Origin of the sequence: Halorientalis pallida (assembly GCF_004118325.1) — an archaeon.
Lineage (GTDB): Archaea > Halobacteriota > Halobacteria > Halobacteriales > Haloarculaceae > Halorientalis > Halorientalis pallida.
In genome coordinates this window covers 392,723-450,393 of sequence record NZ_RDFA01000004.1, presented here as the reverse complement: position 1 = coordinate 450,393, position 57,671 = coordinate 392,723, and the positions used below count along the sequence as shown (strand labels likewise).

Below are 57,671 nucleotides of genomic sequence, written 5' to 3'. Positions count from 1 at the left end.
GTCAACGCCGAGAACTGTCCTCGTCGGTGTCTTGTTGTCCGACCTGCTTCTCGGGTTTCGGTTTGCGGAATCCAAGGTGAGACAGTAGTCGACATCACGTCAAAAAAGCGTTAATTCGGTGAGTTCTCAGTCCGTATGGCTGAGGTACCGGTGTTGTTAGTCGTCTTCGTCGTCTAACAACGCGAGGTCGCACCGTGAACCGTCTCGGGGTCAAGCCCCGAGGCACTCGGCCTGCTTAGCCTGCAGACAGTCGTTAACCGTGGTGAACGAGACTGTCTCGTCGTCAAACAGTGTCCTCGTCTGTGTATCATACAGTACCGTGTCGTAGGCGAAACTTTAGCTACCCGTGGCTGGGCGTCGCTGTCTGATCGCAGTCCCAAACATCAGGATATCCTGCCGATATCTCTTTCAAATGCGTTCTTGCAGTAAGGTGCACACCCGTACTGGGAATCTATCAATTTTTCAAACTCGCTAACCACACAGCGATATTCATAATAATTATATGTAAACTGAATTTTCAAGATAAGAGCACATACTCTTGTGAACTGGTTCTAAAGAGACTGGAGTTCCAGTTGCTCGGCGAGAAAAAGAGCCAAGAATGAACGTACTCAACGCCGTCGCGACTTGATTCGGGTTGACATCTCGGAATTCTCCGGCATCAATCCCACGCTGAATAATCGCTGCTAAGTGTTCTTCGTGACGCTCGTCGATTGCTGCAATCCGGTCCTGATAGTCGGAGTTGTGCGTGGCTTGGGCCCGGATCTGAATGAATACCTTAAGTAAGTTATCAGATGGTGGCGATATTTCTACGGCAGATGTGCTAGCTCTGTCATCTAATAATAAACTATCTAAAATGTCCTCTAACTGTCTTTTGGGCGAAACGTCTGCTGTTCGAATCAGATCGGACTCCATTCTGTCAAGTATATGATCAACAAATGACAATAAAAGATCATCTTTATCAGGGTAATGATAGTATATGGATGCTTTCTGCAAACCGACTTTATTTGCAATACGCTGGATGGAGAGCCCAGAATACCCCTGCTCCTGCAAGACTTCAAATGCGGCCTGTAGTATCTCTTCTTGAGTGTCTTCCGGCGGATCAGCAAAGAGATCGTCCGAAACCATATTATAATCCTCGGGAAATGCGGTTGTGAAGATTCCGATCGATAGTTCTACGATACTGAATATAAAGGCTTTTTACCGACTGAACGTTTGTTAGTCTTGTCACAGTGATGAACACCATTTTGAATTAGATGTTTCACAGTAACTCATATTCGGGTAGCTGAGTGCGCAAGCATCCTTACAGTGACCTTTCCAACCTGTATTGGTATACAGACATAAATAAATCCGTAACTTATTCATCGACACCAGATGCTACATACATCGACACAATTGCTCACCTCGTCACGACACGCGACCATCCTGATCGCAGTACTTGTTGCACTGTCAACAATACCACTTCCGGCGGCAGCCGCAGAGAATCTGGTCACAGGCGAGCCAGAAATCAGCATTTCCTCGCCAGATGCCACATTTGAGGCAAGTTCATCACAGACACTCTCACTGAGTGTCACCAACGATGGCGAAATCCGCAATGGTGGGGAGCCAGGCTACGAACAAGAAGTCCAAACGGCGCGTAACATGCGGATTGAAGTATTAGAGGACCGGATTAGTGCACCGATTGAAGTCAAGACGGGATCTCAGATTGTCAGCAGGTTAGCTAGCGGGGGGACCGTGCCACTACAGTACCAACTTGAGATCGGTGACGCAAAGCCAGGGACGTATCGGATCCCCGTCAAGATATCGTATGAGCACACTCGTGCAATCACGTATGGTCCGTATCGTGAGACTGAGCGGACGAGATCTCAACAAGACGAGATACAATACATCACCATCACAATCGAGGACAAACCACAGTTTAGCATCGTCGAAACCGACACCAATGCCGTCCACGCAGGCGACAATGGTGAATTTGCATTGTCGATCAAAAACACGGGAACCAGAGAAGCGACGGACACACGCGTAACACTATCGACACAGACATCGGGCGTGTACTTTGGGAAAGGGTCGAGCCCCTCACAGACGACCTCAGCGTATCTCTCATCGCTTGCGCCAAACGAGACACGTCGCATTTCGACACAGGTGGGTGCCAGCACTGATGTCTCAGCTGGGACGTACCCAATTGCAGTAACAGCTGAGTACGAGAACGTGAACGGAATACCTGAAACGTCGGATCGGCTACAGACGGGATTAACGATCAAATCGGAACGCGAATTCACACTGCAGAGCCTGTCAACGATGGATTTCCGCGTTGACGAACCAGAAGCAACGATTCAGGGCGAAATAGCCAACGCGGGCAGTGGAACGATCCGTAACGCCGTTGTCCAGATGAATCAAAAACAAGGGATCAGTATCACAAATGGTGAGGCAGCAGTCGGTGATCTCGGCCCCGGGCAGGCAGCACCGCTCTCATTCACTGTCAACATCCCTGCAGCGGCAGAACCGGGTTCCCAGTCGTTTAGCTTCACTGTCGAGTATGAAAACGCCGATGGAGATGTCCTCACGACCTCGACCCCGATCAGAAAATCGCTTCAGGTCGGGCCAGAGCGCGACCGGTTCGAAGTCGTTGGTGTAAATACGTCGGTAGCCCCTGGTGGGAGCGACACACTCACTGTTGACCTTCGGTATATTGGCTCCGAGCCAGTGGAAAATGCGAATGCGAAACTCTTCACGAGCGACCCACTCTCAGCGTCCGATGATGGCGCCTACCTTGGAACAATCGAACCGAACGAAACCGTGTCTGCAACATTCCAGGTGAGCGCCACAGGCGATTCACTCAACAAGTCATATAGTTCGTCGATTGAGGTTCGATATGACGAACAAGACGGCGATACACGCTTTAGTGGCTCGCTGTCAGTGGGTGTCCCCGTCAAAGAATCATCGTCTGGTGGGATTCCCTTCCTCCCGGCTGGTATCCTTGCAGGCGGGATTGTGCTCGTTGGTGGCTTCCTTATCTACAGACGGAGGTAAGAAGCACCACCAATGTGGGACCTTCGAGCTCTCTTCCGGCAGTTAGGGCAGATTATTCAAGCCCGGCCAATCCTCACGCTACTGTTCGCAATCGGCTTGGTTGGCGTTGCAATCACCGGCGCTGCACAGATCGAAAGCGTCACTGGAAATGAAGCATTTGTCGGTAGTAATCCGACACTAGACACTTATAAAAAGACGTTCGACCAGGGAAGTATGGCGACGCTGGTCCGGGGTGACGTGTCTGAGCCCGCAACGATGCGGGCAATCGATCGGTATGATAGCCGGCTCTCACAGACTGAGAACGTCGAACAGGTGATCAGTCCTGCTGATCGCGTCCGGCGTGAGTATGGACGCATTCCGGATTCACAAGGCAAAATCAGGGCGGTCGTTGGAACATCGGATTCGACGATCGTGACTACCGTGCTCAGCACTGACCTGAGCCAGCAGGAAACCCGACCAGTCTATACGCGGGCAACGGAGGCACGTGACTGGGCGCAGTTCCCGAGTGACGTCGAAGTCACGATCACAGGCCAACCAGCCTTCTCAGCCCAACTCTCCGCACTGATTCAGCAGAGTACGCAACAGCTACTGGGGTTGGCAGTTGGGTTGATGATTATTGCTCTGTTCTTCTTATTCCGCGGGGTCCGACTGCGGCTCCTCCCGATCGTCGCTGTGTTTACGGGGGTCATCTGGACGTTCGGCGCAATGGGATATACCGGCGTCCCAAACTCGACGCTGACGAGCGCTGTCTTCCCGATTCTTATCGGATTGGGCATCGACTACTCTGTGCAGTTCCATGAACGGTATGAAGAAGAACTCAACGGCGCTCCGACAAAAGAGGCACTGCCAAAGGCACTGGGCGGTATTGGCCCACCGGTCTTGATCGCTGTCATTGCAGCTGCCCTCGGGTTTGGGGCCACGTGGTTCTCAACGCTCGGGACGCCGGCATTTGTCTGGTTCGCCCAAACCTCGATCTTCGGCGTCCTCCTCACATTCGTCGCTGCGATACTGATCTTGCTGCCACTGCTAACGCTGTATACACGGTGGCGGACGCCGGATGAGGCGGTATCAGACACACCACCATCGCCAGGTACCAACGACCAGCAAACCCACGACGCTGAGTCAACCGCGTCCGCTGATATTGGCACGATGGGGCCAATCCTTGGCCGGATTTCCCGAGTTATGGCGTCGCATCCCTTCGCTGTCCTTGGGATTGCACTCGTCCTCACAACGGGTGGCTTCTATGCAGGGTCTGATCTGGACACCGTTGCTGATACGGAGGATTTCATTCCACAGGATCTCCCTGCGCTGACTGATCTGCAGCAGTTCCGGTCAGAAACCGGCGGTGGCAGCAGCGTACAGTACAGTGTCCTGGTGAGCGGTGATCAACTCCAAGACCCAGAGACATTACGCTGGATGGAGCGCTATCGCGCTGTGGCTGTCGGAAAACCCCTGATCACCGGAATGGAGACGCCAGCAACGACGATCAAAGAGTATAACCATGGAACACTCCCCAAAACCGAAGCTGGCGTTGACCAAACCCTCGATCGGATCCCAGCAGGAGAAAAACAGCGCTTCTACAACGACGGGTATGCCCATATCACGGTTATTGGGGCTCAGAATATGAACACCCAAGAGCAACTGGACCTCCTCGATAATGTCGAAAAATCAACCACTCTGAGTCAACCACCGGCTGGCGTTGAGGCTGAGCTCACTGGCCAAGCAGCGGCCGCAACTCCAGCAATCATCTCCCAGATCGAACAGCGGAACTTCACCACCGGTCTCGGGGTTGTACTTGTTTTTGTAGCTCTATTGCTCTATTACCGGAATCTGCTCCGGGCAGCTGCACCATTGGTTCCGATGCTGTTCGTAATCGGGTGGCAGAATCTCTATATGGCCGCCCTCTCGATTCCAGTGTCGCCATTAGGCGCATCGCTCGGTGCGATGACTGTTGGCATTGGCGCAGAGTATACGATTATCGTCATGGAGCGATACTTTGAGGAGGTCAAACAGGCTGGTATCTCACGTCTTGATGCCGTTGAGACGGCTGGCGCACGCGTTGGCAAGGCCATTAGCGTCTCTGGTCTGACGACGATCTTCGGGTTCTCGGCGCTAACGCTGTCACCCTTCCCAATGCTCGCAGACTTTGGCTTTCTTACTGTTGGAGTCATCTTCCTGACGCTTGTAGCGGCCATCGCAACTTTGCCACCGACGCTAATTGTCTTTGGTCGTCTCGCTGATGCGATTGCAGAGCTTCGGTCTGCAGATTCGGCCCAAAGCCAGGTGATTGACCAGTGAAATGAATAGACAATATAGCGTGATTTATTGATCGCCCTTGATTGCAGTGCCCTGCCCGGCCGGGGCGCCCGCGGCGTCGAGCAGGTGCGTGGCTTCGCTGGCAGCCCAGTCGCCATGGTCGTCGATCTCGTCGACGCATTCGCGTGGGCGACCGATCTCGCGGCGCCACGCGGCCGCGGCTATGCGTGTCTGGTTCGACAATGGCTGGGTGCTGGGTTGCCAACTGGCAGGCCACGTCCCAGACGCGGTTAGCATGGAAGGTATTGTGTGCGGGCATGGGGTCTTTGTAGTACGGGTGCGCTCGCTCACGGGCCAGCGCGACACGAGCGGCGGGCAGCACTGCTGGCCGGCCGCCGCTGGCCGGGTAGTGAGTATGAAGTCTGCTGTGGTTGGTCGGGGCTGGTGGCTCGCGTTCGGGTCGTGTGTTGGCTTAACCAACGGGTGGTGGAGTTTAGTTTCGTGTGTTGGTTAAGCCGTAGTGCTGTCGAGTCACCATTCACTAAACAGCAATTTAGTTTCACACAGTTTTTAACATCACATCACATTTGCTACTGTATGTCACCGGTCGCCAAATCTATTCTTGATGTTGAGGGTGTCAACCCCCGTATTGTAGCTGACTTAGGACAGATTGAATTTACAATCAGACACGTGCGTGATGACGTGGCCGATCACTACTCGGAGGCCGATCTTGAGGAAGCATACCGACTCATCATGGCGAATCAGATTTCAGGCAGCCAGTTTCGACAGATTGTCGACCAAGCACAATACACCGCACAATCGTTATTCTTTGATGACATCATCGTGCTGCTGTTCTCCTCTGAGAGCCACCAGGCTGTCTTTGCCTCCTTTGATTACCGCGAAGACTTCCCAATTTTTAAGATTATCGATCAGGCCACAGACAGTACGTCGGCCAACTAGACGTACACACTCTGCGAGTAATACCGAGCCGCGGATCGGATGGACTGGTGGGGTGATCGGCGAGTCCGGGACCGGACCATCGCGTGGAGCATACGAACCGGCCGCCAGCACCACAGGCCGCTGAGCTGTGTCTCCGACTGGCGAAGCTATCACAGTGCTGGCCCAGTCACGCAACCTCAGTCAGCGTGGGCGTGGTCAGCCTGTTCAATCGCCTCGATGCACTCCTCAAACTGCAGCGCACTCCCGATGTGGAAGTTCCTCGTGTCGGAATCGACCGCGCTGATAGCTTGTTCGAGATGGGCCTCTGCCTGTTCTTTGGGGGAAGGGCGCTCGCTCGTAAACGCCGGGCGGTGTGCGCTCGGGTATGGCCGTAGCTGGGCGGCGTGTGTGCGGTCACGGGCACTGGCGCGGGCCCGATCGCGTGGCCGCTTGTGAGGTGCACTGTGGACGTGTGCCCGGGGCTACCGACGGGCGCTGGGGCGCATGGGCGGGCGTGGGGATCGTCTGTGTGTGGGCGCTGTGGGCGGGCACTCAGGAGGGTGATGTATTGGCGGCTGAGTGTACCGATCTTCTCAGTAACACATAAATATCGCCGGTGAGTCAGTTAATAACTCACGGGTCCGTCTGTAACCCAACTCATCGTTGTGCCCCCGTGTATCGCTCCGTGCTTCAACCGTCCATGGGTCCTTCTGTAACTGTGCGTTCGAGATCGTGTCAGCGATCACCGGCACGCTTCAACCGCCCAAGGGTCCGTCTGTAACCGGGGCGCGACATCACGACCGACACCATTGAGGCACGATTCAACCGCCCAAGGGTCCGTCTGTAACCTCTACACATCGTCGACCACCTCCGGTTCGACAGCGATTCAACCGCCCAAGGGTCCGTCTGTAACTCCTCGTCGTCCAGACTGTCCCCACACCACTGGCAGATTCAACCGCCCAAGGGTCCGTCTGTAACCATGGCCGATTGGCCGGTCTCATGGGTGTCTATGTGCCGGTCCCACCTGCCAATTTCTGTCGACCCTCAATAGCCCCCGAACCCCAGGGGGGTCGATGGAAAATCCAAACTTGGCTATCAGATCTCGGAGCCTGTCTTGGGACTACTACTCCAAGTCAAAGCTAACATCGTCCTTGATTACACCCCGGCCTGTCTCGATCTGGTACGTACCAAGCGATGTCGACACATCGACCGCCACGATTGCATCTTTCTCAGCACTAGTCCCCTCGTCGGCTACTGGCACCGTCACGAGTGCCGATTTCAGATCATCGAACACCTCCTCGGCCGCATCCCACTGCCCCTCGGCGCAGAGCTCTTCGTACCGGTCATAGTGGCCGACCTCGGCACCGGTAACGGGAACGAGCAGATCACGCGTCGCGTAGTCTTGGTTGATCAACGAGGCCTGTCTGAGCCGGTCGCCATCGCCAGCGTCGAACCAAGAGACCGTCTCATCATCGCGCGTCGCCGTTTGCCGCTGGTGATGCAACAAGTCGTAGTACTGCTTGACTCCGTCTGAAATGACGGCCGATTCTGCCAGCCGGAATGAGCCCGAATCTGCAATCCCTGCCCCTCGAAGCGACCGAAGGGCGTTCCGCGTCGGCCGGAGGAGTGACTGCCGGCCATTGATAAGTTCTGACGGCGGTTGGGCAGTCGAATCAGGGGAAGCTAGCCGCCAGGCCGTGACAGTCCCGGTTGTGCCGTTGAATTCCCGGTTACACCGGCCGGCCGCCTGCACTAGCGATGGCAGTGGCGCAAAGTCACGGAACAGTCAGTCGAAACTCATATTAACGCCGGCTTCGATCAACTGTGTCGAGACAGCCATTGTCGCAGAGTCGTCGAACGGTGTTGACTGGTCCTGATCGAGTACCTGTTTGAGTGCTGCCAGCAGCAGTTCCCGGTCACGGAAGCGAATCCGTGTCGTAAGCGTCGCGAAGAGTGTGTCTCCATCCGCTGTCGCGTGGTCGTCGAGGTACTGCAGATAGCGGGCAGCCTGTGTGTCGAGATCGTCGCCATCACGGGCACTGGTTCGTTGCTGGAACTGATACAGTTCGCTGGCAAGTTGGATTGGTTCACCAGGGGTCTGCGCCGCTGTCAGCTCTTCAGTGAGTGATGCAGCACTCTCGATCGTATTCACAACCGCAAGCGATGTCGACCCGCGCGGTGTCGCGGCCTGGAGTTCGGTGGCAGCCTGCTCAATCGGGAGCGGCTCACCGCCGCCTGCTGGGAGATGTTCGCTGAGGCTGTCGTGGATCTGGAATTCGACACGTGGATTCGAGTTGGGCAAGGCTATGCAGTCCTCGTACGTCTCGGTCAGTGAGATCGGGGATGGAAGATCCTGCTCGCGTTCGAGGAAGCGCGGCTGGGTCGCCGTCATCTGAATGACGGTGGCATCATACTCACGCATCAGATACTCAGTGAGCCGGCTCACAAGATTCCACCAATCGTGTGGGACGGCCTGTGACTCGTCGACGACGATGATACTCTCGTCTAGTGCCGGGAGTTTCATTGACTGTGTATTCCCTGGCCCGGCCACGCTCTCGAACAGCTGTGTGAACGTCGTCAGCACGACACCGGCCTGCCATGTCTCGGCGTACACCGACGCACTCCCATGGTTGGGGTGCTCTGCGTCGGTCATGGCCGACAGATCTGTCCACGTATCGGCCAGGTGGTTATGTATTGTATACTCGGGATCGCCAGCAGCCACACCGAGGTACTCCTGGCAGACGTCGTCAAACTGGTCGATAATCGAGGTATAGGGTAGGGCGTATATGACGCGGCTATCGCGCTGCCCGGCGAGTTCGAGGCCTGCCCGAAGGCCAGTCAGGGTTTAGCCAAAACCTGTCGGGAGGGCGATATTGAATAGCCGGTCGCCCTGCTCGTGGTGATCGAGTAATTGTTGCCAGGCTCGGTCGTGGGCCTGCGACCGCAGCTTGTCCATCTGCTGTTCGGTGGGCGTTTCGCCGTCCGGGAGGCCGTCGATATTCGCGCGGAAATCATCCAGCGACGGCCGCCGCGGGGCATCGCCGGGCCTAGTGGGTGTTGCGGCGTCAAGTTTGTCCGCACACACGAGCGTCGACCAGGCCCGCAACACGCTTTTATAGAAGTGTTCGTCGAACTGCTGTGGCGCAATGAGCAGTCGTCGGTAGGTTTGTGGCGTGTCGACGTAGACATCCACCCACTGAAGATGGTCCTCACTCGCCTGCTGGAGGAGATCGTCGATAGCGTTCGGGGCCCGCGCGCCGATATGTTGCAACTGGTCACGTGCGACCTCGTATTTCGATTCGTCTGCAGGCTTTGGAGTCAGGTACTTTTGAAGCACAGACTCCAGCGTAGGGATGACGCCGTGGTGTTTGGCAACCGCAATGAAACCAGCAGTAATCGCGGGCCCAGACATATCGAGGCTATACAGGGTATGGGCTGTCAGTAGCGCACCCACGAACCCATGATGGATATGCTTGACGCGGGGTGCGTGGGCCCGACTCTTTGTTTCGAGGTATGTCTCAAACCATTCGGTGAGCTTCCCGGCATCGTGAGTCCAAGCGATCGCGGAAAGCAGGGTCTCCCAGTCGTCGCCATACGCGGGCGTAGCGCCCTCAGGCGCGAGTCGCTGGGCATTCTTAACGACGCCAGCAAGATGCTGGGCGAGTGACTGCCCAGGGCGCGCGGGGTAAGCCGCCAGCGAGGGGAGTTCCCGGCCCATCAAATGAAACAGACTGTCCTGTCACCGACGGCAGCTGTGGGGGCACCATCCACGCTGATTGAGGTGCCGCCGGGCGCGTAGGCATACGAGATGAAACCGGTCGTGTGCCGGCCTCCCTCCGTCGCTGTCATGTACGCGGGTGTTCGTTCGGTCTGGAGCGGTTCGCCCGGTGTCGGGACCACGTATTTTTCGGGGACAGTTGAGTCTACGGTGTCGGCTTCTGGCTGGGCCTCAACAGTCAACAGCTCCACATCCTCGAATGTTGCCAGACACTCTGTCTTTCCGAGTGATGGTGTGTAAGTACTCCGGCCTGTTTGCAGCATCTCAGCGAGGCGATCGAACGTCTCGTCATCGTCCAAAATAAGATCGATCCGGTAGGCGGGATCGACTAGGTATTCGAACGTCCGGCGTTTACGCTCCGTGCCAGTTGTCTCCGGCGGGATCACGGTCTTGCCCGTGACACCATCAGCCGTCTGGATGTCGTTCTCTTCGGTCGGGAGCGTAAGCATCGGGACGGGCATCGTCTCGAGTGACGACTGTGGACTGACCGCGACCGCCGACGCATCCGGCGCGAACGTCTCGTAGTAGGAGTCCCGTGGCTCACCGAGGACGGCCGCTAGCAGGCCAGTAATCGTCGTACGCGGGATCACACGATATGTGAGCTTTTCAGTCGTACTGTCGATACGCCGGAAGTGTGCCCACGACCCGCGAACCGTGAACGAGAGCGATTGTCGGCCAACGATATCGAGTCCGGTCGTCGTCATCGCTCACTCGTCGCCATACACGTCGATTGTATCGACTGCATCCTCGCCGACGACTCCTTCGAGCGCCTCGTAGAGGACGTCTGGCCCACCCGTGTCGTCGGTCGTTGACAGGGTGAGGTGCCGATCCGCAAGCACGTGTACCGTGTCGACGTGTTCGGCGTGGGCATCGAGATCGGCGAGCAGATCCGATACGTCGAGGACGACATCCGTGATGTTGCGAAGTTCAGTATCTGGCGTATCTTGGCCGAGCGCCAGTCCGTCGTCCAGCGTGCCGATGTGGAAGGCATCGGTGTTGTACTCGACACGAAGGTACAGCCGTGGTTGATGACCCATCTTCGAGCGGGTGAGCGTCTGGTTTTTCACAGCGCGCCACAGGAGCGTGTCGAGGCGTTCAACGTCTTCAGCTGTCAGTCCCGTATCCTCGGCCCCGACTTCGTTGACGACCCCGTGGAAGGGGATGAACGCGTATTGCAGTCGGTTATCGGTCGCGAACGTCCCCTGCTCGCTGTCACCGCCACTGGAGACGACCGTCGAGAGCTGTTTGGACTCGCTTTTCTGGACGACGGTGTTGAGGCTGCGCGCGTGGGAGAACTGAACCGGGCCGATGAACTGTCCGGGGAAGCCGTCACCGATTGCGTCCTGAAACTCCGACGAGAACGAACACGTTGCCCCGAAGTACCGCACGTCGGTGGCGTTCGCAAGGAATGCATCGGCGGCCTCGTTGCCGGTGGTGTCTTCCAGTGCGTCTTCATCGAGGCCGGTCACTTCTGTGAACAGCTCGTCACGGTCGATCGCGCCCTCGTAGCCGGCTTTCGATGGATTACGAATGTAGATGCCATAGTCGTCGTCATCGAGCTGATCGCGGATATACCGCTTTAGGCGCACGTCAGTGACGACGGCCCGGCCGGTCGTTTCGTCGATTCGTGGTTTGTCGTTGGCTGAGAGCGGGTTACCGTTGGGGTTAGTATCCTCTGCGTCGTAGGCAAAGATGATCTCCGAGCGGTTCTCGACGGTGTCGGTAGTAGAATTGGAACTCATTGGTCTGGATCAGTCGTTGGCAACCTCGGCGATGTCTTCGGTGTCCTCAGCGGGCTGTTCGATGTTGCTGTCGTTGAGTCCGTAGGCGATCCCGAGGCTGTAAAGCCACTGGAGCTCGGGTTCGGTCATCGACCAGGAAGTCGGATCTGTGCGCAACATTGTGTCGGCAAGGCGGCTGGTGTAGCGATTGTTCGTCAGATAGGATCGGTCGCCAGCAGCTTCAGCGTAGGAGTTGTCCATCTGGAGGACTTCCTTGGTGACTTCTTTGACTGTCTGCTTGGTGAGGTAATCGACGGGATAGCGCCGCACCAGCGTCGAGGAGACATCGTTGTAATCCTGGTAGGCTGTGATGCGCCCAACGAGGCCACCAAGCAGGAAGACGGCACGGTGCCGGATTTCGGCGAGTGCGTTGTGGCTATCGAGGAACTGTTCGAGCCGGTCTTCTTGTGAGTCTGGATCTGTCATCGTCGTGGTTGTGAAATCGAACGTCGTGTCTGTTGTGGTGAGCGCGCCAGCAATCGTCAGCGCCCGCAACTGCGTGTACTGCTCGACGACTGAGCGCTTGGGGAACGCGATGTACCCGTCATTCTCGTCGAACTGCTCGCGCTGGTCCTGGACCAGCTGGTGGATGTACTGTTCGAGCAGCGGCTGCATGGGGAGGTGCCCGCCCGTAAGGAGTTTTCTGACGCGCTGCATCCGATCGTCATCGATATCGCCAGCACCGGGGCGGTCGGAGGCCTGGCGACTCGTGCGCGTGGGCTCGGTCGTCCGCTGGAAATAGAACCCATAGAGAATGTAGCGCGTCAACTGTAGTCCGACTCCCAGCAGCGGGCTGCTTTCCGGTGAGGGATTCGCGGTGAAAATCCCATCGTCAGCAAACACACTGCTGTCCGTTACCTCGTTGTGGGCGTCTTCGAGGGCGGCCGGATAGTGACTAGCATCGAGCGTGTCGAAGTAGACACGATCTGGGTTGCCTGTCACCTGCAGGACCGCCGCAAAGCGAACGCGATCCCACACGTCAGTGCTGCCGAAGTTATCTCCCTCTCCAGTGGCCTGGGTGGGGTGTGCTGCCGTCCGCATGATGGTTTCGAGCTGGCTGTCGAAGTTGCCATCCGGCCCTGTCTCGGCATCGCGGAGCGGCTGGAACACGCGATCGTAGAAACAAGCGAAATCGTCCGCATCGAGGGTGTCTCCGCGTGCAGCCAGATACGGCAGGACGTACAGCCGCCGGTTGTTCCCGAGGCCATGATAGAAGTCCTCAAAGATCGAGTCGGCAGCTGCAACAGCGGCGGCCATGTCGAACGTGAGCGGGCGGTTGCGCCACGCCGCACTGCCATCGGTATCGAGATTCGGGAAGTGTTCGCGTTGCTTCTTGCCGAACATCCCGAACAGGCCCGGCGAGCCACCGGTCACCTCGCCGTTCTCACCGGTGACGTAGCCAACACCCTCGCCGCTTGCGGCCTTGACAGAGATGCTTTCGAGGCGGGAAGACTTCTTTTCGACCATCACCTCGTTGAGGACCGGAATCTCGCCGGGGAGTTTGTACTCCTCAGCGTCGGGCAGCCGGACACGGACCGTAATGAGCGCCTCGAACTCCTCGTCTTCACCACCAGTCTCGGCAAGGAAGGCCTCCGCGAGCGTTTCCATCGCTTCGTCGTCGTTTCCGAGGGCCGCAAGCCCCTCGATGATGGCTGCTGCATCGTCTGAGACACGCTCGCGGACGGCATCTGCATACTCGCTTTGGGCCCAGTCGGTGAACCGATCCTGAACGTTGTTCGTCCCCCAGGCGTCATCTCGCAGCCCCGCGAGATGGTGGGCATCAGCCGACTTTTGCGTGGTGATCGAGTAATCGGTCATGCTACTCGCCTTGTTTGCGGGGTAGGAGTGGCCGACCCGGAAGCGATCGGCTGCCGTGTAGCTCGTGACCTCGACGGGCCCGCCCACGCCGTCGGGCCGGAGCTGGGGGGTCGCCGGATCGGAGAGATCTGCGTAGACGGTGATGAGGCTATCCGGTTCGCCGAACAGCTCGCTCTGGGCGCGCGGCGTCAGGTAGGCGAGATGTTCGGGAGCCAGATCCCAGTCGATATCACCCGACTGGACGGCACTGTACCAGTCATACAGCGAATACTGCCACGCGATCTCGTAGAGCGAACTCGGGAGCCGGGGCAGGAACCGCTCGATGGCCGTCTGTGCATAGTCGTTACTCGTCATGGGTGGAAATGTTCAGGAAGCCAAATCCCAGCGAGTTGCGCTCGCCAATCCCGACATCGAGTGCGAGATTCAGGTGGCGTCGGTGGTCTGGATCACGGACGGTATAATCGAAGCGCCACTTGCTCAGGACCCACGTTTCCTGCTGGCCAGTCGTCGGCGTCACTGGGATGGCGAAGGTCTTGATGAGTTCGTACCCATCGAACAGGCCGCCATCTACGTCTGAGGGCCCCGGAAGGTGGTCCGAGCAGAACAGGCTGTGCTTTTTGTCCAGATTCGCTTCGATCTGGGTTGTGAACGGCTCCATCGTGTGTTCGGGCCGCCAGAACTCCGATTGTTCGTGGTCGATATCGAGCCCGTAGTCATCGAAGCGCCACGGCGGGATGCGGACCAGCACGCCGGTGCCTGTTTCGAGGGTGCCTGTCGTTCCCGGTTCACCAACATCGGGTGAGAGCGGGCTGACGTTCGTGACTGTGAAGGGCATCTCGCCGATGTTGAGTTCGGGTTCGGCTTCGAGATCCGCGGCGATGTGTGCCAGCAGGTCCTCATAGGGCGAGGCGACCAGCAATGTCCGCTCGTCGCCTTCGCTCATCTCGCCCGGCGGAAACGGATTCGAGTAGGCAAACCCCTTGGGCCGATTCTCGTCGTGTGCATCGTCATACGGTGTCTCACGCAAAGCCTTCCAGATGCGGCCGCGTAGCTTGTGGTGATAGGCGTTATCGTAGGCTGCGTCGGCGCGAGCCGTTAGATCCGTGAGAATGCGCAGGCACGCATCACCTCACATTGAGCGGATGCCATTACAACACGTCCAATCGCATAGACCTGATTTAAAATGTACCCTGCTGTGGTGAAAGTGAAACGAATGGTCACGATGGGGAGGGTCGTGCCGACCTGGCTTATCCGACCGTGTAGGGCTCGTCTGGAACGGCCACATATCTGCTTGCGGTTATTATTATCACGATACTTCAACCACCCACGGTCCCGTCTGAAACGTGGTCTTCGTAGGCTTCGTAGAAAGCCGTATCCTCGCTTCAACAGCCTGAGGGTCCATCTGAAACGTTTCTCCACCAGCGGGCCGTGGGTGTCGTCAGCGTTATCTCAACCACCTATGGGCCATGTGAAACTGTTTCGCACTCGGGACAGTTCTTTACACTTCCCTGATTCAACCGCCCAAGGAGCCGTCTGCAATTGAGGACTCGCTACGTCGTTTGATAAAATGGTACTGCAACTGCTCTGGGGACCGTCTGTAACCGCTGTTCAGTGACGTTTCCGCCACCGTTGGCCTTCCTTGTTTGCGCAGCCAGCCGAAACGGTGACAGACCAGATTGGTGAAAGCCGTCGCAAGTCTGCAACCGCCCACGAGACCATCTGAAAGCATGGCCGACAGAGCCACTATTGGCTCTGTACACGCGCGACTGGTATGAGGATTTCTGTCGTCCACGATTTCTTTATTCTGGCGTCGGTCGCCGACAGTTAGCGCGTGTCCAGTTTGACGGGTTTTGGGATTTGTCTGAGACAAGGTCGATGCCGAGGATTACCCGTTCGTCGACGCATTTCAACCACCCAGAGCCGCCTGAAACAACACGAGCTGCTCGGGTACCGGGTCTTAACGGTCGATTCAACGGACTAAACATCCAATCTTAGCTCTTGGAGTTGTTTGCTTCAACCTTCTATGTGCCCGTCTGAAACCTGTTACCGGAGCGTTCGCTGGGCACGCTGAACTCCGCTTTAACCACCCAAGGGCTCATCAGACATACGCTGGAGGACACGGTAGAAGAACAGTCAGAGCAGACTTCAACCGCCCAAGGATCTATTGGAACTTTCCTTTTCGTCCGTCCTAGACCGTTCGCCGCTGGTTCAACCGCATAGGGGTCCATTTGAACCCATTGCTGAAACAGACATTATGGGAATTGTAACTGCGCACTTGCGATGAAAAATCTTCGTCGATCGCCGGTAGCCTCTGTGTCCCAAGGGCGGTCGATGACGCACAGCCAGCGTCCGCGAACTGTGTCTGCTCTGGCTGGAAGCTGCGTGGGTGGCGCGGCGATCGTGTCTAAAACGCTGCGACGAGTGGAGATGTGATTGGCCAACTGGCACCAGTTGACCAACACACAGCAGCCCTCGGCGGTCGTGTTGGTTAAAAAAATTTCGCGCTGCTGGGCAGGAACTTCTGTTTTGGATGATGAACCAGAAACGGCCGATGCCATTACAATCACGCCGACGATCCAGTATGCAAATTCCGAAAGCGGATCGTTTGAATTGCGGGAGGTGGCCATGACAGACACGACCGACACTCACCTTGGCAGAATGCATAATATTGGCGTTCTGGGGAGTGGCGATACAATTGAGGTAACACTCTAGGAGACCTTTGAGAAACCCGGCGACAAGCACCTCACAGTCCACGTGCGTGGCACACAGTACAATAAAAAAGGCTCTGTTGAACGCCTTATTCATCGGGAACATCCTGTGTACATCAGCGTTTCCGAGCCATCAATGGAGACAGAAACAAAGCCGCAGCTCAGTATTGAGCCAGATGCCGCAGCGGTCGTGTCATCAATAAGGTGAACGTGACGAGCTCAAATGGCGCAGATAGTGCGATTGCCAATGTTTCGCTCCAGTTGACGGGCAGTACCGATCAGTTCTTGACCCAGACCCAACTCCGGACCAGCATTCAAGCCCACAAGTCAAATGTCTCTCTGTTTCACATCCGGCCATCAACGGCAGGCCCACAGAAGCTGACGGCAACATTGAGTTACGACGATAGTAAACGTCTCGTGGCAACTGAAATGGTTAGTGTTGCTCTTCCTCGCGATGACGTCTCGGTCTATCCACGACAGATACACACAACAAATCAATGACGCTTCACTACTAGGTCACCAATCGCAGGAACCGACCACTGACCGGAGTGGTCGTGGCCGGCAGCACGGAAGACTCTATCCTGCCAACAGCCACAGTAGCACGCATCCCTCCAGCTACGACAGAAACCGTGACGACGAGTGCGAACGGCCAGCCCTCAGGCACGGACACAATCACTGCTTCATATACTGTCGGATCAAGTAGCGGACAGAACGGATGGTCACGCTTGAGGAAACACCATATCAAATAAAGGCCGAACAAGCATCAGAATGAAAGTCTCCTTCGGTCTTCTAGGATATGTCCGGCATACTCGCTTCTGTTGTTTTCTCCATAGGAGGAATTGTCATGGTCGGTGTCGCGATCAGTTATCGGAATTGGCAGAAGCGGAGTCCCTGAAATAGAATCGAAATCCGTGTTCCCCACTGCTCATCCTATCAGCTACTGAGGAGAACAGAACTCAAGGGGTTCAGAGTTTGGACGACACAGTACTAAGTATTGTTTGCGAAGATTCGAATTTTGTCCAATAATTGAAATATTATCGGCAATAGCGAGTCGTCCTATCGGTTAGTCAGCCTGCCTAAACCGAAAAACACGACTGCGGACACATCCCACCGATACGGGATATAAACCATCGGTTGATTCATATCGACTCAGCTGTGTCTATCTCCACGACGCCCGAAAGCACAACACCAGATGTACACGGTATTACGTTATGAGGTTTGTCTAATTTCTTTAGAATTAACAATAAATAAAATTAACAAATAGGTCAGAAAAATATTCTTATAGTGGTGTCCATGCGATCGCCGACCGCTAATGATGAACCACTTATAGATCTTCCTTCACATCCCTTGGGACATCTGGCAGTTCTGGCAGCGCTGGTCACAGGTATTCTACATCTGCTTTTAGGCCCGCAGGTGATGTGGTTCAGTCAGACGCTTGGCATCCTGTTTATTTTAAACGGGATTGGATTCCTCGGCGGAATTGGGCTGTATCTGACCCGGTACTGGCGGCGAGGCCTCTATCTAACAGCTGCTGCATACGCTCTGATCACGATTATCGCACTGTTCGCATTCCAGGGATTCAGTGTTGAGGCGTTTTACAGACAGGGCAGCCTCAACCCAATAGCGGTCGCCTGAAAAGCAGCTGAGTTGGTTCTCGCTGTGTGTGGGGTTTTTATATATTGTGATTAGCCGATAGCGGTAGACTTCCGGCCACAAGAGCGGGTCTTTCAATAGCAGCAACATCACCAACAGCACCCACACCGTGGGTGGTGCGTACCGCTGTCGTTCGCGATGCTACTATCCCACACACGGTGATAGCCAAGGCGAGAAGGTGAGAGCATAACGGCTGAGACTGAATCTGGTATTATTGATACGCAACTAGCAGGGGCGTATAGGTAGGCTGAAACCCACAGTCAATGCATACATCAATGCAGCGCCGGTGGAAGCGAAGCTCAAAGATCAGTGATTTTTCGGAACATTTCAGCTGTGGATTGTGCAGAACTTCTTGATTAAGTGCGAGAGCACAACAAGACATCCTTCTGAACGCTTCCGTTGAACCTCTCTGCGGATTGAATGGTATCTGAAATGATTGAGTTCTATCACGTATCGACGATCGACCTGTGTGACAAGCGTGGCGATTAAATTGCCAGCGCACTTCCGGACTACGATGGCTGAAACTGAAACAGATGACACCGATGCACCATCACTTCTTGGGCGCTTGCTGTTTGGAAGTGGCTTGATTGTGCTGGCACTCCGGAACTTCACGGACCTCAACGGACGAATCGCCTACGCCAATGCCAAGGGCGTCCCCAAAGCAGACACGCTCGTTCCGGCAGCCAGCGGCCTCCTCCTCGGCGGGGGCCTGGGCATTAGCATGTGGAAGTTTCCTAAACTCTCCACTGGTAGTGTGGCTGCATTTTTTATTGGTGTTACGCCACTCATGCACGACTTCTGGGCCGTTGATGACGAGCAACACGATGAGGAACTGACTGCCTTCCTCCAGAACATCGCACTCCTCGGGGCGGCGCTTACATTCCTCCAGCGCGCACGTCAAAACTAACTGTCCCTACAGACGATTCCATTCTCCCAGCCAAGTCAGACCAGAGCCCATGCTGATTCTAATGACTGGGCTGGTCAACACAACAGATTTTACCTCTGTACCGCAGCGACTCCTTCGTGTTCAATTAATTGCACGACCGTTAGAGTATAATTCCGAGATTTGTACTTCGGGTTCAGCCTATCTTCTACATGAGAGGGAATAAGCTGACAACTAGTGACGTGACAGTGGTTCACGTAGAACGCAAGCGGTGGGTATCATTTGAAGTTGAGTTAGGAATCCACCCCATAGACGGGCCGCGGATCGGTATTCGCAGAGGTCGATCTATTGTCCTGAGTCGGGTTGATGATCTTAATGTTGAAGGGCTCCTAAACTAGTCGACACCATGTTCTCCCTACCGAAAGCAGAAGCGTTTGTTCCCGCTCACACCGTGGACTACAGTCATAACTACCCGGAAATAATTGAGCGAGATTGCGTGGCAGACATGACGAACACTTCTAAACTCGCCCCGACTAGATACAAGTCAGGGCACGGATGGGAGTTGGGGTGAGAGTCTGGTATGGTAGCTCCGACTTTGCCCCCAACAGTTGCTATCACCTTAGGGTTACAAGTGTTTGGGCGCATGGATGGCTAACAAAGAGAGGGTGCGACCAACCTGTTAATTACGAAACCCGTAGACCCACTCATATCCGGGATAACCCCATGTGTAAATCGGCTATCTGTCCTGATACAGTTCGTAATCGATCATCTGTACTGACGGAGCTATCCGGGACTCGCCCTCAATCGTCTCGTATTCATAGAGCCCGCGAACAAACCCCCACATTTGAATTACGTAACCCTCTGTTAATTCCTCATCACTTCTCCAGTCAGCCCCGATGACGCCCTCCCAGTCTCGTGACGTGGTTGAGACGGTCAACTGTAATTGGGTATATGCCCCAGCAGGAATGGCTCGATAAACTCTCGCATATTTATAATAAACTGCTTCTCCACGATACTCGTTGATGTTCTGAACGAGCGTGTCGTACGGAACAACCGATGCATTCTCTTTCACCGCAGCAGGGTCATAGTCGATCTTGAGTGGGGCCTCTGATGGTGTCCCCTGAGGTGTTACGTCCGCTGGTCTTTCGCTTTGAGGTGTGTTGGTCGGTCTCTCCGCTGGCGGTGACTGTGGCTGATCGATCGTAGTCGGTGCTGCTGACGTTGTGTCCTTTGTTGGGGTGATGATTTCTGCATCGTCTGAACATCCTCCAAGGGAAAGCATTGCAGCGGCAGTTGCAAGATATCTGCGACGTCGCATAACGACAGCTACTGGACGTGTCTGTATAAGAGTACGCCCATTATGGGCTGAGAAAAATGGGGCAGCGATATCCTCAGGCGATCAACTGGGAATTTGTAATAGTCGTCTGTTCTATACTTCTGTTTGGGCTGGCACAGCGGTCGTTTAATAAAGATTTTTGATCGCTGTTTCAAATACGGTCGGGCACTTTGATACGTTAGACGAAGTAGTGGAATGAATGCTATTTGCTTATTAATATTGAGAAGACAGCGTATCATACTGAGCGGTATCGATTGTGTTATTTCCTGCTACCGGCAGATCTCACGAGTGAGATTCTGCATTCGTCGCCAGGTTTAGTTTTGATATTAATGTTGCCCCAGTAACCTCTACCGGCTTGACCGGAGTGCAGACAGCATGGATACATGCAGTCACCGGACTTCATCGGTGACAAATCCTGCTCACTCTACTGAAATCCTGAGGTGTCCTGTTTATTCGTCGATATTTCGGTCGCTACGCAATAGCCAGCACTCCGGTCCATGGAAGTGGCGCTATTTGCGTTTGTGTCCGATTGCTACCAGTAGAGGTCTTATCTATGAATACCCCCCAGGGGAACTGGGGGTGAAAGTAGAGACTGGAGGCAGGGGGTTTGCGCAGGGAGTCTGTCTGATACACGCCCCCAACGTTGATTAAAATTCGATTAATCAACTGTTTCGATTCCAGGACATTGGAGAGCGCCGCTCGTGACCGTTCCTCAACTGGACGACAACTCGGCGTGGTGGCAGTCAGTAATCAGCCATACCCTGTGTGAACGGCATTGCCGACAAGTGCGAGGTACTCGCCCTCACAACAGGTGGATTCTATGCAGGTTCTGAATTGGGGACGCTTGCCGATACAGGGGAGTTCATTCCACAAGATGTTTTAGCTTTGGTTGACCTACATCAGTTCCGGTCAGAAACGGAAGGTGGAAGCAGTGCTCGGTACAGTGTATTGGTGGGTGGTTATCAGCTCCAGGACCCGGAGACGTTGCGATGGATGGAGCGTTATCGCGATGTGGCTGTCGGAAGACCGTTGATCACAGGAACGGAAACGCCAGCAACGGTAATCAAGGAGTACAACAGCGGGACCCTCCCTACCACTGAAATTGGCGTTGACCGGGTACTAGGTCGTATGCCAGCCTAGGATCAGCAATGCTTCTACGATGACGGGTACGCCCACATCACGGTCATGAGTATACAGGCACAGGTGGGGCGATGTCTCCACGCTGGCCTGAGTCGGTGCATGATCGGTTGTCATGGCCGACCCTCGCGGCGGTGAATGAGAGACGATGTCGGCCATGACAGTATTAACTTATACAACGGGCCGTAAATAATTCAGGACTACTCTGGTGAGACGAGAATTCTGTCGTTGTGGTTAGACCCGTAGGTTCGATACCCTGACCGCACCGTGGCACAAAGTTTCCTCAGTCGGCAGGTGTACGATAGTGTGTACAGAAGTGTCAGGATCCACATAACGCGACGGTAACATACACACTACCGCGGTCGGTGACTACAAAACCGATTCCAGCTTGTTTTGCGTTTTTGTATAGCAACTTTCGACGGTCCTGATTCGATTCAACCCACACACTCAATGCATTATTTGCAACTGTAGACACATCTCCGTTGTATCCACCCTCAACGTTTTCATATGGAGGTGCTTCCACGGGTTTGGCCACCAATTCTAATTTCCCGACGGACGGATCAATGGTCGAATAGCCACTGTTGGATGGAAAAGGACACATGTTATCTAGTCCAGCATCGCTGTATCGCTCAGGGCCTGTGCTTCCCCGCAACGATGTCTTGGCAACACCCACGGCGGCCATGTGCTGACTATGTTTTGTGGCCATTTTCTTGAGTCGGTTCGTGTGCGGTCCTGTATCAACCAGCGGACTACGATTGTGGCGAATCCGGTAGTCGTTAATGCTACTGAGTATGGCAGCTTGCAGTTGATGATTTGGTGAATTCGGTTGTGCAATCTGCGTGGTTTCATTTTGTGTCTGACTTGGACCTGGGACCGGAGTTGGTGTTGACTCGCCAGTTGGACTTGTTGTTACTGTCTGACTTTGTGGTGGGGAGTCAGTTCCATTGCCGACCTGAATTCCAACAAGAACTCCAACACCTATTGAAACTAAAACAACCATTCCTAAAACAAGTAAGAGAGTCCTTGCCATGCTCCAACATCGCTATCGAACAATTATGAAACTTTCTGCCGGATGATCACAGCATCTCGGTCATCAGCAACAGTCCTGTTTTTTACTACCAACTTACCATTGTATCTGATTAATTTCACTCATATATTCCGTTCTGTCATCCGATCTCAAGTGGTCGATTGCTCTTTCTCTATACTCAACGTATCTTTCGTTATTATCATTGGTCTTTGCTTCTGCGCTCTCATTGAGATCATCTGTGATTTGATAAAGTATTGTGACAAAGTCTAAGCCCGGTCTTGTCGCAGACTGTAGAACAGCATTGCTGCGTGCGGTTTGAAACGCACGCTTCGCCCCTGAAAAAGAATTCAGAGCAGAACCCAAGTCAAACGATGCATTCTCATATTCCCTGTTATTGTATACTTTGGCGCCCTCTTTCAGACTCGATAGACCACTTCCTATTTCTGCAACGCCGCCTTCCAGCGAGCGGAATGTCTGAATAACTGCCTCAAACTGCGCCATCTTTGCCTTGTAGAGCTCTTGAGCATCCGAATCAACGACCTGAAGAGCACTTGAATCTGTCTCAGATGTGATCAGATCGACCTCGTCTTGCGCTTCTGTAGCATGATCTCGAAGCCGCTTCTGGGGTGCCTCAAAATTAGTGGTGTCAGCATCGTAGAGGAAACTCATGGCGTTCTGATATTCTGCAAGCGCTGATCGGACTTCAACTTCGGCCTCTACAGCATGTTTGAGAAAAATTCCCGTCTGCTCAAGAGCGACTATGTATACTTTCTGCCCTTCAGTCGCATATTCTGCTGCTCTCCTTAGGGGTTGTCTTGAGTTGTCTATCTTACTCTTGACTTCGTACGGTGAGAAAGATTCTGTCGTCGGTGACACGGAAGTCAAATCAATGTCTTCTCCACCAAAGCCTGCATAGATTTCTATTGCCTCAATGAGTGAACGCCGAGCCTGAACAAGATACTCTGTTGCCTGCTTATTCGTCTCTGCAGGCGTTGGAAGCGAATCAGATTCCCTCTGTTGGCCGCCTCTAAAATCAAATCTAGCTTCGGACCCAACCTGGCTACTATTGAATTCAAAATCCGGATCATCACCGTAATTGAAATCGAAGGACTGATTATTTCCATCAAATCCAAAATCGACAGGGGTGTCCGCTTTTCTTCCCATCCCAAACTTCTCGCTGTATGCTCCGCGTTCCCCACTACCCCCACCTCGATTCTGAGAACATCCTGCAGCGAGTATCGAACCGACGGCTGCTAAAAGAGTTCGGCGGTTCATTGTGCAAGACAATTAGTGGAACCCAGGTAATATCCGATTTGCCGGCTATATCCGTCCATATATATACTACGTCGTCTCCTCTATAATCCCGATTTTTAAAAATCACTCAGTGACAACTCTGGTTGCTCATGCTTATGTCACAGCCCACGTGGGGCATCTGCAACCGCTCAATCAGCCACACAAGGCTTATTATAGTAAACAGGCAAGGCTTCGCCATATGAGACGCTACGCTCAACAAGCACTCTGGTTCACTCTTGTTCTATTTTTTCTGATTACCTTAGCATGGTCTGGGACAGCGGTTGCAGAGACTAGCTCCGATATTGGAAGTAACACTCTCCAGTCTCTATGTACCTACAATGTATCCGGAGCTAATGTTGGGAAAGTCCCAGCGCAATTTACGAGTTCGGACAATCTTGTGAACAACACGAAGTTCAATAACGTCAACCACATTGCGACCGAAGACTGGTTAGCAATTCAATTTCCGAAATCAAATGTCTCGGACTGTACCCATGATGATCCGGCCGGAAACAACATCGCATACGCCACCCCAGCGACCCCGGGCGCAAACTCAAGTCATACGATCGTTCCAGAAATCAATGAATCGATCAGTGGACTAAATCAGGTCTCAATCAAATACGAAGTCCAGCCTCTATTGAAGCATGGCCTGTACCGGAGCAACATCACGCTCTTTGGGGTTGACGAGAACAGGGATGGGTTCATTGAAAAATCACTAAACGATTCTATAGAGTATGTCTCTGTCCCCCGCTCAAATACCATCCAAATCTCTCTGGACGGAAATACCACGATTCCCTCCGACAGTTATCTTGTCATCCGGTATGATGGCGTCTTGAACCCGGAGTATGTTGACACGCGCAATATAAATACGACAATTGTAGGGAATAAAACAGTAGCTGACGGTGGCGATTTGGAATATAGCACAAATCTATCTGGGTTGATCGGCCACGGTGCTGAATTGTCGATCACTAGAGCTAACTCAGAACTGGTTACGTTGCGCTCATCTGAGATGGCAGTAACCAATGATTCGGCGTATGTGTTTCTTCCGACTCAACCTCAAATTACTAAGTCACGTTCGTATTCACTGACTCTCGGAAGCAGTCACGGGTATAACTCGCCCAGTTCCGCGTTCACCGAAAATACTACGATAAATTACACTGCCTTCCGTAGATTTGCATACGTGTTTTCGAATCGGAAAATAAAAAATGAAACAATGACTGTGCAGGGATACACAAACATTGCCCCTGGTTCAGAAGTCACCATCCAGGTCTTTAATCGAGGTAGACTTAGAGAAGTTGTTGCTACGGTGAATGAATCACAGTCTCTGTCTGCTAATGTGACGCTCCCACATGAACTGCGAAACTCAGAGATGCTGTTTATAAATATCCTTGACCACGATAGAACACAGCTGGGTCAGGGGGTGTTCACTAGAAAACGACTGTTTCCAAACCAATCTCGTCCAAGTACATAAACAGTGTTGCGACCGATTCGGAAGACGTTTGAGGTCTGAATATCTACTGATGTTCTAATTCGCAAGTCGTGAACTTAAACAGGAAGAACTGTGATGCAATACCGATGACTGAATGCTCAGACTGGCGGATGCCGTACATCGCCGGGCTGGTTGACAATCACGCTGGTATTGTAGTTTCGGTTGCCAAAAGATCAGACAGTCGCATTGGATTCGGCATCCAAGTACAGTGCCGGATAAAACTCTCTGCAAAAGAAAGCATGCAACTTCTCTCGAATTTTTGTGAGGATCACAATGTCGCATACCGTGCAGACACTGAGAGAGAGACGACATATGATTCGTATCAAGTTGTGATTAGTCGCCGAAACAGCGTTCAGACATTTCTCGGAATAGTTGCACCGTATCTTGTCGCTCGAAGCGATGCTGTCAACCTCCTGTGTGAGCGAATTATACCCCGGCTTGAAGCCGGTGACCACCGACGAAAACAGTCATTTCTATCATTGATGGAAGATATCGAATCATTCCGAGAGAAAGTTGGCCGCGCCAATCGAGCAAAATACGACCGAGAATTCTTTCAAAACGAATGGGATGAAGTGCTCTAGTATCACCGTCTAGTTATTTCAGAACAAATTCACCCAAGACCACCGGAAATCATCAATAACACATCGTTCTATGACTGGAGACAATGACGAATCTAGCGATACCAAGCAGGAGATCATGGAGGCAACCTACGACGCAATCCAGCAGCATGGTTATGCAGGCCTCACAATCCAATCAATCGCTGATAACTTTGCCAAGTCAAAAGCTGTATTGCATTATCATTATGATACGAAAGAGGATCTTCTAGCGGCATTCTTAAATCACCTGCTTTTTGAATTCAGAGAGACTATCCAAGTAGACAAGCGCTCATCAGCAGCGCAACAACTGCTGGATCTTGTAGACATATTATTATACGGGCCTGATCGCACTGATCGCGAAGAAATCCTACAAATGCAGACTGCCTTGCTCGAAATCCAGTCTCAGGCTCAACATAAGCAACTATATTGTGACCAGTTCACTCAAATTCACCACTGGCTAAGTAATCTATTCGCCGAAATCATCAATAGTGGCATCGAAGAAGACGAATTCCGTGACGTTAATCCCAAACTGACAGCACATCACCTTCTGCTGGTCATTGTCGGTGGACTGTTAAATATACACACTACAAACACAAGAACGAATCCTGAACTTATCAGGGAGATCGTGACATCTCAGTTCTTACCCTATCTCAAAAAGTAACTCTGGGTTCGTGTAGTTTATGTATCATTACTGGTTCTGGTCCTTAACCAGCCGTGATTGAACATATTGTTTCAACTCGCGTTCAACGCTGGACAGGTCTCCACTCCCCCGCACTGTGACTGATAACACGACTTCCCCCAGAAACGTTGAGTAGAGGTAGGATGCGACCGGTCCTGCATCGACCTCACAGTATCGATTGTCTTCAATTCCCCATTCAATGAGTGTTGAAAAATGATTCCTATGCACTGTATCTGCTCGCTCAAACTCCTCCCGAAACCGATCGTTCTGGTATGTATTTGCTCGCAGCACAGCAATGGCAACAAGCCCACTCCTCTCCGCTTCTCCACTTGTGAGATTCAGCAAATAATCAATACGTGAGAGCAATTGATAATGTGAATCTTGGTTTCTAATAGGTTCCTCTGGTTCAAGCCACTGTAGCAGGCGTCGCAGCACATCTAAGAGAAGATCCTCTTTACTATCATAATATGTGTATATGAGCGATGTACTCCTGGGTAGTTCTGCTCCAATTTGTTGCATAGTGAGGTCTGCATAGCCGTGTTCCAACAAGGCCTTATATGCCGATTCTACGATGAGTCTGCTTGTCCCAGTCGATTCAATCTCGAATGGAATCTCAACATTCATACCGGACTCACTTCTCGTGCCTCGTCCCAAACCACCAATGTTGTCGGGAGGATAACGATTGAAGCAACAAAGGAGTACAGTACACTCAAGGCAATGAGAAGGCCGAACTGTCCGAGGATTGGTGTAATCGCGAGTACGAGCACACCAGTGCCCGTAGTTGTCGTGAGCATACTTCCGGCTAGAGCTCCTCCAGTCCCACTTACTGCGATTGAGAGGGCCTCAAACAAAGTTGTCTCCTCCCTGTACTCCTCTGAGAACCGATGAACGAGGTGGGCTGAGTAGTCAATGCCGAGCCCAATCCCGATTGATAGCGTTGTCCCAGTTAGCACATTGAACGGGATATCCAGGTACCGCATTGTAGCTGCTAGTGCTGCAATAGTGACGAGAATCGGCACCAGATTTGCAATCCCGAGGCTCGGCCGCTGTTCTATGATCCAATACGCAATTACAAGGAAGATTGCTGAAGCAAGTATGGCCAACGCCAAGCTAATGTACGCAGATTCCGCAATGACATCTGAGACGGCCTTCAAGACAACAACGCTGCCAGTTGCTGTTGCTTCAAACCGCATATCGTTCGCCAACTCTCGTGTATCTGTGGTAATATCTGACTGTGAGGCATCAGACTTGACTGAGTAAACGATTCGGGCCCTTGAATAATCATCTGTCAAATATGATCGAGCTTCATCGCCATACGGTGACGAATAAAGCTCGTCATAGATTGCCGGTAGATTCTTGTCCGGAATTCCATTGTTGTCAATATCATTGGATCGAACGAGTTGCCTGAATTTCGGTGACTGCCGCTCGTATTGGTTAATGACACCTAGGATGCTTGTGGCACTAGCACTGCGACCATTAGTAACGAAGGAATCTGGTGGGTTTTGATTTGCTTTGTGTATTGACTCTAATGCGTAGTCTTGCTGCATCGGCCCTTCCATATAGATTGTGACAGAATCTGATTCACTGCTCTCAAAGTTATCTTCCAAGAAATTTATGTTGTCAGTTACAGTGTACTCGTTAGGCGCAAGCGATGTCGGCAACTCGTCGAGGTACTCGGGATTCTCTTCTGGCGGCAAAAAGTCTTCTGTGGTGAATCGGGTATCAACTCCTGTCCCGTACGCACCCATCACAGCTGTTGAGAGCAGCACGACAACGAAGAATGCATGTGGGGTGCGCCGAGCAATACCCACACCAACAGTCAGGACACGCCCGACGACCGAGTCCTCAGACCCGATCGGTGCAATACTGAATGTCGGGAGATTGTACCTCTCTCTTTTGCGGTCAATAAAATGCTTCAGTGACGGGAGGAAAATGCCGAAAATCAAGAACGTAAAGACGATACCAACTGCAGCGACCAATCCAAAATCACGAATCGGGCCAAGGTCGCTCGCACCATTTGCAGCAAATCCGAGGACAGTCGTCCCCGTTACAATAAAGAAAGCTGGGAGAAGTTGGTCAGTTGTCATGCGCATCGAGGAAGATATTTCGGTTCCCTGAATGCGCTCTTCACGGTAGCGATTGACGGCGTGGATTCCGAAGTCAATGCCCACTGCGAGCAGGAGTGGTGGGACGGCGATCAACATCTGGGTAAATGGGATTCCAGCCCAACCCATGAAACCAAACGTCCACAGTATCGCCATTCCAAGACAAATCAATCCGATCAACAAGTCAAACGGGTCGCGATAGGAGACGATCAGGAAAAACAGAATGAGAATTACAGCGGCAGGAATCACCAGAATCAGTGAGTCGCTAATGACGCTCTGGAGTTCTGCAGAGATCAAGCCACTGCCAAAGACCGTAATGTCAGCGCCCGTTGATCCGACAATGAATACGCCCTCCTGCTGAATCGGTGTTAGTGGTGATGTACCTTGCGTGCCAGCAGAATCGGACGTCCCCTCAACGCTATGGGTAACAGTAGCAATCGTTGCTGATGCAGAGGGCTCCTGTCTGTTGAGGTCGTTACTGAGCAATCCAACGATACCCGGCCGCTCCTCGAGTGTCTGCTCTGCCGCCTGTTTCACAATGGATGCCGGAGCGGACTCAACCGTTTCGATTTGTTCAGACAATGTCGTGGCGTTTGGATCAATAGTCAGAGCAACTGATTGGGCAACACTATTGATTCCGACAACATTCTGGGAGTCGTCCTGCTTGAGCCGATGTTGAGCCCGTAGCATTTCGAGAATAGAAGACTTCGAGAGGACATTGTTGCTCTTGTGTATGAGGGTTGTACTTCCGGTGCCACGTTCGAAGGGCTGTCGCTCGAAATTATCATTCACATCATCGAATGCTTCCTGAGCTGGAACACCCTCGGTGAATTGCGACGTTCCCGAGTCTGTAGCCGTCATCCCGAGACCACCTGAGAGCAACAATGTCACGACTAAGAAGATACCAACGACTGTCGTATCGCGGTTGACGATCCAGTCGTCGACTATCTCAATATACTTCTGATGGTCTACCATGTTCTATGTGCTAGAGATGATTTAATCTACTCCCGCCGCGTGTACCAGACAATGCCAGCGCCAAAGACGAGGACAGCTATGCCGCCAATCAGTGAGAGTGGAAGCCCTCCCTCTTTTTCAATCTGCCTGACTTGGATGGGGACGTTGTATGTCTTCGACACCTCGGTATCGCCATCTGGCATTTCATACTGGAAGTCAATTGAGAACGGATAAGTCTTTTGGAGGGCTCCACTATCCACACTGAGCGCAACTGAGACAGTCGTGGTTTCTCCAGGTTCCAACCGATCAATGAACACCTCATCATCACCACTGCTCAGCGGATCATCGAGGAACGCTTTTCCTTCGATACTCCCGATAGCCTCCTCGCCGTTGTTAGTTACCTTGAGATCCAGAGTGGCCTCCTCTCCGGCTATTGCTGTCCGGTTGATTGGCTCAACAATGAATTGGTCCTGTTGTTGCCTGATGCGAGCATTTGCTTGGATCCGTTCACTCGTCCGTCGATCGCCGTTCTGGTTATCGTATGTAATCTGGAAATTAAATTGCTGGACAGCAGCGTCGGCGGCACTGCTCACGTCAACCGTATAATTCACGCTAGCCTGCTCGCCAGGCGCAAGATCGGGGAGTGCAAATTCTGGATTGTTGATATTGAGGTTCTGGTTGTTTGATTGGAGGGTGGCAACAGGGGCACTGACGCTTTGGGGCCCTTGGTTCACGATCGTCGCTTCCAACTGACCCTCTTTGGCGACACGGAGCGTGGATTCCATATTCTCGACGTCAAACTCCTGCGCTGAGACAGTGGGGACCCCCGCTTTCAGTGTACGGGAGGTCTGGTCAATCCCATCCGCATCGGCGTAGTCAACGTTTAGATCAAGGGTATAGGTCCGCTGTGTTGCATCATCGGCAATCGCTACACTGTAATTTACAGTTTTGCGTTCGTTCGGTTCCCACGTATTTCCAGCGTATGCGGTTGAACTTCCCGAACCAGTTCCAAACGTGAGCTCATCGCTTCGAGAAGATGCACTTACACTCGCATCACTCGCAGGTCGGGTACCCGTATTTTCTACGGTGAGACTAATATCACTGATGTCCCCGATCTGTGCTGTCGTCTCCTGCTCCACGACTTCGAACTGTGCTTGATTGCGAACGCGAATAGTGATCGAACTACTGACGCTCTCTGTGAAGTCATTGTACTCAGCGCCGGTGCTATCATACGAGACGATCCGTGTGTAGTCGTACTCATACTCGACTGGAATCGTGTATGATCCCGGCTCGACGTTGTCTGGGATGGTAATCGAGACAGGACTTGTCTGAATCGTTCCTGTTGGGACGTTACCTGCCGCAACTGTTCCGGTTGATATATCAAACGGTGTGTTACGATCTTTAATGTCGATAGTAACACCTCGAGCAGTAGTGACGCGGTCCTGATACTGAGAGGGGCCAGCACGCTTGATTTGGCCGCGGTTTGTCAAAGACAGTTGGAATTGTGATGTCGCACCTGGACTGAATTCTTCAACTGTTGTACTAATCGAAATATCCGGCTCACCGATCACTTGCCCCGATGACTGACTAACCTGGGCCACACTTGGGTCGTGCGAGGCTGACATAGTGTCCGCGCCGGCCGTGGGTACAATTCCGACGAGTGATATGAGCAATAAAAATGTTATAGACGGAATTATGATATTTCTCATCGATTGTTATGAATTACGGTAGGGCATACTTGACGATATATTGTACCGTCTGCATCTTTTTGTCTACAGACTAGCCTTATTTTTGCCGCATTGTGACTAACCATTTATTCAGTCTCACTTCCGCATCTCAAAGTAATATACTTTTGGTTGTCTCCATGTCCTGGGTTATCGCAGTTGGGCTGGGATTGATAAATACTAGTTTGGTTGTCTGAAAATACCGTGTATTGTAATTAAGTTCCTGCTACCGGGTCACTGGTTTGTGTAGAGGGAAACCAATGGACCCTTTTGATTAATCCGCCGTCTGGTTTTGAACCCAGTCTGGCTGTTCAACGCGAACACCTCTGTAATTGAGTGTCCGATATTCTTGGAACATCGCTTCGACTGTCCCATTTCGAACCCCTAGCGTTGAGAGCGTAGCGTTGTGAATGAGGCCGCGATTATCAATCGTCATTGAACCGCTAAATTTTTTCATTATCGGAGGAAACCGGGAAGAGTTGGCCCCAGATACACCTGTGACGTTATATATGACTGCGTTGTGGCCATCGATTGTTTTCGTACTTGTGGCACTAAATTCTGCAGCTGTTAGTAGGTCCGTCAGCAGACCCCTTGGTCGTGCTTCACGTTCATGAACCACTCTGAACGAATCTACGGTATCTTCGCTGACTGAAGTTTCATTTCCAATCTTAATCCGGGACAATGACCGATTCGCGGTGTAGTACTCTCGGAGAGATCGACCGGGTAGATTGCTTTGTACATGCAGCTGCTGTTGGCTTCTGTTACTGGCAATGATAGTGGTCGTATTAGCGATCCGTCCAGCCATAGCGTGTGTAAGATTAATACCAATACGGTAATCTTGTTTCTCTAAAAGATTTTGTTGCGTAGCGAGGACCTGCGTCTCGTTAATATGGGTGGCTGTTGTGCCATTTGGCAGTTGGACACCATCGTACACTACTCTTGTTTGATCTGTTCCGTTTTCTGCACGCTCAGATGGAGAGTTTATTGATGATTGGGGGCTTGTTGTCCCACCGCAACCGGCAAGTGCAATGAGGATGGACAATCCAATAAGAGCGGCTAGACGCTTCTTCATGACTACGCCATGGCCAAAGCCACACATTAGTGTTGTGACTCAATCTGCCAGTACTGTTGACTGCATGTCGGCTGATGTTGAATCTGTACAAATTCTAGCAATGAATTGAAGCAGTGATTTATATCATAGAGCCAATTAAGAGTGAGACATACGTGGATGCTGGCTCCTCGCTGATCCGTCCAGTTGGACATCGTAGGTGGACCATCGACACTTGGAGTACCACCCTTGTGACTGCTGTCCTACTTTTATTGGCGTTGGGCTGCACGGGGAGTGCCAATGCGGTATCGTCACTTGCCGAAAATGAATCCACAATTGCAAACAATACCACGCAATCGTCTGGATTTTCTGAACCACGGATCAGCGTATCTGTAAACAATAGAGAGGTGCAGAACGGCACACGGATCATGACTGGCGAAGACCCAGACCTGTCGGTGAATATTCGCTCCACTTCTCCTATCGAATCAGTTATTATACGTATTGATGGACAAACCCGATATTTATACTCTCCAAACAGCACGAACTTTTCAGCAACAAATGCACTTGAACTTCGTGATGGGGGGCACCGAGTGACAGTCATTTCGACTGGAAACATAACTACTGTTTACTCTGTGACTATTATTGAAGATGCAATCGCGCCACGAATCCGTTTTGAGGAACCGTTCGTTACGAGAGGCGCTGAACCACCAAATCAGAATTATACGATAAATACATCCAAAATCGCACTCCGCGGGCAATTGATCGATCGTAGCTCTGTGCAACAAATCATAATCGAACACCGTTATGAGTACACGTTCAGCGGTAGGCAGACTGACCGATCACGCTACGTTATTGAGGATCCTAATGGGTCGTTTGCGCAGCAACTGACGCTTGGCCCAAATAGAAAAAAACAGACAAATGGGACGAACTTTGTGTCTATTGATCTGGTCGATGCGAATGATAACCGCCGTACCTATGATTTCATATTGAACATTTCAGACAGGCGTCCGCCAAACATAGAAATTCTCGAGGTCACTCCGGTATATGAACAGTCCGCGGTTGCGGCTGAAATACGGGTGACAGACAATGTTGGAATTTCTCTCTTCGGACAACGATTGGGGTCCGGGAATAATACGGGGTTTCAATCCTATTACTCTGAAAATGACATATACCAACAGCGGAGAGAATATGAAACCACCATTGAATTTCCTGCGTCAATAGCCGGAAATGGTATTAAATTATGGGCGACTGACCTCGTTGGTAATAATGTGACCACAAATTACTCGCTTGCATACGAGAACTTTGTCGAGCCAAAAATAACGATCAACACAAAGACTACACAAGCACTTGGAGAACAGAGGGCAAGGGTCGTGGGTACTATTGATCAGGGCTTGTTTTCTCAGGTCGAAATCGAAGCTCGATCCAACGATGGGACGCTCTCAGATATCATTGCAGTTCAGTCAGGGGAAGAAAGTAATACGATCCAATTTAACGAGACGGTTCAGGTGAACTCGTACCCGACCTCTGTCCTGATCCGGGCGCGAGACATTACTGGCACAGAACATTCTAAAAAGTATCAGATCACTCGTACAGACCCACCGAAGTCCCCAGAACCCACACCGGATGTACCGACGAGGACAGTATCAACAACAACTCCTTCTGAATCCACTACGACAAAAAATGGCTATAGAACACCAGTGTCGACGTCTACGCCACAAGAGACGGCAACAGCGCGTGGTTCTATCGAAACAACGCACACAACAAAGAGATTTTCTCCTGTCGAGTCGGTCCTGGGTTATGTAGTGTCACTTCTACCGTATACGCTTAGTAGTGCGATTTTCACTATTCTACTATACATCATTGCAAGGAGGTCACTCACTAGCTAATCTCACACTTCTTCCCATGATTTTTGGCGTGAGATGATTAACCTTCCTCGCCGAGATCGTGGGCTAACTGGTTGGCGTTATCGTTGATAGCGGAGATTTGGCCAAGCCAACAATAGAGGGAATCGAACAGGGCTACGGGTTCCATATATCCGCTGACGCATGCTCACTCTTCAAGACGCTCTATCCGAAGTTCATAGTTGTCAGGGTCTGGCTGGTCAACTGGCGTCCGTATCGTAGAGTTCGATGCATGGAATTCCCACTGTTCCTTGTCTTCCAATCTCTCCGATGTTGTTGCCACAGTCCCTCTGAATCGATTTTGTGAATCATACACCAACCCAATCAGCTGAATTCGATCAGTATAGGTTCCCGTAGATACCGTACCGGAGATGCTGACACCTGTTCCGGCGTCAGCGGTTAATCTAGACTTTCTGATGCTGGCAACATCTGGTGAGGTAATATCTATATCCGTTTCAGCTCGTTCAATATTAGCCTCAACTGAAGATATTTTTTCTCTGTCAGGAGTGGTCACTGGCTGAAAGGTTGTCCAGACTGTTTTTGCGGGGAATACCGCAACTGAGTGTGACTGCTGCTGAAGGAGTGAATGAGTCTCATCATAGAATTGTACGCTTAGCTCCAGATACCCCTGATCATACTTACTACCGCTTGATACAGTTATGTATGCCCACGGGACCTCGCCTATGAGTGACCCCGCAGTGATCAGCCGTTCAGTCTTGAGATTTGCATACGTATCCATGGAACCGGTGCTTGACTGTGGGTGGAGAGTTGCGACAGGATCTCCGTACTCCATGCACCCAACAGAGCCAACAGCCATACCGCTGAATAGTAGGTATTCTCGTCGTCTCATTATGATCTTGTCAAATTCATCACAGGGCACTGCAGTAACCCACGGAGGATCTAACTAATCCATCAGACCTTAATTATTGATCCGTGATAAAATTCTTTGCTACTGGGAACCAGCATATTGTGCGCTGATTTGTCAGATTACATTACGGTAGCAAGTTTATTCGACATATATGAACTGTTCTGAAAGCGTCCGGCACTGGCTAACTCACACGCCGAGAGATCTCGTTTTGCTGGATTGTTAGGGATATTCTCGCGCCCTGATCAAAATCCCTGACAGCTAAACCCCTCAAGCCGACATTTTCGCCGGTGCGGTAAGGTTGTGGGGTAGAACTCTATGGTTGCTGGCGGTGTATAATCGAGATTGAGGCTCTGGCTCGTTGCGGACTCTGGAACTGCAAACGTCATTCCACGAATGACTGACTGCCCTGAGTATATTGAGTCCGAGTCAGTGTAGGCTCTCCTACCAAGGTATGTGTATGGTACTGGCCCCGTTGGAGTGTCAACCGTATTTTTATTTCCAATCCATGAAAAGTCGTCTGGTGCGAGCGCTATAACCTCACTGCCAGAATTGTAGGCTGTGTATCGTATAACCAACCACCGTTTTCCCGACGGTGCTGTTTCGCCATGGAACTGGTTTCGAAAACGGGCATCATAACCGATTCGGAGACTGACCGAATTTGATTCAGGTGTGGTTGTATTCGTTGCGGTCTTTGTTGGTCTACTGGTGGTTGTTGATGATTCTGAAGTAATTGTTGCTGTCGGCGGTTCAGTTACCCCATCAGTACTGGTCGAATGACTAGTATTTGATTTGGGCCGCCCGGGTTTTGTTTGATTGCGAGACCCTTGATCGTCTGTGGACCGTACTGAGCAGCCAGCTAATCCAAAGACAACTCCGATGGTTCCAAGGAGGGCACGTCGCTGCATACCTGCACAGAACTAACGATAGGAATAAAAAACCCAGCGTTGCATGTTGTGATGCCCATAGCAACCATACAGATGGCGAGCAGTGGATCAAATCTGTTGCACCGCTATTCTTTTCACGGCTGGAGAATTTAGTATCCGATCTGGATATTGACTTCTGCGGGAACAGATTTAAATTGTCCGGGCGGCTCCGCTTCCAGTTTCTCAGTATGGTCAATAACAAAGTAGTAATTACCCTTAGGAATCGCAAACTCGCCCGAATCATCATCGGTGTCTTCGGTGGTAGCAATCGGTTCGATAAACTGATCTTTTTTATATCGAACAAACCCACTGGTTGAAATCACAAAAATATCTACTCGAACATCATTTTCGACGTCTATCTTATAGTTAAATATGGTTTTAGAGTTAATTGTAAAATCGTACGCAATGTAATTACCTTCTTCAATCGTTACTGACTCGTTGGCCAACACACCTAATTCAGACTCAGGCCCCGTCTCTGATCCATATCTACCCACAGTGGCACTACCCTGCGTATCTTCACCTCTACTATCCACTGTACTTGAATTAGTTTCATCACTTACACAGCCCGCAAGCATAGTGCCTGCTCCTGTAACAAATGTAGTCAAAAACCCACGCCGCGATTTTTTCATATTCGTAAATGTCTGTCGCGTATAAAAAACTTATCGATCACTTTTTCAATTATGTGATTCACCAGAGCAGTACCTGGATCATCTCAGAATATAAGCCATTTTGTAGCGTAACCGATAGTTAGTCACCAAATGGAATTATATGTATGCAGATATGAAATACTCAGTATGGACCGACGCCAGTTCATTTCATCAGTAAGCGCTCTGATCAGCATACCGGCTGCAGGATGTAGCAGCAACTCGTCAACCGACTCCCCAAACTCGGGCACAACCGAAAATACAGAGGATCCTGAAATGACAACAGGCTCCTCAGAGGTGTCGACAGGGATTAAATCTCAGACGCCGGCACCTGACGCCAACGGCTTGATTGATGACACAATTGAACTACCTGAGGGAGAGAATTTACACGCCGATTTTAGCGTATCGTCGCCAGCGATCATTGAATATGATTTCACAGTGGAAAACAACATAGAAATCGATTTATTTGTCCTCTCACTAGGCGATTTCCAGCAATATCAATCCGGGCAGTCCTTTAGCACTATCCAGACCGTGGATGGTAGCGAAGCAACGGGCGACGTTGAAGTCCCCCGGGGCAACTATTATGTTGTTATTGACCACTCGGACCGAGGGCCAATATCCCCACCGGGTCAATTCGAGCAAGTTTCAGCCACAATAGATGTTACTATTTCATACATTAATTAACTGTCTAACTTTTCCGTGTCGTGAGCACTGTGACCCCAAGAAAACCTGACGAGGGATTAGTTTGCCTCATTACGATAACACCTTACAATATGTCCGCGACTTGTGGGTGAGAATTCCCGCTATCTCAGCAGAATATATTATTAATATAGTTATATTATTCTGCTGGATTTACATCTGAGATCCTCTATATTTGGATCACGTTGGTGCCAACCTGTCATGATGTGGTTCGTCCATCGAAATGGCTGTCATGACCACTTGCCTCTGAAACAACCTTTGTTTCACAAAAGGGGGTTACCGTCTACATGATACAATTGTGTGAGTGGCTCACGCGCTGAAGACTAATGGTGCATGGTTTTCTGATCCGAACGGGTGCATCACGAATAGCATATTCCTGGTATAGTCGGTTGCGAAAATGACCTGATACCTCTCTGCGTCATTTTTTTCATGCGTAGTTTCATCTGGAAGGATATCTTGATAGTCTGCACGCCGCATGGCAGCATCATCGGGCTGCGGAATCTGAGGTCCAACCGTCATAAGTTCCCACTGTGTATATCCAAGCCGAACATCATCACCAGGAAGCGTACGGACTGTCATATTAACTACCACCCACTGCTCTCCCTCCGGCGCATCCAGTGTGCCACCATCTGTCTCGACCTCGTCTCGAATCGTGTAGTCGTCAACACGGACACGCATATCGGTCTCACCACTGACGGTGACCTCTGCCCATTCTCCAACTTCTGCATAGACTGGTTGTGGGTCTTCCTTTGTCGCTTGAGTTGCTCCTGAGGTAGGAGTTGGAGTTGCTGTTGGAGCAGGTGTTGGTGCTGGGTTCGGGGTTCCCGGTGGGGGTGAGACAGACGTAGGTCTCGGCGTAGCTGTTACTGGTGTCTTGATTTGAGAGGACGGTGTCGCTGAGAACTGTGTGGTTGACTCAACCGGTTCCTCATTCGGTGGCTGTGCTGTCGTTGTTTGTGCACGATCTGCTGGACCAGTTCCACTGCAGCCAGCTAGCACAACACACAGGCTGAGCAGTAGTAGGACCCATCGCATATCGGCAATTGATTACAGATTGCGGCATTAGTATGTGTGTGCTAAGTACGGTTCAGGGGACGTCTACCGCTTACCTTCTGGGTCCTCCACACTGGGATACTTCAGAAATAAATAGCGCACATTGATAACCCTCGTACAGAGATCGCCCGCTGGTCACACATGTCGGGTGCGTACCAGGCGTCGGGATCGTCCGGCGGGACCGGCGCTGGCACCTGCTCCCCAACCCGTTGGCTCATGTGCGGGGGTTGGTCGCGTTTTCGGACTTAAAATTACGGACGTGCTCTGACTAGAAACAACTCACCGCCGACTGCCGAACGTTCGCCACTCTGAGAATAAGAACGGGTGCAGTCGCCCCGTCGTCACTCGACAGTCACGTCAGTGCCGTCCGCGGTGACGTTCACGACAGTGCGTGAGACGGCCTCGCCGGTTTCGCGAGTCTCGACGACCGGCTGGCCGTGGGGGATGGCGACCCTGAGACTGAACGGCCCCGCGGGAAACTCACCGTCGAGTGTCCGCTCCTCGCCGTCGTCGAGTTCGACCTTGGTATCGAACCGAAGTTCGTCCTCGTCGTCGGCCCGAACTGAGATGCGGCACCGGAGTGCCGTTCCACTCGCGTTCGAGAGGTGAATCGGAACGGTGTCGTCGCCGCGATGTCGCCAGTAGGCACCGACACCGAGCGCCGTGAGGAGCGCGCCGGCCAGCAGTTCGACCGGCGGGCTCGACGATCCGGATCCGTCACTCGAACTGCCACTCGGTGTCTCGTCGCTCCCGGCTTCGGTCTCACTGGCTGTCGTCGGGGTGACCGTGGCCGCGGCCGTCGGCGATACCGTCGGTGAACCCGGTAACCGCGGGCCGATCGCGTACAGTGTGCTGTCCGAACTGCCGACGTAGAGGGTGTCGTCCAGCACTGCCGGCAATCCGTAGATCGACCCGGGTTCCTCGAACACCCACTGTCGGGACCCGTCGGCGGCGTCCAGCGCGTACAGCGCCGCGTCCTCGCTCCCGACGTAGACCGTCCCGTCGACGACGGCGGGGGACGACTGAACGCGGTCTCCAGTTTCGTACGCCCACCGTTCGCTGCCGTCGCCGGCGTCCAGCGCGTAGACGTTGGCATCGTTGCTCCCGACGTAGACTGTCTCCCCAGTGACTGCCGGTGAGGACGGAACCCGGTCGCCGGTCTCGAAGCGCCACTGTTCGGTCCCGTCCGCGAGCCCGAGCGCGTACACGTTGCCGTCCGCACTCCCGAAGTACACCGTCCCGTCGACGACTGCCGGACTCGAATCGACCGTTCCCGCGTCGTCGAAGCGCCACTGCGGGGTGCCGGTGTCTGCGTCGAGCGCGTACAGCCCGCCGTCACCCCAACTGCCGATCACGACCGTTCCGTCGATCACGGCCGGCGAGGTGTTGGTCAACCTGTCGAGTCCGTACGACCAGCGCTCACTCCCGTCGGCCGCGTCCAGCGCGTACGCCGTGGCGTCGTGGCTGCCGGTGTAGACGGTCCCGTCGACGATCGTCGGCGGTGAGACGACCGGGCCTCCGGTTTCGAAGCGCCACTGCTCCCGGCCAGACGCCGCCTCCAGCGCGTAGAGGTTGCCGTCGTGGCTGCCCACGTAGAGCGTGCCGTTCGCGAGAGCCGGTGACGATTTCACTCGGTCGTCGGTCTCGAAGCGCCACCGCTCGGTCCCCGTCCGGCGATCGACGGCGTAGACGCTGGTGTCGTTGCTGCCGACGTAGACGGTGTCGGCATCGACTACCGGCGACGAGAGGACGATTCCGCTCCCGGTCTCGAATCGCCACTGGACGCTCGACGAGCCGTCGGGACCGGTGTGGTCGGGCGGGGCCGCAGTGTTGGCGTCGTCGAAGCCGTACGTTCGCCACGACTGGTCGCTGGCCTGGGCTCCGGCGGTGCCGCCGACGAGACGAGACAGACCGAGCCCACTCGCGAACTGGAGCGTCCGTCGCCGCGAAAACCGACGAGTCACGACAGCAAGTCGGCCGAGACCGACTTCAATGTCCGGTCGATTACGGCGTGAACACGGCGGTCCGCACCCGGATCGGTGCCGAACGGCCGCGAGGATCTCGCCCCCGGGTCAGGACGCACCGTCGGTTTCGCCGGTGAAGCCGGCCACGACGACGTACAGCCCGAACGTCGAGACGAACGTCCCGGCCAGCTGGACTCCCGCCGTCGGCAGGAACCCGGTGTCGCTGTACAGCAGCGGGGCGATCATGAACCAGCCGCCGAAGATCGTCGTGAGGACGGCCGCCGGCAGACTGGGCCGGCCGGTCGCCCGGAGCAACTGGACGCTTCGGACGGTGAACACCAGTCCGAGCAGTCCGCTCGACGTGACACTGCCCGCGAACGCACGCGGGGCACCAGTCGCGAGCGGGACGACGGCCGCGGCCGCACACGCGAGGACACACACGACCGCCGACACCAGGAGGAACCGTGATGGCGCTGTCTCTGACACGGAGGAAGGTTGGGCCCCGTCGGATTAAACCTCCCGTCGACACACGTCGGCTGAACCGCCGCTGCTGATGGGGCCGGCTGCGACGGTTTTTGTCGCCCCGGCCCGTACTCGTCGCCGTGAATCACGTGCCCGACGCGGCGCTCGACGCCATCGACGCGTTCGGGGAAGGCCTACTCGTGGGCGACCCGCCGCCGATCACAGAGCGGTTGCGGAGCGACCTTCGCTTGGTCGTCCGCACGACCGGCGACGGGACTGCGCGGTGTCGGTTCGAGACGGACCACACCCAGACGCCCCCGACGCTCCGCGAGCGTGGCTCGTTCGTGACGACCGTCGTCGACGGCGTCGACAGCCGGTTTCGAGCCTGGGGGATCGACCCACCCGAGGCGTACCGGTACACCGAGACCGTCGACGGGCGTCACCACTACGAGGGACGGCTCACCCTGCCCTGACTGCCGGTGGTGGCCCCTACCGAAGACCTTTGTTCGTCTCGCCCTTGGCGTGGGTATGTCCGACAGGGTGCATACGCCGCCGGGACCGCCGGTGGTGGGGAACGTCCCGAAGTTGACCGACGATCCGCTGCGGTTTTTCGTCGCGCTCCAGGAGGCCTACGGCGGTCGGTACCCGCTGGTGCGACTCGATCCGCCGGTGGGGCAGTCGTTCGTCGTCGTCCTCGACGCGGAACTGGTACACGAGATCCTCGGCGACCGGGATCGGTTCGCGCGACCGGCGCTCGGGCCACAGGAACAGCGCCGGCAGGGGCTGCTCTCCAGTGACGGGCTGCTCTGGGAGCAACAGCGATCCGTCCTCCAGCCGGAGTTCGTCGGCGGCAAACTCGCCGAGTACGCCGACATCACGGCCGACACGGTGTCGGAGACGATCGACGACTGGCCCCACGAGGGCCGGCTCGATCTCCACGAGGAACTCTCGACGCTGACGATGCGGGTGATCACGCAGTCGCTGTTCAGCCGGGACACCGACCCCGAGCAGGCCCGTGCCGTCCACGAGGCGCTGGGGCAACTGAGCGACGAGGTCGAGCCCAGTGCCACGGACGTGTTGTTGCCGGACGCGCTCCAGTCCGGGCCGTCGGAGACCTTCGAGGAAGCCGACGCCGTCATCGAGGGCGTCGCGTCGGAGTTCGTCGAGTGGCACCGTGACCAGTCCGACCCGCCGGCGGACATGCTCACCGCGCTCATCGAGGCCCAGGCCGACCCCGACGTGGACCTCTCGGAGAACGAACTCGTCGACGAGGCGGTCCTCTTTCTCACCGGCGGCCAGGAGACGACGGCACTCACGATCACCTACGCGTTCTACTGGCTCTCGAAACACCCGACGATGCGCGACCGCGTCGCGGCCGAGGCCGCGGCCGTGCTGGACGGCGGGGAACCCACCTGGGCGGACCTCTCGGAGCTGTCCTACACCGAGCGTGTGGTCCGGGAGACGCTCCGGCTCACGCCGGCGGTGTGGAACGTGACGCGCGAGGTGCGCCACCCGACCACCCTCGCCGGCACCGAACTGGACGCCGAGGACCTGCTGTTCATGTCGACGTACGCCCACCACCGTGACAGCCGCGTCTGGACGGACCCGCTGGCGTTCCGTCCGGACCGCTGGGACGGCGAGGTCTCCCGGAGCGAGGACGCCTACTTCCCGTTCGGGAGCGGCCCGCGCATCTGTATCGGCCAGCAGATCGCGCTCACGGAGGCCCAGTTCACGCTCGCGCACGTCCTCCAGCACTACGACGTGACCGTCGAGGCCGACGAACTGGCCCTGCAACCGAGCGTCACGCTCCGGCCGACCGACCCCGTCCACGCGACCGTCACCGAGCGGTCGACGCCGGTCCCGGAGTGACGTCGGCAGGACCGTCCCCTCCGGTCGGACGACGCGGCTGGATTCAAGTCGATCCAGGCCCTGACACGGGTATGGAGCTGGCACCCGATCTCGACGGACGGACGGCACTGGTTACCGGGAGCGCGACGCGTGTGGGACGCGAACTGCTGTTGACGCTGGCGGCCTGCGGTGCCGACGTGGCGGTCCACTACAACGAGAGCGCCGACGCCGCACGGACGACGGCCGAGGACGCCCGCGAGTACGGGGTCGACGCCACGACGGTTCAGGGCGACGTGACCGATCCCGACGACGTGGACGACCTGTTCGCGGCCGTCGAGGCGGACCTCGGCACGGTCGACGTCCTGGTCAACAACGTCGGCAACTTCGACGCCCGCCACTGGGCGGACATCGAGTGGGCGGCCTGGCGCGACGTGGTCGAGAGCACGTTCTACGGGACGGTCCTCTGTTCGCGGCGGGCACTCGACGGGATGCGCGATCAGGAGTGGGGCCGGATCGTCAACGTCGGCTTCGCCGACAGCGATCGGATGCACGCCCACCCGGTGAACTTCCCGTACTTCGTGGCCAAGACGGGCGTGTTGATGTTCACGCGGATGCTCGCCGCCGACACCGCCGAGGACGGGATCACGGTCAACGCCGTCTCCCCGTTCGCCGTCGAGAACACGGTCTCGGACGTCTCGTCGTTCCCGCGGGGCCGGGCCGCGAGCTTCGAGGACGTCGCCGCGCCCTTGCTCTTTTTCACGAGCGACGCGGCCGCCTACATCAGCGGCGAGAACGTCGCCGTCGACGGCGGTCGGCTTCCCGAACGCTGACGGGCCACACCCTCTTCAGCACGAACCGGCGCGGGGCTGGAACCGCGCGCCACAGTGTGGACAGGTCGCGTAGAAGTCTTCGTCGGCACACTCGAACCCCTCGCCGCAGGACTCACAGCGCAGCAGTGTCGCCATACCCGAGCCTCGGACCACACGGGCAAAAACCCCGCGTCGGGCCGGCGGTCGGACCAAGTGGCTCGGGGCTCTATCGTCGTCGATGCCCGGCGACGACCCCTCCGGCGCACGGACCCGAACCGAGCGAGTCGGGCGTGCGGGCATCGCGGTCATGCTGGTGGCCCACCTCGTCTGGGACCCCGTGCTGACGCTGGTGGGCGTCGCTACCTTCGGGGTCGCCGAGGAGGATACCGCGATCGTCCGGACGCTGCTCTCGATCCACCCCGCCGTGTGGCTCGGCGCGAAGGTCGTCGTTCTCGGTGCGTTCACCGCGGTGTTCTTCAGAATCGGCGGCCACCGTGACCTCGGGACCGCCTGGCTCCCGTGGGCGGTCGCACTCCTGGCAATACTCGCGCCGCTGGGGTGGCTGGAACTGTTGTTGTGAGCGGGGCTCACTCCTCGGCCAGCGGTTCGTCGATCCCCAGCAGGGCGGCGCTCTCGGTCCAGAGTCGTCGCTGGGTATCGGGGTCGCGAGCGGCCGCCGCGGGGGTCGTCGGTTCCTGCTGGTCGAAGTACCGGCCGGAGACGTGGGCGGTCCGCTCGGCGGCGGCGACGTGGACGAGCGCGGCCGCCCCGTCTTCCACGTCGGTCACGAACGGGAGGCCACCGAGTAGTCCCACCAGACGGGGGAGCGGGCCCGGAAGAAAGCGGGCGAAGTTCGAGCCGGGGATCGCGCCCGGGTGGACGGCGTTGGCGGTGACATCGCGGCCGTGACGGTCCAGTCGCCGATCGAGTTCGAAGGCGAACAGTACGTTCGCCAGCTTCGACCGGCTGTACGCCAACATTCCGGAGTAGCCGTCGGTGGACTCGATGGCTCCCAGATCGAGACTTCCACCGCGGTGGGCCGCCGAGGCGGTCGTCACGATCCGCCCGCCGTCGGGGACCAGATCGACGAGCTCCGCGGTCAGCAGGTACGGCGAGAGGTGGTTCACGTGGAACGTGTACTCGACGCCGAGGTCGGTCGTCCGCCCTTCGCTGAAGAAGCCACCCGCGTTGTTCACGAGGACGTCGAGCGTGTCCGTCCGCTCGCGGACCGTCTCGGCCAGGTCCCGTACGGCCTCGACGCTGGCGAAGTCCGCGCGGACGAACGCCGCGTCGCTCCCGCGAGCAGTGAGGTCGTCGACGACTTCCTCGCCGGCACCCTCGTCTCGGCCGTGGACGATCACGTCCGCGCCGAGGTCGCCCAGCGCGAGGGCCGCTTCCCGGCCGATCCCGCTCGTCGATCCAGTTACCAGCGCTGTCGATCCCGTCAGGTCGCGCTCGGTGACGCCGGCCCGTTCGAGCACTGTCCGTGTCATCGTCGAGCGTTGGGCCTCCAGCCGCAAAAACCGCTCTCCACTGCCCGTCGCAGGACCCTCCGCCTCGGCCACCACCACGCCGGTCGCCGTCCCGGTGGGATCGCCGCCCGCTCAGGGTTCCAGGACGACCCGGAACCGTGCCTCGTTCTCGATCATGCGCTCGTAGGCCGCCTCGACGTCGTCGAGCGGGTAGGTCTCGATCTCGGGGGTCACGTCGCGCAGGGCGCTGAACTCCAGGGTGTCCTGGGAGTCGCGGGCGTGGCCGGAGCCCCACCCCTCGACGCCGCCGCGGGTCCCGATGAGTGTGTTGGCGTCGACTTCGATGGGCGCACCGGGGACGCCGACGACGACCACGGAGCCGTCGATGCCGATGCCGTCGACCACCGACGAGATGGCGTCGCTTGCGGGTGCCGTCGCGAGGACCACCCGTGCGCCGCCGAGTGCCTGCAAGCGCTCCGCGGGATCGGTCTCGGCGGCGTTCACGAAGTGATCCGCGCCCAGCGAGCGCGCGAGGTCTTCTTTGTCCGGGCTCCGCGAGATCGCGACGGTCTCGTAGCCGGCGGCGTGGGCGTACTGGAGTCCGAGGTGCCCGAGGCCGCCCACGCCCTGCACGGCGACGAGGTCCCCCGGCTGGGCGTCGCTGTTGCGCAGGGCGTTGAAGGTCGTGACGCCCGCACAGAGTAGCGGGGCGGCGTCGGCCGCGTCGAGGTCGTCGGGCACCGATGCGACGGCCTCGCTCGGGACAGTCACGTACTCGGCGTAGCCGCCGTCGAAGGTGATGCCGGTGATCTCGCCGTTCTCACACTGGAGGAAGTTCCCGCGCCGGCAGGGATCGCAGGTGAAACAGTGGCCGCCGTGCCAGCCCGCGCCGACCCGGTCGTCCTCGGCCCAGGCGGTGACGCGATCCCCGACGGCGTCGACGCGGCCGGCGATCTCGTGGCCCGGGACGCGAGGATAGCTGATCCCCGGATAGGTCCCCTCCTTGGCGAAGACGTCGCTGTGACAGATCCCGCAGGCCTCGACGGCGATCCTGACCTCGCCGGGGTCGGGCTCGGGTATCTCGCGTTCGACGAACTCGAAGTCGCCGCCGGCTTCCGGAACGACCGCGGCACGCATTGTATCGGCCATGGCATACACGGTCGCGCCGGGCGTGGAAAAAGACGGCGACACGGGCAAGCAACCGGCCGCGACACGTTACTGCTCCTCCGCGTTCGATCGGGCTACTGGTCCCGCTCACTCCTCCATCGGCCACACGACCACCGTCATCACCACCGACCCGACCAGCACTACGCCACCACCGCCGACCACGAGCGTCTCGGCCGCCCGTGGGAACCGGTCGATCAGGGGGACGAACACGCCCACCTCGAAGCCGACGATCAGCAGTGCGCCGACCACGTCGAACACGAGGTCGTAGGCGGTGTCGCGCCAGCCGTAGTGAACGAGGACAGGCTCCACGTCGAAGCGGTCGCCGACTTCGCGGGCGACGAGTTCGATCAGTTCCCAGAACACGCCGACGGCGAAGGTGAAGACGAGTGTGGCGACCGCGAGGACGCCCACCGAGGGTGTGTAGGCGACGACGAGTGCGGCGTACAGGAGGGCGGCCACTAGCGCCGCGGAGACGGTGTGGCTGAGGTGGTCCCACCACCAGACCGACTCGTAGAGGCCGAGCATCCCTAACGAGTGGAGGAAGCCGGCCAGCGCGATCCAGAGCGGGACCGTCGGATCGACCACGACCGACGGCGCGACGACGCCGGCCAGTGCCGGGAGCAGGGTGACGGCGAGGGCAAAGAGCGCGTTCACCGCCGCGGCGACGTTCCGGCGGCGAGCGGCCTCGCCGAGGGTCCCGAGGACGGCGAGCTGGAGGACCAGTGCCAGCCCAGCGATGGCGTCGGTCACGCTCGCCCTCCATCCCGGACCGTCTCTCCGTCCAGGGACACGCCAGCACTCGACCGTCTCATCTCAGGAGGGACGAGCATCGCCGGTCACGAGAAACTACTGCTCTTCGATCCCCACACCCTGCTGGTAGCGCGTGGGGAGCTGTGCCAGGACCACGGCGGGCAGGACCGCACCGAACTCGTCGACGAGCCGCTCGGCCAGTGTCGGGAGGGCCCGCCGGACGGTGGCGTAGACGACCGCGACGACCAGGCCACCGAGGACGGCCAGCCGGAACGCGCCGTCGACGGTCACCAGGAGCGGCACGGCGAGCAGGCTCGACAGCAGGAGGTCGCCGGGCGACCCGTCGTAGCCCACCCACCGCCGTGGCGCGAGCCACTGCCCGCGGTAGTGGTCGTAGACGGCCCGGTCGGAGGTCCCCTCCCAGGGGCGCAACTCCAGCCCGCCGCCGAACACGTCGGTGACGCTGTGGAGGGCCGCGCCGAGCAGGCAGAAGGCCAGCCCCACAGTGAGGGCGGTCGGCACTGCCAGCGCGAGCGCGAGCGCTCCGACCGCGAGTGCGGAGAAGTACACCGGGTAGTGCAGCGTCCTCCGGTGACCGACGTACATGTCCAGATCCGGGAGGACGCCGCCCGCGAACCCGGCCGCGAGCGCGACGGGCGCGAACTCCGGAGCCACGACTATCACCGGGAGTGCCAGCGCCATCCCCGCCAGGGCGTGGGTCGGGAGCATCATCGTGTCGGATCGAAAGAGACAGAACGCTATGAGTGTGTCGGTGGTTCGTGCGGTGGAACCACACGCCCGAACGGCTCAGCCCGCGAGTTCGGCGGTCTCGAACAGGGGGTCGAAGTCCTCGGGGAGGTGGTCGTAGACGCGGCGGAGCTCGTCGTCGCCGCCGTGGGCGGCGATGGTGGCGATGGCGGCCCGGGTGTGGATCACGGCGTCCTCGGGGCTGACGCCGATGCCCTCGCGGTCGGCGACCAGGACGACGAACTCGTCGGCGGTCCGTTCCTCGTGGGTGTCCCGGTGTTCGGTGATCGCGTCCCCGAGTGCGCCCGGGAGGACGACCCCGAGTGCGTCGGCCTCGGCCGTCGGGATCGACTCCCCGAGCGTGAGCAGGGTCTCGATGGCGGCCCGCTCGGCGTTGGCCATGTTCTCGATCCCGGCCCGGCTCCCGAAGTCGTCCACGATCGCGTCGTAGTCGGTTCGCATCGAACGACGACTGGTCGCGTCGCTGACGGCTTGAATATTCGGGCCAGTTCGACCGCCGACCTGCCGGATGGGCGATCGCCATCGTCTCCCCGCCGACGATTCGACGACTGGACGAACATTCGACCGATGGACGCGAACGGCTATTTGAGACCTCACTCACGCTCTACGCGTATGACTCCACGCAATGACCGGCTCGCGACCGAAGTCGGAGTGATCTGACGATGCGGCTCCCGATCCCCACCAACCGACTCGTGGCGTTCACGCTCGCGGGGGCCCTCCTGACGGCGGTGCTGGCCGTCGCACTCGGCGCTCCCGTCGGTGGAATCGCCTCGCCCGACGACCCGACGACTGGCGACTCGACGCCAGCGAACGCACAGACCACCGGCGACGCGCCCGCCCCGAATGAGAACTTCACGCCGGCCGTCCAGACAGGCTCCGGCCACGACGAAGAACGCGAGGAGTACGAGGAACACGAAGAAGAAGAGCACGAGGACGGGGAGGGGTGGTTCGGTGACAACGACTGATCCGACGTCGGTGTACGAACGTGTCGGTGACGAACGCCTGACGTTCAGGTGTTGTGATACGACGTTCGTGATTCAGTCGGCGGGATTTCGGGCGGGTGACGCGGCCAGGGCCGCTCGGCGGCTGGCCGAGCGCCTCGAAGCGCGACTGGACGCGTTCGACGACGCGAGCGGGGTCAGCGAGCTGAACCGCGGCGGCGTCGTCGAGGACGAGCACGTCGCCACCGTCGTCCGTCGGGGACTGGAATACTACGACCGAACCGACGGTGTGTTCGACATCCATCAGGGCACCGTCGAGCACGAACTCAAGGCCTACCTTCGTGGCGAGACCGACTCGCTCCCGGAGCGTTTCGAGACCGGAACGATCCGGATCGACGGCGATCGGATCGTCACCGAGGTGCCGCTCGATCTCAACGGGCTCGCAAAGGGGTACGTTGTGGACCGGGCGGCCGCGGAACTCACGGGTCTGGGTCGGCGTGGATTCGTCAGCGGCGGCGGCGACGTGTCCCCGCCGACCGGGGCGGTCGCCGTCGAGAGTCCCTACGGCGACGAGAAACCCCTGCGAGTCCTCGACACCGACTGGGCAGTCGCGACCTCGGGGAGCTATCGCCGACGGCGCGGGGGTGTCGATCACGTCTACGAGCCGACGGCGGAGCGCCTCGGCGCGCGCCACGAGTCGGTGACGGTACTCGCCAGGCGCGACTGCATGGAAGCCGACGCGCTCGCGACGACGCTCGCGGCGCTGCCCCTCGACGCCGCCGTCGACTTGGCCGAAGACTGGACCGGACTCGAAGCGCTCGTCGTCCACGACGGCGTGTTCCACGAGACGACGGGATTCGACAGTCATGTCCTGGACCGCTAACCAGCGGATCACCGTCGTGGCGGTGATCGTCGTCGTGGCGACCGTCCCCCTCGTCTGTCAGGTCGGCGACGTTCGGGCCACGCAGGCGACCACGAACGAGCAGACAGCGCTGGTCGAACAGACAGTGACGGCCCGGCAGGCCCAGGGCGACTACGACGGCGACGGCGTCCCCGACTCGACGGATCGGTGTCCACAGCGACCCGAGACGGACAACGGGTTCCGGGACGGCGACGGCTGCCCGGACGTCGTCGAGACGACGGGGGCGTCCTGATGAGCACCCTCGTCTGGTATCTCGACCGGGCCGCCGCCCTCCTCGCCTATCCGTCGCTGTATCTGTCAGTGCTGACCGGCATCTTTTACAACACCGACCCGTTCGGCACGCTGCACGAGGCGGCGCGACGCGTCCACGTCGAGTTGTCGGTCTTCGCGATGCTCGTGACGCTGTTGCACGCCAGCCTCGGAGTGGTGGACGCGTGGTTCGTTCTCACCGGCGCGGTCCCCGAACCGTCGTACACGCAGTCGTACTTCCTCGTCGGGCTGGCGGTCGGTGTCGGTGCCCTGGGCCTGCTGGTCGTGGCGGTCCTGGGGGTCCTCGACGCCAATCGGTTCGACCGGCCCTGGGGACCGCGTGTCGTCCACGCGCTCGCCTACGGCGGCTTCGTCTCCGGGACGGTTCATGCGGCCGCGGTCGGCACGGATGCGGCGGGCCTCGTTCGCCCCCTCGTGATCCCTTCGCTGGTCTTTCTCGCGTACGTCCTCCTGTTGCGCGGGCTGGTGCTGTCTGGGATCGGTCCGACGGCAACTGGTCAGTAGCTGTCCCACAGTCCCAGCAGGCGATCCACGACCCGGTCGGTAAACGAGCCCCGGTGGACGGTGTACAGCATCGCGACTCGGTCGGGTTCGGTCACCTCGTAGATCACACTGCGTCCGTTCCGTTCTTTCGTGACGAGGCCTGCGTCGGCCAGTTTCGAGAGGTGCCAGGAGATCGTCGAGTTGGCCTTGTCGAGGCGGTCGCTCAACTCCGTCGTCGAGAGCGGGCCGTCGGTGAGTAGGTGTGCGAGGACGCGGCGGCTGTACTCGCGCCGGAGCGCGTTCATCACGGCCTGATCGGTCTCGTCGAACTCGGCGGCCGGATAGTATCGCGTGTACTTCCCGTCGTCGGACACCTCGATCAGATTCTCGTCGGCCAGCCAGCGGAGGTGGTACTGGAGCGTCCCCTGCGCGTAGTCGAGATCGCCCAACAGCGCCCGGAAGTGAACCCCTGGCTCGTCGGCGATGCGCTGGTAGATCGCGCGTCGCGACGGCAGTTCGAGGTCGCGGTCCGACATCACTCAGTCCCGGGTGAGGGCGGCGAAGAAGGCCAGCAGGCCGCCGAGGATGAGGATTGCACTCCCGTGCTCCAGCAGTTCGAGCAGCCGGTACGGGAGGTATGGTAAAAGGACGTACTCGAGGAACACGACGAGCCCGTACACTGCAAACATCGCGTACCCGATGGTCACGATCACCATTCGACGGTCACGCTCCCGCCGCCACGCCAGCAGACTGAACACGCCGAGTCCCGCGGCGAGCAGGAAGATCCCAAGGCTGACGTACTGTTCGAGCAACTGGGCGAGCATCACGGAGCGATCACCGTCCGGTCCCGCTCGTACTCGGTACGCACGATGTGGCGACCGAGGGACGAAAGCGACAAAACCGTTGGCGTCCAGCCATCGAATCCACCGACCGGCGCCGGCCCGTCGACTAAATACCCGGCGGCCCTCCGGACACGTATGCAGGTCGGGTCACGTCGGTGCATCCTCAACCCCGTGAGCGGGACGGGCGATCACGCCGAGTACGTCACGCGGCTCTGTCGCGGTCGCGGGTTCGCGGTCGACCACACCGAGGGCGAGGGTGACGCGCTGGCGCTGGCCCGCGAGGCCGGCGAAGCAGGCGTGTCCGAACTCGCGGTCTGTGGCGGCGACGGGACGATCAACGAAGTCCTGCGGGGACTCGACGCCGCCGACCACCTCGCCGACGTGACGCTGTCGGTGATCCCGGCCGGGACGGCCAACATCCTCGCCCGGACCGTCGGGGTCGAGGGGATCGAGGAGGCCGCCGACATCGCGGACACGGGCGAGGTCGCGACCGTCGACGTGGGGATGGCCGGCGACGAACCCTTCCTGGTCTCCTGTATCGCGGGCTTTCCTGCCGAGGCCAGCGTCGCGACCTCCAGCGAACTGAAAGAACGGTTCGGAACGCTCGCGTTCCTGCTCACCGGCGCCCAGCAGGCCCGCTCGTTCGACGGGCTGGACGTGCGCCTCGACACCGAGACCGAGACCTGGGAGGGGGAGGCGCTGTGCCTGCTGGTGGGCAACGCGCGCCGGTTCGTCGAGGAAGGGGGGCAGGCCGACATGGCCGACGGGCTGTTCGACGTGGCGGTCGTCGAGCGCATGCCGGCGGGCGATCTGGTCTCGGAGGCGGTCCGCCACCGCGTGCTCGGCCAGGACACCGAGGGCGTCACGCACATCCAGGCCGGCCGAGTCACCGTCACCGGCCGGGACGGCCCGATCACGTTCAGCCGGGACGGCGAGGTCAGCACGCACGAGACGGTGACGATGGCGATTCGACCGCGAGAACTGAGTCTACGGGTGGGCCCGGCGTACGAGCCCTCGCCGGAGTGACCGCCTCCGGGCGCTCACTTCGGGCCGCCTGTGGGACGGTCCCGGTCCGTTGCACCGCCGGTGATCGCGTCGCCCGCGGGTTCGTCGTCGGTCGCGAACGACGGTGTCTCCTCGGTCGTCGTCTCAGTTTCGGCCTGCTCTCTCGCCTCTTCCAACAGTTCCTCGGCGATCTCGTCGCGCAGGATGAACCCAGGTGCGAGTCCGTGACACATACACACGTCCCAGGGGCTGGACACGCTTAAATTGCCGCCCGGGATCAAGCGGTCGCCGTCCCGGTCGTGTGGTGCAGGATGTCGGTCGTGGTCAGCATGCCCACCACGTCGTCGTCGACGACTGGGATGTGGTTGAAGCCACTGTCGAGGAGGTGCGCGGACGCCTCGGTGACCGTGGTGTCGGGCGTGACCGTCTCCACGGGCGCGGTCATTCGCTGTTCGACGGTGGCCTCGCTCGGGTCCGCCTCGTCGGCGGCCAGCTGGACGAAGTCCGTCGAGGTGAGGATACCCACCGGGTCACAGTCCGCGTCGATGACGGCGACGGACTTGATATCGGTGTCGCGCATCGCCCACGCGGCGTCGGACAGCGTCTCGTCCGGGGCGACTGTCAACACCGGCGTCGTCATGATCTCGCTGACTGGAGTCTCGACCATATTGCTCGCACCGTTCCCGCGAACAAAACCGTTCGTCTCCCGGCGAGTGTTGACAGCCCTCGTGCCGAATCGGCCGACGAGCCCTCGGACGTCGCTGCCGGCGTCGATTCTCGTCGACGGAACGAGATCCACTGACTGCGAACCACGCAGCGAGCGGGCCGCGCCGTCAGTAGTAGAAGATGGCGGTGGTGAGCGTGATCGCGGTCACGATGTAGGTGACCGGTCCCCAGTCGATGGCGGTCAGGTCGGCGGCGTACAGCAGGCTACCCAGCGTCGGCACGACGCCGCCGAACAGGAACAGCTGGGTCTGCCGCAGGCGCCGGCCCGAAACCTTCGGCCACTGTGCGGCGAACAGCCCCGCGGCGACGAACGACACGCCCAGTGAGTAGAGCGCGTGGACGTAGTACCACGGGCCGTACGTGACCGAGAGCCGTTCGATGCCGCCCTGCGTGATCATCTCGGCGTCGACACGGATGAGTTCGTGCAGGCCGAAGTAGTTCGTCCACACGAGGACGATGGTGAGCGTCGGCACTGCCGCCAGCAAGGCGACGTTACGCCCTGTCAGCAGCTCCGACCGATCCGTGTACCGGAAGGCAAAGAGCAGGAACGAAAGCGACGCGAACGCCGGCCCGATGAATCGGACCGTGTTCCACAGCAACGCCTGGTCGAGCGTCGTACTTCCCAACTGGAGCGCGTAACTGATCGACCACACCACGATCGGTGTGAACAGCGCGATCATCAGATAGGCACCTTTCTCGTGGCGCTTCGTGATCGTAAGCACGAGCAACGTACCTACGATGAGTGCCGAGACCGCCAGCGGAATCGTATACGGCGTCGCCTGAATTGCCATTGTATTTACTGCCGACATGTTGGTGTTATAAAACACTTTGGTAGGAATCAGGTTCCGATTTCGACGCCCGCTGTATTCTCCGACGGCTGAAAGCCAGCGGGGGTGCCGCTCACCTCCCTTCGGCCTGGTCGGGATCCGGTTCCGTGAGGTAGTCGTAGCGGAGACCGCTCTGTCCCTCGCCGCGGCCGATGGTCGCGTGGCGACCGCTCCAGAGGTGGGTCGTGCCGCCGATCCAGCGGGCGTACTGGTACCGGCGGGTCACCTCCAGCCCGCCCCGCGTCAACTCCTCGTCGTGGAGGCTGACCTCGTGGTGGAGGATTTCGCCGTAGGGCTCGGCCACGCCCGGGTCCGCGTCGAGCAGGCGCGCCAACTCGAACCGAAGGTCACCGATGGTGAAGTCGCTGGTCGCGCCGGTTGGTTCCATCCCCAGCGGGAACCAGTAGTCTTCCACGTCGCTGACCAGCCGGTAGTCGGGCAGGTTCGGGTTCGCGGGATCCCCGATGAAGGTGTTCCTGACGATCGTCCCCTCACGGTTCCTGATCGTCAACTCGCTACTCTGTCCCCAGACCGGGCTGGCTTTCCCCCAGAACAGCGCGCCAGGCTCGGCGTCGGTGCCCTGGCCGGTGTACAGTGTGAGCGATTCGGTCGCGTCGAGCGTCGTGTCGCCGGTGTCCGCCGGGAAGGTGTAGGTCTCGCCGGTGTCGCTCTCGACGGTCCAGCCCCCGACGTCGACGGTTCCTTCGCCAGGGTTGGTGAAGCGGACCCGCTCGCCAGCGGCCGTCGCGGCCGTCTGGACCACGTCGACCGCCAGCGTCGCGGGCGTGTACTCGCGCCACTTCAGCGGGTCGCCGACGGCGTCCTCCGTGATCAGTTCGATGCCGAAGGCCATGTTCGCCATCTCGTCGCGGGCGAACAGCACGCGCTCGACGGGGTCGCTCGCGTGGTTCGCCCCGAGGACCGGCGGGTAGAACAGCCCGGGACGGTCGTGGTTGGGGAGGTCCGGGTGCGTGAAGACGTTCCAGCCGCCGCTTTTTGCCACCGCGCCGCCGTAATTGCCCTCGTCGGCTTCCTCGCTCTGGTCGGTCTCCTCGGCGGTCGTCGTCTCGCGGTCCGGCGTCACCGGCTCGACCGCCGTGACCTGCCCGAACGTGTCCGTGACCAGCAGGTGTTCGATCCGGGTCAGCGACCCCACCGGCACGTCGATGGGCAGGGAGAACCAGTCGTTGCCGTACAGCGTGGCGAACTCCGCGAGCAGGAGTTTGCCCACTTCGCCCGGCCCTACCTGCATCGTGTCGAGGTTCACGTTCCCGTCCTCGAACTCCCACCAGCGCGCGGATGGCATCCCCGGGAACGACACCTTCGAGGGGACCATCGTCAGGTCCGGTTCGCCGCGGTCGATCCCGAGGCCGTCGAGCGGGAGTTCGTCGCTCACTGGCGTCGTGACGCCGGTCCCGGCCCCCGAGGCGTTCCGTCGGTCGGTCTGTGCGTCGGCCTGACCGCTGTCGGGGTCGAGCGAGCGGTCCGGATCGACGCTGAACGCGTCCCAGTCGAGGCGACCGCCCGCGTACTCGTCGGCCGCGAAGGCGGTCTCGTCGCCGCCCGACCCAGTCGCCACGGCGAACTCGTACTCCATCCGGTCGCGGTTCCAGGCCCGCCCCTCGTCGGGTTCGTCGTAGAAGTCGGCGTACCAGTCGACGTACGCCTTCGCCGCCCGCTTGTACCCGTCGGGCACGGAGCCGGAAACTGGACAGGCGTGGTCGACGCTCCCCCACGAGGCCGAACTCCAGTCGCTCGCGCCGGCGACGTTCCCGCTCGCTGTCAGCCGCTCGTAGAGCGCCACGCCGTCGAGCGTACGGCCACCGACGACCGACACGAACCGCTCGCCGCCCGCGTCCAGCGGCCCGTCGGCCGACCCGACCAGCAGGGCGTCGGCGAAGTCGTCGGCCCGGACCGCGCGACCGTCGATCCGGACGCCCTGGGCGTCCAGCCGGGCGAGGAAGTTCCGGCCTGTTTCGACCGCGGTCTCCCGGCCAGGGTCGTCGTCGAGTACCGCTTCGCGTTCGACTATCGTCTCCAGCGGGCCGTCGGTCGTCACCTCGTAGTCGCGAGCGGTCGCGGCCTCGCTCCCGGGGTCGAGGTCGACTCGCGTCAGCGGATCGTGTTCGTGCCAGCACTCGACTTTGACCGGTGAGCCGGCGTCCTCGCCGGCGAGTTCGCCCACCTGCCACTGCCGGCCCAGCAGCCACAGCGGGTCGGCCACCTTCGCGCGCAGTCCCTCGGCCGTCTCCTCGTTGCGCGTCGTCGGGGAGAGTCGGTGCCACTCAGTGATCGACTCGTCGCCGTAGGGGTTCACTGGCTCTCACCTCCTTGCTCACCGTTTCCGGTGAACAACTGCGCGTTCAGCGTGAGTTCGGGCAGCGTCACGTTCACGGTCCCCCACTCCGGTCTGGCCGCCTGGAAGGTCCGGATGCGGTCCACGTCGACCGACGGGGCGTCCGGCCGGAGCCGGTCGTTACGCGGGAAACTGAGCAGGGGCAGGAGGGTCCCGAACTCGTCGATGTCCTCCAGATCGACCATCCGATAGCGCGCCAGTTCCATCGTGTCGGTCACCACGTCGACCAGATGATCGGTCGTCCACCCACCCTCCTCGGGCGGGAGCGCGAGCAGGATGCTGTTGGGTGCCATCGCGTCCGGGTCGTCGTAGTTGAGCGCGACGCCGGTCGTCTCGGTCTCGCCGGGGACGTTCTCGACGAGTTCGTCCACGAACAGTCCCGCGACGCGCCCGTAGTCGCCGTCGAAGCCGGCGGCGTGTTGCATCACCAGCGACAGCCGGCCGGGTTCGGGGTCCTGGCCGTCGAGGCCGACCCAGCGCTCGCCCTGCCGGTGGGGGAGTTGCCCGACCTGCAGGTCGCGGTGGCGCTCGCCGGTGACCGCCTCGGCGTAGGACAGCCCCCGCCGGAACCGCGCCGACTCGTCGCGGACGCGGGCGACCCGCTGGAGCCACGTCTCGGCCGCCATCGGGTCGCCCGCCTGCAGGTCGTCGCTCCGGCCGAACGTCGCGGTGAGTTCAGCGCCGTTCGTCGGCTCGACCGTCGGCAACACCTGGAACGCCTCGCCGAAGATGGCCTCCAGGCGCGCGACCTGTTCGTCGACGCTGGTCGCGGGCTCACCCTCGGGTGGGTCCGGTCGGGTGGCGGGGTCGTACCCCGTCGCCGTCTCGTACCGCTCGGCGACCGCCTCGGTGACGGTCCGTGCCTGTGTCACCAGCACCGTCTCGTCGTCGGGCTGGCCGCCGGACGGCGACCGCGGGACACTCCCGTAGACGCCGAAGTACGACGCCCGCAACAGCGCCCGCCGGAGCGTCTCCAACAGGCCCGTCCGCAGGGCGTCGTGGAACGCACCCGCCTCGCGGGCCGCGTCGACGTGACCGCGCTGTTCGTCGACGACCTGCCCCAGCGTCGAGAGGCGGTTCGACACGTCCTTCGAGAACTGCTGCCGGGACGCCGACGTACCCGGGAGTAGCGACTGCGTGTCGAGCCCGTCGAGATACGCCGGCAGGACGGCCCGCCGGAACCCCTCCAGCAGGAACCGGCAGTCGGTCACCGGCGTCCCTGGCGGTGTCGCCTTCGGATCGAGCGCCCGAAGACCGTCTTTCCAGACGAGCGCTTCCCGTTCGAACTCGTCGCGGGCCGCCTCGGTCACGTCCCGCACGAACTCCTCGCGTTCCCGTTCCAGGTCCCGCTCTCTCTCGCGGTCCCGCTCGTCTCCCGACCTCGGCTGCTTGCCCTGCACGTCCAGCAGGAGCCGGTCGCGGTTGTAGAACGGCGGTTCGGGCCCCGCGACCTCGAAGACCTCGTCGATCCCGCCGATCCCGCCGAGGACCGGCTGGCGGACGAGCGTCCGGAAATCCGAGAGGAAGGTACTCCGTTCGGCCCCTGTCGGGAGCGCGTCGGGTTCGTACAGTAGCGCCCGGAAGTGCCGGACGAACGCCTCGGGGTCCGTGAGCGCCGCCAGTGCGGGATCGTCGACGGCCGTCGGCAAGAAGTCCGCGAGCGCACGGAGCGTGCGCGCGAGTCGTTTCACGTCGTCGTCGCCCTCGGGATAGACGCCCAGCCGCGCCCGGACGAGGAGGGCC

The 57,671-nt window shown here is 57.6% G+C and carries 51 protein-coding genes (1 of these 51 cut by a window edge); 18 read left to right on the top strand and 33 right to left on the bottom strand.

The annotated features are described in order from the left end of the window. Window positions 1-498: 498 nt before the first annotated feature. Window positions 499-1,125 (bottom strand): TetR/AcrR family transcriptional regulator, encoded by a 627-nt coding sequence (locus EAF64_RS13595; RefSeq protein WP_129069538.1) that lies wholly within the window; start codon window positions 1,123-1,125, stop codon window positions 499-501. Between the two features lie 246 nt (window positions 1,126-1,371). On the opposite strand from EAF64_RS13595, the gene EAF64_RS13590 reads away from it, so the two are divergent. The 3 genes from EAF64_RS13590 (at window position 1,372) to EAF64_RS13580 (ending at window position 6,243) form a co-directional block, all read left to right on the top strand. Then, window positions 1,372-3,027 carry a COG1361 S-layer family protein gene (locus EAF64_RS13590; RefSeq protein WP_129069537.1) on the top strand — a complete coding sequence of 552 codons (1,656 nt, stop codon included), beginning with the start codon at window positions 1,372-1,374 and terminating at the stop codon, window positions 3,025-3,027. Between the two features lie 12 nt (window positions 3,028-3,039). Further along, the gene (locus EAF64_RS13585; RefSeq protein ID WP_129069536.1) at window positions 3,040-5,325 is read left to right on the top strand and encodes an efflux RND transporter permease subunit; all 2,286 of its coding nucleotides are present in this window, start codon (window positions 3,040-3,042) and stop codon (window positions 5,323-5,325) included. Window positions 5,326-5,880: 555 nt separating this feature from the next. After that, window positions 5,881-6,243, top strand: a complete 363-nt coding sequence (locus tag EAF64_RS13580; RefSeq protein WP_129069535.1) for a hypothetical protein — start codon at window positions 5,881-5,883, stop codon at window positions 6,241-6,243. 1,102 nt (window positions 6,244-7,345) lie between these two features. Here the strand turns inward: EAF64_RS13580 and EAF64_RS13575 are convergent. The 8 genes from EAF64_RS13575 to EAF64_RS13540 form a co-directional block, all read right to left on the bottom strand. Then, a complete protein-coding gene (locus tag EAF64_RS13575) occupies window positions 7,346-7,975 on the bottom strand; it encodes a hypothetical protein (protein WP_129069534.1) in 630 nt (209 codons plus the stop codon). Between the two features lie 33 nt (window positions 7,976-8,008). Next, on the bottom strand, window positions 8,009-8,875 hold the full coding sequence (locus tag EAF64_RS13570; protein WP_129069533.1) for a hypothetical protein: 867 nt from the start codon (window positions 8,873-8,875) through the stop codon (window positions 8,009-8,011). Window positions 8,876-9,067: 192 nt separating this feature from the next. Continuing rightward, window positions 9,068-9,940 carry a CRISPR-associated endonuclease Cas3'' gene (locus EAF64_RS13565; RefSeq protein ID WP_129069532.1) on the bottom strand — a complete coding sequence of 291 codons (873 nt, stop codon included), beginning with the start codon at window positions 9,938-9,940 and terminating at the stop codon, window positions 9,068-9,070. After that, complete coding sequence (gene cas5b, locus EAF64_RS13560; protein ID WP_129069531.1) at window positions 9,940-10,704, bottom strand: type I-B CRISPR-associated protein Cas5b; 765 nt, start codon at window positions 10,702-10,704, stop codon at window positions 9,940-9,942. Before cas5b ends, EAF64_RS13565 begins: the two co-directional genes overlap by 1 nt. Before the next feature lie 3 nt (window positions 10,705-10,707). Further along, a complete protein-coding gene (cas7b, locus tag EAF64_RS13555) occupies window positions 10,708-11,742 on the bottom strand; it encodes a type I-B CRISPR-associated protein Cas7/Csh2 (RefSeq protein ID WP_129069530.1) in 1,035 nt (344 codons plus the stop codon). A gap of 9 nt (window positions 11,743-11,751) precedes the next feature. Further along, on the bottom strand, window positions 11,752-13,953 hold the full coding sequence (locus EAF64_RS13550) for a TM1802 family CRISPR-associated protein (protein ID WP_129069529.1): 2,202 nt from the start codon (window positions 13,951-13,953) through the stop codon (window positions 11,752-11,754). Further along, on the bottom strand, window positions 13,943-14,716 hold the full coding sequence (cas6, locus tag EAF64_RS13545) for a CRISPR-associated endoribonuclease Cas6 (protein WP_129069528.1): 774 nt from the start codon (window positions 14,714-14,716) through the stop codon (window positions 13,943-13,945). The genes EAF64_RS13550 and cas6 overlap by 11 nt, the downstream gene beginning before the upstream one ends. Before the next feature lie 1,135 nt (window positions 14,717-15,851). After that, window positions 15,852-16,226, bottom strand: a complete 375-nt coding sequence (locus EAF64_RS13540; protein WP_129069527.1) for a hypothetical protein — start codon at window positions 16,224-16,226, stop codon at window positions 15,852-15,854. A 1,374-nt stretch (window positions 16,227-17,600) separates the two neighbouring features. Here EAF64_RS13540 and EAF64_RS13535 point away from each other — a divergent pair. Then, window positions 17,601-17,942 (top strand): DUF7475 family protein, encoded by a 342-nt coding sequence (locus tag EAF64_RS13535; protein ID WP_129069526.1) that lies wholly within the window; start codon window positions 17,601-17,603, stop codon window positions 17,940-17,942. Between the two features lie 532 nt (window positions 17,943-18,474). After that, the gene (locus EAF64_RS13530) at window positions 18,475-18,867 is read left to right on the top strand and encodes a DoxX family protein (protein WP_129069525.1); all 393 of its coding nucleotides are present in this window, start codon (window positions 18,475-18,477) and stop codon (window positions 18,865-18,867) included. Window positions 18,868-19,579: 712 nt separating this feature from the next. Here EAF64_RS13530 and EAF64_RS13525 read toward each other — a convergent pair. The 3 genes from EAF64_RS13525 to EAF64_RS13515 form a co-directional block, all read right to left on the bottom strand. Beyond that, complete coding sequence (locus EAF64_RS13525; RefSeq protein WP_129069524.1) at window positions 19,580-20,161, bottom strand: hypothetical protein; 582 nt, start codon at window positions 20,159-20,161, stop codon at window positions 19,580-19,582. A 1,474-nt stretch (window positions 20,162-21,635) separates the two neighbouring features. After that, window positions 21,636-22,346 (bottom strand): CAP domain-containing protein, encoded by a 711-nt coding sequence (locus EAF64_RS13520; protein WP_129069523.1) that lies wholly within the window; start codon window positions 22,344-22,346, stop codon window positions 21,636-21,638. A gap of 93 nt (window positions 22,347-22,439) precedes the next feature. Then, window positions 22,440-23,618: a hypothetical protein gene (locus EAF64_RS13515; RefSeq protein ID WP_129069522.1), complete on the bottom strand. Its 1,179-nt coding sequence runs from the start codon at window positions 23,616-23,618 to the stop codon at window positions 22,440-22,442. A gap of 109 nt (window positions 23,619-23,727) precedes the next feature. Here EAF64_RS13515 and EAF64_RS13510 point away from each other — a divergent pair, with 109 nt between their 5' ends. After that, window positions 23,728-25,104, top strand: a complete 1,377-nt coding sequence (locus tag EAF64_RS13510) for a hypothetical protein (RefSeq protein WP_129069521.1) — start codon at window positions 23,728-23,730, stop codon at window positions 25,102-25,104. 714 nt (window positions 25,105-25,818) lie between these two features. Next, complete coding sequence (locus tag EAF64_RS13505; protein WP_193767679.1) at window positions 25,819-26,379, top strand: TetR/AcrR family transcriptional regulator; 561 nt, start codon at window positions 25,819-25,821, stop codon at window positions 26,377-26,379. 27 nt (window positions 26,380-26,406) lie between these two features. Here the strand turns inward: EAF64_RS13505 and EAF64_RS13500 are convergent, their stop codons facing one another. The 4 genes from EAF64_RS13500 to EAF64_RS13485 form a co-directional block, all read right to left on the bottom strand. Continuing rightward, entirely contained in the window at window positions 26,407-27,021 is a 615-nt protein-coding gene (locus EAF64_RS13500; protein WP_129069519.1) for a TetR/AcrR family transcriptional regulator, read from the bottom strand. After that, complete coding sequence (locus EAF64_RS13495) at window positions 27,018-29,477, bottom strand: efflux RND transporter permease subunit (protein ID WP_129069518.1); 2,460 nt, start codon at window positions 29,475-29,477, stop codon at window positions 27,018-27,020. The genes EAF64_RS13500 and EAF64_RS13495 overlap by 4 nt, the downstream gene beginning before the upstream one ends. A 26-nt stretch (window positions 29,478-29,503) precedes the next feature. Beyond that, the gene (locus tag EAF64_RS13490) at window positions 29,504-31,057 is read right to left on the bottom strand and encodes a COG1361 S-layer family protein (protein ID WP_227738970.1); all 1,554 of its coding nucleotides are present in this window, start codon (window positions 31,055-31,057) and stop codon (window positions 29,504-29,506) included. Between the two features lie 397 nt (window positions 31,058-31,454). After that, on the bottom strand, window positions 31,455-32,252 hold the full coding sequence (locus EAF64_RS13485; RefSeq protein ID WP_129069517.1) for a DUF7537 family lipoprotein: 798 nt from the start codon (window positions 32,250-32,252) through the stop codon (window positions 31,455-31,457). A 227-nt stretch (window positions 32,253-32,479) separates the two neighbouring features. Here EAF64_RS13485 and EAF64_RS13480 point away from each other — a divergent pair, with 227 nt between their 5' ends. Continuing rightward, window positions 32,480-34,114: a hypothetical protein gene (locus EAF64_RS13480; RefSeq protein ID WP_129069516.1), complete on the top strand. Its 1,635-nt coding sequence runs from the start codon at window positions 32,480-32,482 to the stop codon at window positions 34,112-34,114. Between the two features lie 163 nt (window positions 34,115-34,277). On the opposite strand, the gene EAF64_RS13475 is transcribed toward EAF64_RS13480, so the two are convergent. Continuing rightward, on the bottom strand, window positions 34,278-35,009 hold the full coding sequence (locus tag EAF64_RS13475) for a hypothetical protein (RefSeq protein WP_129069515.1): 732 nt from the start codon (window positions 35,007-35,009) through the stop codon (window positions 34,278-34,280). A 1,021-nt stretch (window positions 35,010-36,030) separates the two neighbouring features. After that, window positions 36,031-36,549: a hypothetical protein gene (locus EAF64_RS13470; RefSeq protein ID WP_129069514.1), complete on the bottom strand. Its 519-nt coding sequence runs from the start codon at window positions 36,547-36,549 to the stop codon at window positions 36,031-36,033. A 165-nt stretch (window positions 36,550-36,714) separates the two neighbouring features. Between EAF64_RS13470 and EAF64_RS13465 the strand changes: the two genes are divergently transcribed. Continuing rightward, window positions 36,715-37,248, top strand: a complete 534-nt coding sequence (locus EAF64_RS13465; RefSeq protein ID WP_129069513.1) for a hypothetical protein — start codon at window positions 36,715-36,717, stop codon at window positions 37,246-37,248. 324 nt (window positions 37,249-37,572) lie between these two features. Here the strand turns inward: EAF64_RS13465 and EAF64_RS13460 are convergent, their stop codons facing one another. From EAF64_RS13460 to EAF64_RS13450, 3 genes are all read right to left on the bottom strand, one after another. Beyond that, window positions 37,573-37,941 (bottom strand): hypothetical protein, encoded by a 369-nt coding sequence (locus tag EAF64_RS13460; protein ID WP_129069512.1) that lies wholly within the window; start codon window positions 37,939-37,941, stop codon window positions 37,573-37,575. A gap of 716 nt (window positions 37,942-38,657) precedes the next feature. Then, entirely contained in the window at window positions 38,658-40,280 is a 1,623-nt protein-coding gene (locus tag EAF64_RS13455) for an outer membrane protein assembly factor BamB family protein (RefSeq protein ID WP_193767678.1), read from the bottom strand. Window positions 40,281-40,388: 108 nt separating this feature from the next. Further along, window positions 40,389-40,766 carry a hypothetical protein gene (locus EAF64_RS13450; RefSeq protein ID WP_227738969.1) on the bottom strand — a complete coding sequence of 126 codons (378 nt, stop codon included), beginning with the start codon at window positions 40,764-40,766 and terminating at the stop codon, window positions 40,389-40,391. Between the two features lie 116 nt (window positions 40,767-40,882). Here EAF64_RS13450 and EAF64_RS13445 point away from each other — a divergent pair, with 116 nt between their 5' ends. The 4 genes from EAF64_RS13445 (at window position 40,883) to EAF64_RS13430 (ending at window position 43,979) form a co-directional block, all read left to right on the top strand. Beyond that, window positions 40,883-41,215: a hypothetical protein gene (locus EAF64_RS13445; protein WP_129069510.1), complete on the top strand. Its 333-nt coding sequence runs from the start codon at window positions 40,883-40,885 to the stop codon at window positions 41,213-41,215. 55 nt (window positions 41,216-41,270) lie between these two features. Beyond that, window positions 41,271-42,611, top strand: coding sequence for a cytochrome P450 (locus EAF64_RS13440; protein WP_129069509.1), 1,341 nt, complete (start codon window positions 41,271-41,273; stop codon window positions 42,609-42,611). A gap of 71 nt (window positions 42,612-42,682) precedes the next feature. Continuing rightward, complete coding sequence (locus EAF64_RS13435) at window positions 42,683-43,420, top strand: SDR family NAD(P)-dependent oxidoreductase (protein WP_129069508.1); 738 nt, start codon at window positions 42,683-42,685, stop codon at window positions 43,418-43,420. 217 nt (window positions 43,421-43,637) lie between these two features. After that, a complete protein-coding gene (locus EAF64_RS13430) occupies window positions 43,638-43,979 on the top strand; it encodes a hypothetical protein (RefSeq protein WP_129069507.1) in 342 nt (113 codons plus the stop codon). 7 nt (window positions 43,980-43,986) lie between these two features. Here EAF64_RS13430 and EAF64_RS13425 read toward each other — a convergent pair whose 3' ends face one another. The 5 genes from EAF64_RS13425 to EAF64_RS13405 all read right to left on the bottom strand — a co-directional run bounded on the left by EAF64_RS13425 (window position 43,987) and on the right by EAF64_RS13405 (window position 47,997). Further along, window positions 43,987-44,892: an SDR family NAD(P)-dependent oxidoreductase gene (locus EAF64_RS13425; protein WP_129069506.1), complete on the bottom strand. Its 906-nt coding sequence runs from the start codon at window positions 44,890-44,892 to the stop codon at window positions 43,987-43,989. A gap of 111 nt (window positions 44,893-45,003) precedes the next feature. Then, complete coding sequence (locus tag EAF64_RS13420; RefSeq protein WP_129069555.1) at window positions 45,004-46,008, bottom strand: alcohol dehydrogenase catalytic domain-containing protein; 1,005 nt, start codon at window positions 46,006-46,008, stop codon at window positions 45,004-45,006. Window positions 46,009-46,125: 117 nt separating this feature from the next. Continuing rightward, on the bottom strand, window positions 46,126-46,788 hold the full coding sequence (locus EAF64_RS13415) for a hypothetical protein (RefSeq protein WP_129069505.1): 663 nt from the start codon (window positions 46,786-46,788) through the stop codon (window positions 46,126-46,128). 96 nt (window positions 46,789-46,884) lie between these two features. Then, entirely contained in the window at window positions 46,885-47,520 is a 636-nt protein-coding gene (locus EAF64_RS13410; protein WP_129069504.1) for a metal-dependent hydrolase, read from the bottom strand. A gap of 75 nt (window positions 47,521-47,595) precedes the next feature. After that, complete coding sequence (locus EAF64_RS13405; RefSeq protein ID WP_129069503.1) at window positions 47,596-47,997, bottom strand: DUF2267 domain-containing protein; 402 nt, start codon at window positions 47,995-47,997, stop codon at window positions 47,596-47,598. A 221-nt stretch (window positions 47,998-48,218) separates the two neighbouring features. Here EAF64_RS13405 and EAF64_RS13400 point away from each other — a divergent pair, with 221 nt between their 5' ends. From EAF64_RS13400 to EAF64_RS13385, 4 genes are read left to right on the top strand one after another with little or no spacing between them, the layout of a single operon-like run. Continuing rightward, entirely contained in the window at window positions 48,219-48,521 is a 303-nt protein-coding gene (locus EAF64_RS13400) for a hypothetical protein (protein WP_129069502.1), read from the top strand. Next, window positions 48,508-49,380, top strand: coding sequence for an FAD:protein FMN transferase (locus tag EAF64_RS13395; RefSeq protein ID WP_193767682.1), 873 nt, complete (start codon window positions 48,508-48,510; stop codon window positions 49,378-49,380). Before EAF64_RS13400 ends, EAF64_RS13395 begins: the two co-directional genes overlap by 14 nt. Beyond that, window positions 49,364-49,651 carry a thrombospondin type 3 repeat-containing protein gene (locus EAF64_RS13390; protein WP_129069500.1) on the top strand — a complete coding sequence of 96 codons (288 nt, stop codon included), beginning with the start codon at window positions 49,364-49,366 and terminating at the stop codon, window positions 49,649-49,651. The genes EAF64_RS13395 and EAF64_RS13390 overlap by 17 nt, the downstream gene beginning before the upstream one ends. After that, entirely contained in the window at window positions 49,651-50,193 is a 543-nt protein-coding gene (locus EAF64_RS13385; RefSeq protein ID WP_129069499.1) for a hypothetical protein, read from the top strand. Before EAF64_RS13390 ends, EAF64_RS13385 begins: the two co-directional genes overlap by 1 nt. Here EAF64_RS13385 and EAF64_RS13380 read toward each other — a convergent pair. Together EAF64_RS13380 and EAF64_RS13375 are read right to left on the bottom strand one after the other, a co-directional pair. Then, window positions 50,187-50,708 (bottom strand): winged helix-turn-helix transcriptional regulator, encoded by a 522-nt coding sequence (locus tag EAF64_RS13380; protein WP_129069498.1) that lies wholly within the window; start codon window positions 50,706-50,708, stop codon window positions 50,187-50,189. The two genes, EAF64_RS13385 and EAF64_RS13380, sit on opposite strands and share 7 nt — an antisense overlap. A 3-nt stretch (window positions 50,709-50,711) precedes the next feature. Continuing rightward, on the bottom strand, window positions 50,712-50,996 hold the full coding sequence (locus EAF64_RS13375) for a hypothetical protein (RefSeq protein WP_227738968.1): 285 nt from the start codon (window positions 50,994-50,996) through the stop codon (window positions 50,712-50,714). A gap of 153 nt (window positions 50,997-51,149) precedes the next feature. Here EAF64_RS13375 and EAF64_RS13370 point away from each other — a divergent pair, with 153 nt between their 5' ends. Further along, a complete protein-coding gene (locus tag EAF64_RS13370) occupies window positions 51,150-52,040 on the top strand; it encodes a diacylglycerol/lipid kinase family protein (RefSeq protein ID WP_129069496.1) in 891 nt (296 codons plus the stop codon). Between the two features lie 14 nt (window positions 52,041-52,054). Here the strand turns inward: EAF64_RS13370 and EAF64_RS13365 are convergent, their stop codons facing one another. The 5 genes from EAF64_RS13365 to EAF64_RS13345 form a co-directional block, all read right to left on the bottom strand. Further along, entirely contained in the window at window positions 52,055-52,252 is a 198-nt protein-coding gene (locus EAF64_RS13365; protein WP_129069495.1) for a hypothetical protein, read from the bottom strand. Between the two features lie 44 nt (window positions 52,253-52,296). After that, window positions 52,297-52,686: a CBS domain-containing protein gene (locus tag EAF64_RS13360; RefSeq protein WP_129069494.1), complete on the bottom strand. Its 390-nt coding sequence runs from the start codon at window positions 52,684-52,686 to the stop codon at window positions 52,297-52,299. A 166-nt stretch (window positions 52,687-52,852) separates the two neighbouring features. Beyond that, the gene (locus tag EAF64_RS13355) at window positions 52,853-53,536 is read right to left on the bottom strand and encodes a histidine kinase N-terminal 7TM domain-containing protein (protein WP_193767677.1); all 684 of its coding nucleotides are present in this window, start codon (window positions 53,534-53,536) and stop codon (window positions 52,853-52,855) included. A 109-nt stretch (window positions 53,537-53,645) separates the two neighbouring features. Further along, the gene (locus tag EAF64_RS13350) at window positions 53,646-55,889 is read right to left on the bottom strand and encodes a lamin tail domain-containing protein (protein ID WP_129069492.1); all 2,244 of its coding nucleotides are present in this window, start codon (window positions 55,887-55,889) and stop codon (window positions 53,646-53,648) included. Beyond that, window positions 55,886-57,671: the final stretch of a hypothetical protein gene (locus EAF64_RS13345; protein WP_129069491.1), read on the bottom strand. The gene runs 8,426 nt beyond the window's last position; the window shows 1,786 of its 10,212 coding nt (coding positions 8,427-10,212); its start codon lies beyond the right edge, outside the window; it ends in the stop codon at window positions 55,886-55,888. The genes EAF64_RS13350 and EAF64_RS13345 overlap by 4 nt, the downstream gene beginning before the upstream one ends.

Bases quoted from the DNA above. Each gene is read 5' to 3' on its own strand.
- EAF64_RS13360 (WP_129069494.1), bottom strand. From the start codon at position 52,686: ATGGTCGAGACTCCAGTCAGCGAGATCATGACGACGCCGGTGTTGACA.
- EAF64_RS13400 (WP_129069502.1), top strand. From the start codon at position 48,219: ATGCGGCTCCCGATCCCCACCAACCGACTCGTGGCGTTCACGCTCGCG.
- EAF64_RS13495 (WP_129069518.1), bottom strand. From the start codon at position 29,477: ATGGTAGACCATCAGAAGTATATTGAGATAGTCGACGACTGGATCGTC.
- EAF64_RS13590 (WP_129069537.1), top strand. From the start codon at position 1,372: ATGCTACATACATCGACACAATTGCTCACCTCGTCACGACACGCGACC.
- EAF64_RS13585 (WP_129069536.1), top strand. From the start codon at position 3,040: ATGTGGGACCTTCGAGCTCTCTTCCGGCAGTTAGGGCAGATTATTCAA.
- cas5b (WP_129069531.1), bottom strand. From the start codon at position 10,704: ATGACGACGACCGGACTCGATATCGTTGGCCGACAATCGCTCTCGTTC.
- EAF64_RS13365 (WP_129069495.1), bottom strand. From the start codon at position 52,252: ATGTGTCACGGACTCGCACCTGGGTTCATCCTGCGCGACGAGATCGCC.
- EAF64_RS13420 (WP_129069555.1), bottom strand. From the start codon at position 46,008: ATGCGTGCCGCGGTCGTTCCGGAAGCCGGCGGCGACTTCGAGTTCGTC.
- EAF64_RS13470 (WP_129069514.1), bottom strand. From the start codon at position 36,549: ATGAAAAAATCGCGGCGTGGGTTTTTGACTACATTTGTTACAGGAGCA.
- EAF64_RS13385 (WP_129069499.1), top strand. From the start codon at position 49,651: ATGAGCACCCTCGTCTGGTATCTCGACCGGGCCGCCGCCCTCCTCGCC.
- EAF64_RS13525 (WP_129069524.1), bottom strand. From the start codon at position 20,161: ATGCGACGTCGCAGATATCTTGCAACTGCCGCTGCAATGCTTTCCCTT.
- EAF64_RS13410 (WP_129069504.1), bottom strand. From the start codon at position 47,520: ATGATGCTCCCGACCCACGCCCTGGCGGGGATGGCGCTGGCACTCCCG.
- EAF64_RS13550 (WP_129069529.1), bottom strand. From the start codon at position 13,953: ATGACGAGTAACGACTATGCACAGACGGCCATCGAGCGGTTCCTGCCC.
- EAF64_RS13435 (WP_129069508.1), top strand. From the start codon at position 42,683: ATGGAGCTGGCACCCGATCTCGACGGACGGACGGCACTGGTTACCGGG.
- EAF64_RS13540 (WP_129069527.1), bottom strand. From the start codon at position 16,226: ATGGCCACCTCCCGCAATTCAAACGATCCGCTTTCGGAATTTGCATAC.
- EAF64_RS13485 (WP_129069517.1), bottom strand. From the start codon at position 32,252: ATGAAGAAGCGTCTAGCCGCTCTTATTGGATTGTCCATCCTCATTGCA.
- EAF64_RS13460 (WP_129069512.1), bottom strand. From the start codon at position 37,941: ATGCGTGTCCGTGTTGACGACTACACGATTCGAGACGAGGTCGAGACA.
- EAF64_RS13570 (WP_129069533.1), bottom strand. From the start codon at position 8,875: ATGACCGACGCAGAGCACCCCAACCATGGGAGTGCGTCGGTGTACGCC.
- EAF64_RS13530 (WP_129069525.1), top strand. From the start codon at position 18,475: ATGGCTGAAACTGAAACAGATGACACCGATGCACCATCACTTCTTGGG.
- EAF64_RS13500 (WP_129069519.1), bottom strand. From the start codon at position 27,021: ATGAATGTTGAGATTCCATTCGAGATTGAATCGACTGGGACAAGCAGA.
- EAF64_RS13440 (WP_129069509.1), top strand. From the start codon at position 41,271: ATGTCCGACAGGGTGCATACGCCGCCGGGACCGCCGGTGGTGGGGAAC.
- EAF64_RS13565 (WP_129069532.1), bottom strand. From the start codon at position 9,940: ATGGGCCGGGAACTCCCCTCGCTGGCGGCTTACCCCGCGCGCCCTGGG.
- EAF64_RS13595 (WP_129069538.1), bottom strand. From the start codon at position 1,125: ATGGTTTCGGACGATCTCTTTGCTGATCCGCCGGAAGACACTCAAGAA.
- EAF64_RS13405 (WP_129069503.1), bottom strand. From the start codon at position 47,997: ATGCGAACCGACTACGACGCGATCGTGGACGACTTCGGGAGCCGGGCC.
- EAF64_RS13370 (WP_129069496.1), top strand. From the start codon at position 51,150: ATGCAGGTCGGGTCACGTCGGTGCATCCTCAACCCCGTGAGCGGGACG.
- EAF64_RS13380 (WP_129069498.1), bottom strand. From the start codon at position 50,708: ATGTCGGACCGCGACCTCGAACTGCCGTCGCGACGCGCGATCTACCAG.
- EAF64_RS13515 (WP_129069522.1), bottom strand. From the start codon at position 23,618: ATGAACCGCCGAACTCTTTTAGCAGCCGTCGGTTCGATACTCGCTGCA.
- EAF64_RS13355 (WP_193767677.1), bottom strand. From the start codon at position 53,536: ATGGCAATTCAGGCGACGCCGTATACGATTCCGCTGGCGGTCTCGGCA.
- EAF64_RS13390 (WP_129069500.1), top strand. From the start codon at position 49,364: ATGTCCTGGACCGCTAACCAGCGGATCACCGTCGTGGCGGTGATCGTC.
- EAF64_RS13520 (WP_129069523.1), bottom strand. From the start codon at position 22,346: ATGGCAAGGACTCTCTTACTTGTTTTAGGAATGGTTGTTTTAGTTTCA.
- EAF64_RS13465 (WP_129069513.1), top strand. From the start codon at position 36,715: ATGGACCGACGCCAGTTCATTTCATCAGTAAGCGCTCTGATCAGCATA.
- EAF64_RS13505 (WP_193767679.1), top strand. From the start codon at position 25,819: ATGGAGGCAACCTACGACGCAATCCAGCAGCATGGTTATGCAGGCCTC.
- EAF64_RS13425 (WP_129069506.1), bottom strand. From the start codon at position 44,892: ATGACACGGACAGTGCTCGAACGGGCCGGCGTCACCGAGCGCGACCTG.
- cas7b (WP_129069530.1), bottom strand. From the start codon at position 11,742: ATGAGTTCCAATTCTACTACCGACACCGTCGAGAACCGCTCGGAGATC.
- EAF64_RS13535 (WP_129069526.1), top strand. From the start codon at position 17,601: ATGCGATCGCCGACCGCTAATGATGAACCACTTATAGATCTTCCTTCA.
- EAF64_RS13430 (WP_129069507.1), top strand. From the start codon at position 43,638: ATGCCCGGCGACGACCCCTCCGGCGCACGGACCCGAACCGAGCGAGTC.
- EAF64_RS13375 (WP_227738968.1), bottom strand. From the start codon at position 50,996: ATGCTCGCCCAGTTGCTCGAACAGTACGTCAGCCTTGGGATCTTCCTG.
- EAF64_RS13580 (WP_129069535.1), top strand. From the start codon at position 5,881: ATGTCACCGGTCGCCAAATCTATTCTTGATGTTGAGGGTGTCAACCCC.